This window comes from Myxococcota bacterium, assembly GCA_039030075.1.
GTDB lineage: Bacteria > Myxococcota_A > UBA9160 > UBA9160 > SMWR01 > JAHEJV01.
On record JBCCEW010000016.1, the window covers coordinates 57,672 to 113,154 of the forward strand.

Consider the following 55,483-nt stretch of genomic DNA (forward strand, 5'->3'; position numbering starts at 1 on the left):
TGTCGACGGCCATCTCGCGCTCGCCCTGGAGCACGTGGATCTCCACCTGGGGCTGGCTATCCGCAGCGGTCGAGAAGACCTGGCTTCGCTTCGTGGGGATCGTGGTGTTCTTCTCGATCAGCTTGGTCATCACGCCGCCGAGCGTCTCGATCCCGAGCGACAGCGGCGTCACGTCGAGGAGCAGAACGTCCTTCACGTCGCCGGCGAGCACTCCCCCCTGGACCGCAGCGCCGATTCCCACGACCTCGTCCGGGTTCACCGTGCGGTTCGGCTCCTTGCCGAAGAGCTCCTTGACCTTCTCCTGCACCATCGGAATGCGCGTCGTACCACCGACCAGCACCACCTCGTCGACGTCCGAGGGGCCGTAGCCCGCGTCGGTCAGTGCCTGGCGGCACGGCGCGAGGCTGCGCTCGACGAGATCCTCCACCAGCTGCTCGAACTTCGCGCGGCTGAGCTTCATCGCCAGGTGCTTCGGACCGCTCTGGTCTGCGGTGATGTACGGCAGGTTGATGTCGGTCGAGGGCGCGGACGAGAGCTCGATCTTCGCCTTCTCCGCGGCTTCGCGGAGACGCTGGACGGCCATCGGGTCCGCCGCCAGGTCGACGCCCTGGTCCTTCTTGAACTCGGCGATCAGGTATTCGATCAGCCGCTGGTCGAAGTTGTCTCCACCGAGGTGGGTGTCGCCGTTGGTCGCCTTCACCTCGACGACGTTCTCGCCAACCTCGAGGATCGAGATGTCGAAGGTGCCGCCGCCGAAGTCGAACACGGCGATCTTCTCGTCGGCCTTCTTGTCGAGGCCATAGGCGAGCGCGGCGGCCGTCGGCTCGTTGATGATGCGCTTGACCTCGAGGCCCGCGATCTTGCCCGCGTCCTTCGTGGCCTGGCGCTGGGCATCATTGAAGTAGGCCGGCACCGTGATCACCGCGCCGGTCACTTCCTGACCGAGGTGGGCCTCGGCCGCGGACTTCAGCTTCTGGAGCACCATCGCCGAGATCTCGGGCGGCGTGTAGTCCTTGTCGCCGATGCGAACGGCCGCGGTGCCTTCCTTGCCCTGGACGACCTCGTAGGGAACCAGGCTGATCTCTTCCGGGACCTCCTCGAGCCGCCGCCCCATGAAGCGCTTGATCGAGTAGATGGTGCCGGTCGGGTTGGTGACGGCCTGACGCTTGGCGATGGCCCCGACCAGGCGCTCGCCCTCGTCGGAAAACGCCACCACCGAGGGTGTGGTGCGGCCGCCTTCCTCATTCGGAATGACGGTCGGCTGACCGCCTTCCATCACCGCCACCACGGAGTTGGTGGTCCCCAGATCGATGCCAATGACCTTGCCGTCTGCCATGAAATCCTCGCTGTCGCTGAAAGAAGAAAGGGTGTGAATCGCTCCGGCCGGGGGGTCGGAACGACCGCCGGAGCGCCGAAACGCGCGAAACCTGGGCGCTTCTGGGGGGGTGTCAAGCAAGAGACCGAGAAAATCCCGAAATGGGGCCAAATCAACTCGCTCGCGTCGGGCCCAATGGGTTCCCCTAGGGGGTCGGGAACTTGCGCAAGGTGAGAGACGTCACAAGCCCGGGAACCGGATCGCCGATACGAGGGGAACGCCCTAACTATCTGAATTCGCGCGGAGTATCCGTTGAGCGCCGGGGGGGCGCCGGTATACTCGCCGAGTTGCGCTCAGGCCCGAGACGGGGCGGGTTCGATTCGGCGAAACGCGACAAAACGGGCGTTGGAGCGGGCAAGCCACCAATGGGTTCATTGCTGAGCTGGACGGCGAACGGCGTCTTGTTCGTCCTGGGATGTTTCCTGGCGGCCGAGACCGTGAACGAGATCATCGCCTCGACCCTGCTCGCCCCCTCCCCCGAAGTGCACGTGTCTGCACCGACCGCGGCCGCAGTCGGCACGCGCAACTGGGCCGACCGCCAGGCCATCCTGGACCGCAATCTGTTCAACTCGAGCACGCTCCAAGCCTCGGTCGACGTCGCCGAGGCAGAGGAAGAGCTCGAGAAGTCGAAGCTCCCGGTGACGCTGCTGGGCACGTTCGCCGCGAGTGATCCGGGGCTCTCCCGCGCCACGCTCCGGGACAAGGAAGCCAACGACACCTTCGTGGTGGGCGTCGGCGACCAGATCAAGAACAAGGCCCTCGTCACCCGCATCGAGCGGCGCCGGGTCGTGCTCTCGGAGAACGGCCTGCCCCGCGAGCTCACCCTGGAGGACGACGGCAAGCCGAAGGCGCGGCCCGTGCGCAGCGCCCGAGCGCGTCCCCCGCGTGTCCGCCCGCGACAGACGGTCACCCGCAACCAGGTGCAGCAGAACCTGCGGAACCCGGCAAGCCTGCTCTCCCAGGCCCGCATCCTGCCGAAGTTCGAGGACGGCGAGATGGTGGGCCTCCAGGTGAGCGGCATCAAATCCGGGAGTCTCTTCGAAGAGCTCGGGATGCAGGACGGCGACGTGATCACCGAGTTCAACGGGATCCCGATCGACTCGCCCGACGAGAGCGTGAAGATCCTGCAGGAGCTGTCGGAAGCCGACGAGCTCAACGTGGCGGGCTACAGCAAAGACGGAACCGAGTGGAACAAGGACCTGAACGTCGATGAGTAGTGATCGCCAGCCGAGCACCTGGGGCTGCTGGGGCGCCGCCCTCTGCCTCGTGCTGTGCATGGCATGGGGTGGGCCGAGCGCAGTCTCCGCGCAGGACTACGATGAGCAGGCGCTCGTCACCCTCGACTTTGCGGACGCCGAACTCGCGGACGTCATCGAGACCATCGCGCGCGCCACGAACCGAAACTTCATCTACGACGATCGCGTGCGCGGTCGCGTCACGATCGTGTCTCCCGACCCGGTCCCGGTCGACCAGGCCTACGCGGTCTTCGAGTCCGTGCTGCAGGTGAAGGGCTTCACCACCGTGACCACGCCCGGCGGCGCCATCAAGGTGGTGCCGATCCGCGAGGCGAAGGAGTCGAGCATCGAGACGGTGCGGAGCTCGCGCCGCCCGCCGAACCGCGATCGCTTCGTCACCCGCCTGATCCCGTTGCGCTACATCGACGCCAACTCGATCGTCGACACGCTGAAGCCCCTGGTCTCGAAGGACGCCGCCATGGCGGCGTACGCGCCCACGAACACGGTGATCCTGACCGAGTCCTCGTCGAACATTCGCCGCCTGATCGCGATCCTCGAATCGATCGACGTCGAGACCTACAAGGAAGAGCTCGCCGTCATCAACGTGGTGCACGCCGACGCGTCGACCCTCGCGGAGCAGGTCTCCGAAATCTACGGCGCGGAGGTCTCCCAGGGGGCCGCCCGTACGCGCCGTGCTGCGCGTCGGCGCAACGACAACAACAATCCCGCCGCCCAGGCGAACAAGCCGCCGGTCCGCATCATCACGGACGAACGCACGAACTCGCTCCTGGTGTTGGCGCCGCGCGCCGCGCTCGTCGAGGTGCGACGCCTGGTGGCGAAGCTCGACGTCCCGGTCACCGGCGGCGGGCGCATCCACGTCTACTACCTGAACAATGCGAACGCCGAGGAGATGGCGGAGACGTTGAGCGGCCTGCTCGGCGGTGGCGGCGGTTCCACCACCACGACCACGAGCAACGGCACGCCGGGCCAGGGCGCCCAGGCGATCCGTACCGCGGTCACCGGCCTGTCCGACGGCATCAACGTCTCGGCCGACCCCGCGACGAACTCGCTGATCATCCAGGCCAGCCTCGAGGGCTTCAACACCCTCGCCGAGGTCATCAAGAAGCTCGACGTCGAGCGCCCCCAGGTCTCGGTCGAAGCCCTGATCATGGAGCTGACCGTCAACGACGACGAGGACATCGGCTTCTCCGGGTTGCTGCAGGCCATCAACGGCGACACGAACCTGGCGATCACCACGGCGACGACAGCTGGTGCCAGTGGCGTGCCGGTCGCGCCGATTGCGAGCGCGGTGGGTGACGGCGCGCTGCCGCTGGTGGGACGCCTCGTCCGCGACTCGCGCGACGTCGACGCCGCCGGGAACCGCGGGGGCAGCGGCACGATCATCGATCAGATCATCAACCTGTCGGCGAGCAACGGCGACGTGAACATCGTCTCGGCGCCCCACATCCTCACCTCGGACAACGAGCAGGCCGAGATCCGCGTCGGCGACAACATCCCGATCATCAGCAGCCGCGTCGAGTCCGCACAAGGCCAGACCGACGGTCTGGCGACGTCGGTGAACGTCGAGCGCCAGGACATCGGGGTGACCCTGCGCGTGACCCCCCAGATCACCGAAGGCGACAGCCTGCGCATGGAGATCTTCCAGGAGATCACCGAGATCAACTCGAACCTCGCCGTCGGCAACGTCAACGACGTGGGTGTCGCGCTGTCGAACCGGCGCATCGAGAACACGGTGGTCGTGCGCGACGGCGAGACCGTCGTGATCGGCGGCCTGCTCTCCGACGTGCTCGACGAGAGCGTCACGAAGGTCCCGTGGCTCGGCGACATCCCGTTCCTCGGCTGGGCCTTCAAGTCGACGAACGAGGAGATCCGCAAGACGAACCTGCTCGTCTTCCTGACGCCGCGCATCGTACGCACGCCCCTCGACCTCGAACACGACACCATCCGCCGCCGCGAGGAGTTCCGCGAGCACTCGACGGGCCGCGCGCTCACCCTCAACGACTCGGAGCTCGACGAAGAGGCCCAGCGGATCGCGCTGGCCCGCGAGCAGGGCGTCCCCTACGAGCCCGACTACCACGACCAGCCGGTTCGGGAACGCCTGGCCAAGCACAGTGCGCGCTACCCCAGCGATCGGATGAAGGAGATCGAACGCGCCCGCGAGGAGAAGGCGGCCGGCGAGGAAGCCGCCGCCGCGAGCCGCGCGTTCGATCGCTACATGCTCCAGGCCGCGATCCTGAGCGACCCCCAGGCGGCCCAGGACCTGCTCACCGATTTGATCGACTCGGGCCACGACGGGACGCTGGTCTCCGCCCAGTTCGGCGACAGCGTGATCTACGAAGTCCACCTCGGTCCCTACGCGACCCTCGACGATGCAAACCGCATCGGCGAAGCGGTCCGGCGCTCCCACGGGCTGGCCCCGGCTGTCCTGATCCGGGACGAGGAAGAAGCGAATGAGTGAGGCGACCACCACGCTCTCCCACCCGGCCCACGAGCGGGTCGTCGAACGCCGCGACGTCGGCGACATCCTCTTGCGCACGACGTCCCTCACCGATGAACAGCTCGCAGAAGCGCGCGCCGCGCACCGCGAGAACGGCGGGCGATTGGGCGAGCACCTGGTAGCGCGGGGCCACGTCACCGCCGACCAGCTGCTGGGTGCCCTCGGCGAGCAGCTCCACCTGCCGATTCGCAACCAGATCCACATCGAGGATGTCGACGAGGCGCTGATCGAGAAGGTGCCGATCGCGTTCGCGAAGGACCACGGCATCCTGCCGCTCCGGCGCGACCCGGGTGGTGCGGTCCGCGTGGCGGTGTCGAACCCGCTCGAGACGACGCCCCTCGACGACCTGCGGCTGCTCTTCGACGGCGCCGAGGTCCAGATCGAGCTCGCCACCCAGCGCACCATCCTGGGCGCGATCAACGAGGTCTACGACCGGGGCCCGAGCTCCACGGACGCCCTGGCGTCGGACGCGGCCGAAGACCTCGACTCGCTGGCCACCGAGATCAGCCAGGAACCGCAGGACCTGCTCGAGTCGGGCGACGACGACGCACCGATCATCAAGCTGGTGAACTCGCTCTTGCACAACGCGGTGAAGGAGCGCGCGAGCGACCTCCACCTCGAGCCCTTCGAGAACGAGCTGCGCGTCCGCTTCCGCATCGACAACGTGCTCTACGAGCCGATCAAGCCGCTGCCGCGCTCCTTGCAGGCCAGCATCGTCTCGCGCATCAAGATCATGGGGCACCTGAACATCGCCGAGAAGCGATTGCCGCAGGACGGCCGCATCCGCCTGAAGATCGCCGGGCGCGACTACGACGTCCGCCTCAGCACGCTCCCCGTCGCCTTCGGCGAGCGCGTCGTGATGCGTCTGTTGCCCCGGACCCAGGAGCTCCTCGACCTCACGACCCTGGGCTTCGACGAGCAGCAGCTCGCGACCATGCAGAAACTGATCACGCGGCCGAACGGGATCGTGCTCGTCACGGGCCCGACCGGTAGCGGCAAGACGACGACGCTCTACGGCGCGCTGTCTCGCATCAACGCGACGGACAAGAACATCATCACGATCGAGGACCCGGTCGAAATCCAGCTGCCGGGGGTGGGTCAGATCGAGGTGAACGCGAAGGTCGGCCTCACCTTCGCGAGCGGCTTGCGTTCGATCCTGCGTCAGGACCCGAACGTCATCCTCGTGGGTGAGATCCGCGACCTCGAGACCGCAGAGATCGCGATCCAGGCATCGCTGACCGGCCACCTCGTGTTCTCCACGCTCCACACCAACGACGCGCCGAGCGCCATCACGCGACTCGTCGACATGGGCGTGGAGCCCTTCCTGGTCGGTTCGTCGCTCGTGGCCGTCCTCGCCCAGCGTCTGGTGCGCATGCTCTGCCCGGACTGCAAGACGCCGTACGAAGCTACCGCTGAAGAGCTGCGCGACCTCGGCGTCAAGGCGTCGGGCCGGCGAGTGCGCCTCTACCGCCCGGAAGGCTGCGCGGGTTGCAACTACGCCGGGTACCGGGGCCGGATCGGCATCTTCGAGCTGATGCAGGTCGATGACACGATCCGCAACCTGGTCAGCCAGAACATCGATTCGAAGACGATCAAGAGCGCGGCGATCAAGCAGGGCATGCATCCCTTGCGTGCAGACGGGGCGCGGAAGGTGCTGGCGGGTCTGACCTCGGTGGCCGAGGTCATCCGGGGCACGGAAGAGCAGGCCGCGGTCGCTCAGATCTAGGGGGACGGGTGCCGGTCTACGCTTACAAGGGCGTCACGGCTTCCGGGAAGAAGACGCGGGGGAACCTCGACGCCGAGAGCCCGCGCTCTGCCCGGGCTCGACTGCGTCGCGACGGCATCTTCCTCACGGAGCTGGCCGAGGGACACGAATCCGCGGTCCCCTCCGTGGGTGGGAAGAGCTTCGAGTTCTCCCTTCCCAGCTTGCAGCGGGTCTCCTCTCTGGACCTCGCGCTCGCCACCCGCCAGCTCGCGACGCTCGTCGGCGCCGGGATCCCGCTGGTCGGCGCGTTGCGAGCGCTCTCCGAGCAGGTCGAGAACCAGAAGCTCAAGAACGTGTTGGGCCAGGTGCGCGACCGCGTGAACGAAGGCGCGGCACTCGCCGACGCCATGACCGCCTCGGGCTCGGTGTTCCCCGAGCTGTACATCGGCATGGTCCGCGCCGGCGAGGCCGGCGGCGCCCTCGAGACGGTGCTGGACCGCCTGGCCGACTACCTCGAGAGCCAGGTCCGACTGCGGAACAAAGTCAGCTCGATCCTCATCTATCCAGCGATGATGTTCCTGTTCGCGTGTCTGGTGGTCGGAGCGCTGGTGACCGTCGTGTTGCCACAGATCACCGAACTGCTCGCGAGCCTCAACCAGCCCCTGCCCTTCTACACGCGCTGGATCATCGCGCTATCGAACTTCACCCGCGATTACTGGTGGGCGCTCATCATCGCCGGGATCCTCGTCGCCATGGGGTTCCGTGCCATCCTGCGCACCGAGCGCGGACGCTCCACCTACGATCGCGTGATCCTGCGGATTCCCGTGGTGGGACGCATGGTCCGGCTGGTGGCCATCTCGCGCTTCTCGCGAACGCTCTCCACGCTGCTCTCGGGCGGCCTTCCCATTACCCGCGCGTTGCAGACCTCGGGCGAGGTCGCGGCCAACACGGTGCTCGCCGAGGCCATCGAGGCCGCCCGCACCAGCATCACCGAGGGCGCCAGCGTCGCGGCGCCGCTGCGCGCGAGTGGCCAGTTCCCGCCGATGGTCACCCACATGATCGAGGTGGGGGAACAGAGTGGCGAGCTCGAGGGCATGCTCGTGAAGGTGTCCGACACCTACGAGGAGCAGGTCGAGACCACGGTGACGCGGCTCACGGCCCTGCTCGAACCGCTCTTGATTCTCGTCATGGTGGGCATCGTGCTGGTCATCATTCTGGCTACGCTCGTGCCCCTTCTACAGATCACGAGTTCCTTGGGTTGAGAGGAGACCTCATGAACACCGACCCCCGACATCTCCACGATTGCGAATCGAACGAGGGCCGGGCACGCCGAGCCCGCGGCTTCACCCTCATCGAGATCATGGCGGTGGTGCTGATCATCGGATTGCTCAGCACCCTCGTCGGCATCGCCATCTTCCCGCAGATCGACAAGGCGCGGGTGAACACCGCCCGCTCCCAGCTGAAGATGCTCGACGCTGCACTCGAGACCTACCGCATGGACAACGCCAAGTTCCCGACGAGCGAACAAGGCCTCGTCTCGCTGGTGCGACCGCCCGCCGACGCCCGCAACGCGCCCCCCGGAGGCAGCTACCTCCGGGAGAAGCGCGTCCCGGCCGATCCGTGGGGCAACCCCTATCAGTACGAGGCGCCGGGTCAGCACAACAAGCACGCCTACGACCTCTGGTCCCTGGGCGCCGACGGCGCCCCGGGCGGAACCGGCGTAGACGCCGACATCGGCAACTGGGCGTCGGACGACCTCGACACCTGATCTCGATGGGTACACGGCGCGCGCAAGAGCGACGCCAGGGCTTCACCCTCATCGAGATCCTGGCGGTCGCGGCGATCCTGGCGTTGGTCGCGGCTTTCGTCGCGCCCAACCTGGGCGGGCTGCGCAAGCGCGCGCTGCGTGCGGAAGCCCAGCGCATCAGCAGCCCGCTCGAGCTGGCGCGTCAGCGTGCGATCGTCACCGGGATCCCGCACCGACTCTGGATGGATCTCGACGAGGCCGAGTTCCGGCTGGAGTGGCTCGCCGACGATCCCGACCGCCCCGCCCGGCCTGCGGCGGGCGCGTTCGACCTCTACGGCAATGCGCCTTTGAACCTGGAAGCGCCCCTGGCCCAGCAGCAGCGCTTCCAACCGATTCCAGGGAACTTCGGACGCCTGCAGATCGTGACGGCGCCCTTCTATTTCCAGGCCCTCGATACCCCCGAAGGCGTGGTCGAGGACGGGCAGACCTACGTGCTCTTCCAGCAGGATGGCAGCGCGGACCAGAGCCGGATCTGGATCGAAGACAAGGAAGGTCTGCGCATCGCTCTAGACGTCTATCCGCTCGACGAGCGGATCCGGATCCGTGACGACGTCTAGCGCCACCCGACCCAGTGGCTTCACCCTGCTCGAGGTGCTCGCGGCGGTGCTCGTCCTCGGGCTCCTCTACACGGTCCTCGCCACCGCGGCGCTGCGAGGCCTGCGCTCGGAGGGCATCGATCGCCGCCGGGCCGAGGCGGCCCTTCTCGCCGACGCGCGGCTCGGTGAGCTCGAGGCGGCCTTCGCGATGGGACAGAACCTGGACTTCGGCTCCAGCGAGGAGGAAGTCCCGCCCTACACGGTCCGGGTCGAGGTCCTCCCCGAGGAGGTGTTGAGCCTGCTCCCGGCGGAAGTCCAGCGCCAGGCCGCACTCGAAGCGCGGGAGACGGGCCTCGAATCCCTGCTGATCGACGAGCGTGGCCAGAGCCGGTTGCAGCGCATCGAACTCGCCGTCGAGTGGGACGAGGCCGGCGAGATCTACCAGGTGCGACGCACCACCCACGGCTTCGACCCGGCCTCGGTGGCCCATCTGCTCCAGGCCCAGCAGGCCGGCGATGGCGGCGACGCCGCGGGCGTTCCGTCGGACACGGGTGACACGGCCGGCGGTGACGACGGCCTCGTCGAGGCCCTCGGTGGCAACGTCCCGCCCGAGCTGCAGCGGGAGCTCCAGGGCCGATGAAGCGGGCAGTCCCGCACGGATTCACGCTGATCGAGGTGATGGGCGTGATCCTGGTCACGACGATCCTGCTCGCGGTGGCGATCAACTTCTTCGTGAATCTCTCCCGACAAGCGACCCGTGCGAGCGAGAACACCCGCGAGGTGCGGCGCGCCGCAACGATCCTCGATCGCATCGCGGCCGACCTGGAACACACGATCCTGGTCTCGAAGCCGGCCGAGCTGGATCCCCTCTCCCACCCCTGGGTCTTCTTCGCAGAATCCCGCTACGGAGACGGCGCCGACCGGCTCCAGTTCATGATGCGGCAGGTCCCGCGCTCGACCGCCGGCCCTGCCGCCGACCTGGCCCAGGTGGCGTACACCCTCCACCGCAGCGACGACACCGACGGCGACACCTTCACCCTGCGACGCTGGGCCGCCCCTGGCCTGCCCGACGCGCTGCGCCTCGAATTCCCCCCCGAAGACGATCCCAACTCCTTCGTCGTGGCCGACGACCTCCGCTATTTCGGCTTCCGCTTCCTCGACGGCGGGGGCAACTGGGTCACCGAGTGGAACTCGGCGCAGCTGCTCGACGCGTCCGAGCTCCCCGTCGCCGTGGAGGTCCAGGTCGCGCTGAAGAACGGCGCCCCGCCGGTCGACGAGTTCGGCTTCGACGACCAGCCGCGCCGCCACGTGCGGCACGTCCAGCTCCCGCTGCGCCCGCTCGACCTGGTCCGGCTCTTCGACCCCGACGGCGATGGAGCGCGAGGGACTTCGAGTGGGGAGGACGGCGAAGATCCGGACCTCGAGGGCCTCACGATCGCCGACTGCATCGACTTCAACGCGATCGACGCGGGCGGCACCGGCCTCTCATCGAGCGACATCTCCACCCTCGAGGCGCTGGCCCAGCAAGCGGGCGACACCCCCTTCGCGCCCTACTCGGACCTCCTCGCTGGACACCCTGCGGTGTCGCCGAGCTGCCGATGAGCGACCGACGCCGCGGGATCGTGCTGGTCGTGGTGCTCTTCTTCGCACTGCTCCTGACCAGCACCGTCGCCACCTTCACGCGCAAGGCACTCATCGACCACATGATCGTCGCCAACCGCGACGCGCGTTCGGAAGCGGACGCCCTGGCGCGCGGCGGCGTGCGGATGGCGATGGCGTTGCTCCTCGAGGACCGATACCGGGCCGAGCAGAACGGATTCGCCATCGACCACGGCGAGGAGCTCTGGGCTCGTGTGAGCGGCCAGGCGTTTCCCGTGGGCGACCGCGGCACCCTCGAACTGCGGATCGAAGACCTCTCGTCGCGACTCAACCTGAATGCCGTCATTCAGTTCGATGACGCGGGCAACCCGGAGCCGGTGGGGCTCGAGCTCTTGAACCAGCTGCTCCTGCGCGCGATCGACGAGATCCCGCTCCCGCCGGGGGACAAGCTCTACGATCCCGTCGAGCTCGCCGCGAATCTCGTCGACTACGTCGATGACGACCCGATCTCGCTGCGGGGCGGCGCGGAGGACGACCTCTACCTGCGCCGGGAGCCCCCGTTCCGGGTACCCAACCGCCCGCTCCTGTCGGTCGACGAGCTGCGCCAGGTGGCGGGCTTCGATGGCCCGCTGGTGGAGTCCCTGCGGCCCCGGATCACCGTGTACCCATACGCCGGAGGCGGGGGGATCAACCCCAACACCGCCCCGCCGCACGTGCTCGCCCTGCTTTTCTTCAATGATGGCGTGGACCTACGGCTCGCCCCGGAGGACGCGATCCGGGAGATCCTGGAGGTCCGCGACGCCGGCGGGTGGGTCTGTGCGGAGGCAAGTGCCGAGGGCTGCACGCCGATAGGTGAACTGGTGTCCGAGAATGCCATCTACCCGACCCCGAACTTCACCAGCGACGTCTTCCGCGTCGTGTCCCGGGGACAGGTGGGTGAAGTCCAGCGCGTGGTGGAGGCGGTCTTCGACCGCGGCCAGGCCACCACGCCGCTGTTGCTATCTTGGCGCGTCAGGTGAGGGGAGACGTCGCGTGCCCATCATGAAGAACGTGCTCGGCCTCGATGTCGGGTCCCACTCGCTGAAGGCGGTGGAGCTCGAGCAGGGGCTGCGGACCCTCGAGGTCGTACGCACCTGCATGGAGCCGCGCGACCCGGAGCTCGCGCTCTCGGACCAGATCGCGCGAATGCTCCAGACCCACTCCATGCAGGGAGACCACGTCGTCGCGGCGATCCGCGGCGACCGGGTTTCGGTGCGTCGTCTGAGCTTTCCCTTCGCCGAGAAGCGCCGCCTCGCCCAGGCGGTGCCCTTCGAGCTCGAGGACCAGGTCCCCTACGACCTCGACGAGATGATCATCGACTGGGACGTCGCCTCGAAGGAGCGGAACCGCTCGGAGGTGCTCTCGGTGCTCGCGCCCCGCGTGGAGATCGCGGGGCTGATCGACTCGCTGCACGAGGCCTTCTGCGACCCGCGCACGATCGAGGCCGAGGGTCTGGTGCTCGCCAACCTGACGAGCGCGTTCGAGCTCGAAGGCACCCACCTGCTGGTCGACATCGGCCACGAGAAGACGACGCTCTGCGCGCTCCACCAGGGTGCCGCGGTGGCCGCTCGCTCCTTCTCGATCGCGGGGCACAGCTTCACCGAAGCGATCGCCGACGAGCGCTCGCTCACCATCGACAACGCAGAGCGCTATAAGCAGCAGCACGGCGTCGCCGAGCCCGGAGTCGGCACGCCCTTCCCGCGCGCGGCCGAGATCCTCGACAAGCTGGCCGATGAGATCGTGCGCTTCGCCAGCGCGATCGAACCCCAGGTGCCCGGTGGCGTCGACAGCGTGCACCTGTTCGGGGGCGGCGCCCTGCTGAGCGGAATCGACGAGTGGCTGACCGACCGCGTCGGGATCCCCGTCGAGCGCATCGGTCTTCCGAAGGAAGAGACGGGGCTCGGCCTGGTCGCGGGCGGATCGCCCGTGCAGCTGGCGCCGGCGCTGGCCCTCGCGCTCCGCGGCACGGCGCGCGCGACCACCCAGATCAATCTGCGCCAGGACGACTTCGCCCGCCGCGCCGACTTCACCCGCGTGCGCCGTGAATTCAGCAGCACCGGGACCCTCGCCGCGATCGTGGCGGGCATCGCCGTCCTCAGCTTCTCGGTCGGCGCCGTCTTCGAGAGCCAGGCCGCCGGCCGCGTCGAAGGCGAGATCGAGCGACTCCATCAGGAGGCGTTCCCGGGCCAGGCCATCCCGGACAACCCGATCAGCGCCATGCGCGAGGCCGTCCGGGACGCCAACGAACGCGCCGAGTTCCTCGGGGTCTACCGGGGCAACCTGTCGGCCCTCGACCTGCTCACCGAGATCTCGCGCCGGGTCCCGAAGGACCTCGACGTCGGCTTCGAAGAGCTGAGCATCGACAAGCAGACGATCCGCATTCGCGTCTACGCCACCAGCTTCGAGGCGGCGGATCGGCTCGGCGCCGAGCTGTCGAAGTTCGGCCCCTTCGATCAGGCGCGCATCGGCGCCATCGAGTCCGATCGGCGCACCGGCGGCAAGAAGTTCAACGTCACGATCAGCCTCGCCAGCCGCGAGGACGCGGAATCATGAAGGAACTCTGGGAGCGCATCCAGAAGGCCTACGCCGGCCTCGAGCCGCGCGAGCGGTTGCTCGTCTCGATCATGGGCGGGCTCTTCGCCGTCGCCCTGCTCTGGGCGGGTGTCGTGAACCCGATCCTCAGCGCGGCAGACGAGGGCGAGCAGCGGCTCGTGACCGCAGACCAGCAGCTGCGCGTCATGCAGCGACTGCGTCGCGACTACGACGACGTCCAGGGGCGGCTCACCGATGTCGAGGAACGCATTCGCAGCGGCGGTCGCGGCAATCTGCGCACCACCCTGGAGACCCTGGCACGCCAGGCGACCGTGAACATCGAGTCGATGGAGCCCCAGGCGTCGCCGACCCACCCGAAGTACAAGGAAACCAAGGTCGAGGTGGGCCTGCGCAACGTCACGCTGGCCCAGACCGTGAACTACCTGCATCAGATCGAATCGGCGCGTCAGGCGCTCTCGGTCAAGAGCCTCCGCATCAAGACCCGGGTCGAGAACCCCCAGTACCTCGACGTCACCTTCACCGTCTCCTCCTTCGAGCCCATCTGATGAGCGACGCGCTTTCCACGCCCACGTCACCGCGGCCGCTGCGCCTCACCGGAATCCTGTTCGCGGCGCTCGCGCTCACCTTCGTCTTCATCCTGATTCGCTTCCCCTACGACCTCCTCGCCGAGCGCGTCGCCGACTCGGTCGAGCGACAGACGGGAATGCGGATCTCGCTCGGCGAGATCTCCGTCGGGATCGTGAAATGGGGCCCGGGTCTCGAGGCCGAGGCCGTGCGTATCGTGCGCCCGAACGGAGCGCGCTTCGAGCTCGATCAGGTGGGGGCCCGCCCGGCCCTCTCGCTCTCCTGGCTGACCGGGAACCCGGCCCTCGCTCTCGAAGTGTCGTCGGTCCAGGGAGAAGTGGACGGAGTCGCCACCTTCGGAGACGCCGGGGGCTTCCACGGCACGCTCGCGAACCTCGACCTCGCCCAGCTGCCGCCGGATCTGCTGCGCTCGCCGCTGCAGCTCGAAGGCATCGCCAATGCCGACGTCGCCCTCGATGGAACCGAAGCGGGCACCGAGGGCAAGATCCGATTCGACGCGCAAGACGGATCCCTGGGCCACCCCAACCTGCCCTTCGCGCTGCCGTTCACCACCTTCAGCGGCGACCTCGATCTGGGCGGCGACGCCTTCGCCGAGATCCGCGACCTCAACCTCGACTCTCCGCTCGCGAGCGGCCGGGGACGCGGCACCGTGGGCAAGGGGCCGAGCTTCGCGAACGCCCCGCTCCGCCTGGAGATCGAGCTGACCGTCAGTGGCGCCATCCAGAGCTCGCTCGCGAGCCAGGGCGTCAAAGTCGGCCGGGACGGCACCGTGCGGGTGACCCTGATGGGCACGCCCGCGCGGCCCACCCTGCGCTGAGCCACGCGGCCTGAGATAGCCTGGAGCCGCCGTGGAAGCGCTGCAGAAGGTCTTCAAGACGCTCTCGGACCCGACCCGGGTTCGCGTCCTCGCGCTGCTCGAACAAGAGGAGCTCGCGGTCCAGGAGTTGATGGACGTACTCGGGATGGCCCAATCGCGGGTCTCACGACACCTCGCGATCCTGCGCGAGGCCGGCCTGCTCAAGGATCGCCGCGACGGCACCTACGTCTTCTATCGCTTCGCCCTCCCCGAGGATGGGCCCTGGCGCGAGACCTGGCGGCTCGTCCAGGCGAATCTGGCCGACGATGCCACCCGCGCCCGCGACATCGCCGCGCTCTCCCAGGTGATGGAGGCGCGTGCCGAGCGCACGCGCAGCTTCTTCGACGCGGTCGGACCCGAGTGGGATGCCCTGCGCAAGGTCTTCCACGACGATGCGCTGCGCAGCCGCGCCATCATTCGTCTCGTCCCTCCCGGGCTGCGCGTCGCCGACATCGGCACGGGCACCGGCATCCTCGCCGCCGAGCTCGCGCGGCTCGGCATGTCGGTGATCGCGATCGACCACTCGGCGCGCATGCTCGAGGCCGCGCGAACGAAGCTCGAGGCCGAAGGCATCTCCGGGGTCGAGCTGCGCGAAGGCGAAGTCAGCGCCCTCCCACTCTCGGACAGCGAGCTCGACGCCGCCTTCGCCCACATGGTGGTGCACTACCTGCCGTCACCGGCCGACGCGATCCGCGAGATGGCACGCGTCGTACGTCCCGGCGGCCAGGTGATCCTGATCGACTTCGTGCGCCACGAACACGAGTGGATGCGCCAGGAGCTCGGCGTGCACTGGTTGGGCTTCGACCTCGACGAGGTCGCGAGCTGGTTCGCTCAGGCGGGTCTCGAGGAGACCCGCACGGAGATCCACAGCGCTGGAAACACCGCGCGAGATCTCCCGGCCACCTTCATCGCGTCGGCGCGACGCCCGGACTGAGGGTGCTCCAGGCCGTCCTCTTCGATGCGACCGGCACTCTGATCGCCCCGCGCGAGCCCATCGGAGAGGTGTACGCCCGAGAGGCCGCGCGCCAGGGCGTCGAGATCTCGGCGTGGCGACTCGACGACGCGTTTCGCCGGGTGTGGCGGCAAGGCGCGACGCTGATCTTCCCCGACGCGTCCGCCGCAGAACGCCCCGCCCTCGAGCGCGCGGCCTGGCGCGACATCGTCCGACGCACCTTTCTCGCGGCCGACTCGGACCGACGCCTCCCCGACTTCGAGGAGAGCTTCACCACCCTCTTCGCTCACTACGCGCGCGCCGAGGCGTGGGCACTGCGCGGCGGGACGCGCGAGGCCCTCGAAGCGCTCCGGCGGTACGGCCTCCGGCTCGGCGTCGTCTCGAACTTCGACCACCGCCTCCCCGGCATCCTCGACGGACTCGGCGTCCGCGAGCACTTCGCTTCCGTGGTGCTCGCCGGCGACGTCGGCGCCGAGAAACCCGACCCGGCGATCTTCGAGCGCGCCCTCGCCGAGCTGGATGTGCCGGCCTCCGAGGCCCTCTTCGTCGGCGATGATGCGGAGAAGGACCTCGCCGGTGCGCAGCGCGCCGGACTGCGAGCGCTCGACGTCGGGTCGCTTGCTACGCTCGCGGAGCTTCCGGACCGGCTTCGAACCGGGTTCCCTTCTGCACAGGAGAATGCATGAGCCAGCCGCCGCCGCCGCGGGACTTCTTTCGGGACCGCTTTGGCTTGGACGATCGCAGCCTGACGGCGGCCCTCGACGCCACTCTCGAACGGGAGGTCGACTACGCCGATCTCTTCTTCGAGTACACCACCCAGGATTCGGTGGTCCTCGAAGAGGGCATCGTCAAGAACGGCGATCGGCACCTCGAACAGGGCGTCGGCGTCCGCGCACAGAAGGGCGAGCGCCAGGGCTACGCGCACAGCGACGAGGTCACCGTCGAGTCGTTGCGGCTGGCCGCGGAAACCGCGCGCGCGATCTCGAGCAACTCGGCACGCGGCGGCAGCGCCGCACTCGCGCCTAGTGGCGCCGGTCGCGGCCTCTACCCGGTCGCGCAGACACCGACGGACGTTCCCGTCGGCGAGAAGATCCAACTCGTCGAGTCCATCGACCGGTACGCGCGTGCCCGCGACCCGCGCATCATCGAGGTGATGGCGAGCTGCGTCTCCCAGGACCGCCAGGTGATGGTGGTCGGCAGCGACGGCACGGTGGCGGCCGACTTCCGGCCGCTCGTCCGGCTCAACGTCCAGGTGATCGCGAAGGACGGAGAGCGACGTGAGGTGGGCTACCAGGGCTGCGGCGGTCGCACCGGTTTCGACGCCCTCGCCGACCCGGAACGCTGGCAGTCCCTGGTGGACGAAGCCGTGCGCGTCGCCCTCACGAACCTCGAAGCCGAGCCCTGCCCGGCCGGCAGCATGACCGTCGTCCTCGGGCCCGGCTGGCCCGGCATCCTGCTCCACGAGGCGATCGGCCACGGCCTCGAAGGCGACTTCAACCGCAAGGGCACCTCGGCCTTCTCGGGTCGGATCGGCGAGCGGGTCGCGGCGCCCGGCGTCACCGTCGTCGATGACGGCACCCTCGAAGCGCGCCGCGGCTCGATCAACGTGGACGACGAGGGCACGCCCAGCCAGCGGACGGTCCTCATCGAAGACGGCATCCTGCGCGGCTACCTGCAGGATCGCCTCAACGCGGGGCTGATGGGCATGGCGCCCACCGGCAACGGCCGGCGCGAGAGCTACGCCCACCTGCCGATGCCCCGTATGACCAACACCTTCATGCTGGCCGGCGAGGACGACCCGGAGGAGATCCTGCGCTCGGTCGACCGCGGCCTCTACGCAGTGAACTTCGGCGGCGGCCAGGTCGACATCACGAGCGGCAAGTTCGTGTTCTCGGCGAGTGAGGCCTACAAGATCGAGGGCGGACGGCTCGGCGCACCGGTGAAGGGCGCCACGCTGATCGGCAACGGTCCGGACGTCTTGACGCGCGTGTCGAGGATCGGGCACGACCTCGCGCTCGACCGCGGCGTCGGGACCTGCGGCAAGGACGGCCAGTCGGTGCCCGTGGGCGTCGGCCTTCCGACCCTGCGGGTCGACGATCTCACCGTCGGAGGCACCGAAGGATGAGCCAGCTCCAGGACGCAGCGCGGGCCGCCCTCGAGGCGGCGCTGAACGCCGGGGCGGACGCGGCGGATACCGTGGTCGTGCTCTCGGACTCGCTCGAGACGCGCGTCCGTGGCGAAGAAGTCGACTTCGTGAAGCAGGCGCGTGAGCGCACTCTCGGCATTCGCGCACTGGTTCGCGGCGAGGGCGGCATGCGCTCCGCCATCACCTCCACCAGTGATCTCGGCGACGAGGCCGTCGCCAAGATGGCGAAGGAAGCCGCGCTGCTGGCGCAGGCCACCGCCGTGGATCCGGCGGCTGGTTTGCCCGAGGGCGGCTTTGCCGATGCGAACACCCTGCCCGACCTCGGACTCGTCGACCCCGCCGATCGCGGCGTCACGGCCGATGCCCGCATCGCCGACGCCCAGCGCGCCGAGACGGCGGCGCGCAGTGCCGACGCGCGGATCACCAACTCGGAAGGATCGCAAGCATCCTCCGACTTCAACGAAATCGTCTACGCGAACAGCGAGGGTTTTCTCGGTTCGTACGAGAGCGCCTACCACGGTCTCTTCGCCGAGCCCCTCGCCCAGGACGACGCGGGCATGCAGCGCGACTACTGGATGACCGTCGGCCGCCGGCTCGCCGATCTCGACGCGCCCGAGTCCGTCGGGCGCGAAGCCGCGGATCGCGCACTGCGCCGGCTCGGCGCGCGCCCGGTCCCCACCTGTGAAGCCCCGGTCATCTTCGACCCCCGCACCGCAGCGAGCCTGTGGGGCCAGCTCGCCGGCCTGGTGAGCGGCTACGCCGTCTACCGCGGCACCACCTTCCTGGCCGAGAAGCTCGGTGAGCAAATCGGCTTCGAGGGGCTCGACCTCGTCGACGACGGCCTGCGGCCCGGCGGGCTCGGCAGTCGCCCCTTCGACGGCGAGGGCCTGCCGGCCCGACGCACGCCGATCCTCGAAAGCGGGCGCCTGTCTTCATGGCTCCTCGACAGCTACTCGGCGCGCAAGCTCGGGCTCGCATCGACGGGGAACGCCACGCGTTCGGCGGGCAGCGCCCCGGGCGTCGGCGCCGCGAACCTGGGCCTCGAGCCGGGCAACGCCTCGCTCGAAGATCTGATCGCCGACACGCCGCGCGGGCTGCTCGTGACCGAATTGATCGGGATGGGCTTCAACCCCGTCAACGGCGACTACTCGCGGGGGGCCGCGGGGATGTGGATCGAGAACGGCAAGCTCACGCATCCCGTCGAAGAGATCACCATCGCCGGCAACTTCGGCGACATGCTGCGGGACATCGATGCGATCGGGAGCGACCTCTTGTGGCTCTCCCGGATCGGCTCGCCCAGCGTGCGCGTCGCGCGCATGACGATCGCGGGGGATTCATGAGCCAGACACCCGCCACCATGGAAGGGCTCTCGCTGCCCGACATCGATCGCTGGTCCGATCGGGTCACGGTCGCTCTCGGACAGAACCCCAACATGTTCACCGGTCCGGGCACCAACACCTACCTGGTGGGCACCGGGTCCGAGCGCATCCTGATCGACACGGGCTCGGGCGTCGCCGAATACCTCCCGGTGCTCGAGCGCGCCCTGGCCGATTGCGGTTGTCGCATCCAGGAGATCGTCCTCACCCACGGGCATCCGGATCACATCGGCGGCGTTGCAGACGTGCATCAGAGTCACGGCGCGCTGCGCGTCTCGAAGCGACCGCACGACGGCTTCGACGCGCCCTACGACTTCGCGATCACGGCGATCGACGACGGCGACGTGGTCGAGACCGAAGGCGCGACCCTGCGCGCCCTCCACACGCCAGGCCACGCCGAGGACCACCTGTGCTTCGTGCTCGAGGAGGAGCGTTCCCTCTTCAGCGGCGACAACGTGCTCGGCGTCGGAACGACCGTGATTCCCTCCCAGGGCGGCGACCTGCTCGACTACATGCAGTCGCTCGAGCGGCTGCTCGGCGAGGGGCCCACCGCGATCTACCCGGCCCACGGACCGAAGATCCCGGACGGCGTCGCCAAGGTGCGCGAGTACATCGACCATCGGAATCAACGCGAGGACCAGATCCTCGACGCGATGGCAGCCGGTCTCGACGACATCCCGGCGATCGTGGCGCGGGTGTACGCCGCCTACCCGGAAGCGTTCCATGTGCCGGCGCGAAGTTCGGTGGCGTCCCACCTGTTGAAGCTGGAGCGGGAGGGTCGGGTCTCGCGCGAAGGCGACGACCCGCTCGCCGCCCGCTGGACCCAGGTGTGAGCCACCCGGTTCTGGCCGGCCTCGCAAGCGAAGACGCCGCCGCGCGCGCGGCTGCCTGTGACGCCGCACGCCAGGACCCCGCCGCGATCCTCTTCGTCGATGCGCTGGTCGCGACCCTCAGCGACCCCGACCGCCGGGTGTGCCGCGCGGCGAGCGCAGCCCTCGTCGAGATCGGTCGCGATGACGATCAGGTCTTGAGCCGGCTACGGACCGTGATCCACGACTCCGCCCCGGCCGCGCGATTGGAGGCCGCCTGGGTGTGGGCGCGTCTCGAACCGCCGCCGATCCAGCTGCTGCCCCCGATCGTCACGGCCCTCGACACGGCCCGCGGCGATCGTCGCTGGCGCGCCGCGCGTCTGCTCGTCGAGTTGGGACGCCTCCACGCCGAGGTGCTGCCGGTGGTGGAATCCCTGCTCGGCCCCGAGCACCCGCCGCGGGTACGGCGGATCGCGCTCACCGCGCTGCGCGCCCTGGCCCCGGCCGCGCCCGCCACGCTGGAACGCACACTCGAAGCCAGCCGCGACCCGGATGCGGGGCTGCGGCGTCTCGCCCTCGCCACACTTCCCGCGCTGGCCGGGCCCGCCGAGGCGCCGGAGAGCCTCTGGCTGCGCTGCCTCGAAGGCGCCGAGCACGAGGCCGACGCCACGACGCGCCGGGCCGCGAGCCGCGCCCTCGACGCCCTGGGTGCGCCACCCGCCCACCTGCACGAGCGCGTCGCGCGAGTGCGGCGCGCGAACGCGCAGGAGCGGCCCGCCTCGACGAGGCTAAGGGAAGAGGAGAGCGTCCACGGAGAGGGCGCCTGGGCCGAGTAGCAGGATCGCGAAGCAGATCAGCGCGAGGTTGATCGTGTACTCGGCGCCCGGCGGATCGTTGGTGATCAGATAGCCCGCACCGCGGTGACCGACGATGCCCGCGACGGCCATCGTGACGATCAAGAGCAGACACGCCGGCCGGGTGAGGAAGCCCAGCGCCAACGCAGTGCCGCCGCCGATCTCGGAGAGCATCGCCATCCGCGCCTGCACCGGCGCCATCGGAACGCCGAGGCTCGCCAACCATTCGGTGAACCCCTGCAAGTTGCCCGTCCCGACGATCCCGAGCTTACCGAGCCCGTGCACCACGAAGCAGACGCCGATGCCGACGCGCGTCACGAAGAGCGCCACGTCGTAGAGGGTTTCGGTGCTTCCCACCAGCCAGCTGCCCCAGTCCATCGGGTTCTCCTTCGCGCGACGCGCCGGTCCCGAGACCGGGCATGGCATTCTGCGCGTCGCTGGCCTGCCCGAGCAGGCCATACTGACGCGCGATCACCGATAGCACAGGCCTTCCGGGAGGACCGACCGGTCTTCCGTAAGGACGCCATGGCCTTTCCGGAGCACCCGGTGCTTTCTGGAGGACTGAATGGACAAGGAGCAGTTCTTTCGCGACGCACGTCGCGATGGCGAAGGCCCCATCGCGGGGTTGCGCGTCCTCGAAGCGACGACGACCTGGGCCGGGCCGATGTGCGGTTGCCTGCTCGCCGACTTCGGTGCGGACGTCATCAAGGTCGAACATCCCGACGGCGAGATCGCGCGCCGCTCCCCGCCCTTCCTGCCCGGAACCGATCCCCCGCTCTCGTTCATGCACGAGACCCTCAACCGGAACAAGCGCAGCCTCGCCCTCGACCTCCACGAGGCGGAAGGCCGCGCCGTCTTCCTGCGCCTGGCCGAACGCTCGGACGTCGTCATCGAGAACTTCCGACCCGGCACGGCCGACGCCTGGGGGATCGGCTACGACGCCGTTCGCGCGGTGCGTCCCGACGTCGTGTACGTCTCGATCTCGGGGTTCGGACAGTGGGGACCCGACCACGACCGCGTGGGCTACGACCCTCTGGCTCAGGCGGCGAGCGGCTTCCTCTCCCTCAACGGTTCCCCGGACGGCGAACCCGTGAAGTCGCCGACCTTCCTGGCCGACGATCTCGCCGGGGTGCACGGTGCCCTGGCCGCGCTCGCAGCCCTGCGCCACCGCGACCGCACCGGCGAGGGGCAACACATCGACGTCTCGCTCCTCGATGCGCTCCTCTTCCAGTCGACCGGGTATCTCACCCTGGGCGCGCTCGACGCGCCCCTGCCCCGCCTCGGCAATCAGTTTCGTGTGGCCGCCCCGGCGAACACCTACCGCTGTCGCGACGGAAGCGTGATGGCCGGCGTGTTGCTCGACAGCCACTGGCGCAAGCTCAGTGAAGTGATCGGGCGACCCGAGCTCGGCCGCGATCCCCGCTTCGCGACGGCAACCGAACGCATCGCCCGACGCGAAGAGGTCGACGGGTTGCTCGCGTCGTTTGCAGCCGAGCGGAGCGTCGCCGAGTTCGTCGCCGCCCTCCGCGAAGCCAGCGTGCCGGCCGCAGCGGTCCGCAGCTACGCCGAGGCAGCCCGTGACCCGCATGTGATCGACCGCGAGATGCTCCAGGAGGTCCCGCGTCCCGACGGCGCCCGGGTTCCGGTGACCGGACCCGCCGCGAAGTTCTCTCGCACCCCGGTGCGGGTGCGTCGGCCCGCGTCGCCCCTCGGCGGGGAGACCCGCGAGGTCCTGAAAGAATTGGGCTTTTCCCAGTCCGAGATCGCCGCGTTGCACGAGAACGCCACCGTCGCGTCGGCGCCGCCGGGCCCACTTCCCGACGCGGGCGATTGACCCTCTATTCCAGCGGGGTAAAGTTCACCGCTTCGCATCCGCAGCCGCGGTTGCCGAGGGAAGTCCCCGCGAATGCACCGATTTTTCGGTGCCCAATGTGCAGGGGACGGCCCACGGGAGCGGCATGCTGCGGATGAAATCGACAGCGAAGCCGCGGCTTCCAACCCAATGAGGAAACCCGTGACGGAGACCATCCAAGTCGGGAGCGAAGTCCCCGACTTCACCCTGACGACCTACGAGCCCAAGACGGGCGATTTCGGCGAGGTGAGCCTCGCGGACCTGAAGTCGAGCGGGAAGTGGACGATCCTCTTCTTCTACCCCGCCGACTTCACCTTCGTCTGAGCGACTGAATTCGCGGCCCTGGCAGGGCTGCAAGATCGCTTCGAGAAGATGGGCGCACGGTTGATCACCGTGAGCTGCGACACGCACTTCACCCACCTCGCGTGGCACACCGTCGAGAAGGAGCTCAAGGACGTCCAGTTCACGATGGGCTCGGACAAGACCGGCGAGCTCGCGCGGGCCTTCGGCATCTACCTGGAAGACGCGGGCCTCGCGCTGCGCGGCACCTACGTGATCGCCCCGGACGGCAAGCTCCTGTTCTCCGAGGTGAATTTCCTGAACGTCGGCCGCAACGTCGACGAGATGATGCGCAAGTTCAAGGCGGCGCTCTACGTCTCCAAGAAGGACGAGGGCATCCCGCCCACCTGGAACGAAGACGGCGACCTCACGCTCAAGCCTTCCGCCAAGATGGTCGGCAAGGTGCACGAGGCGCTCAGCAACGACGGCAACCCGGCCTAGCGCTGCACGTTTCGTCCGAACATCCGCCCCGTCGGGTTCACCGGCGGGGCGGTTTTCGTTTGCGGGTGCGGTGCCGCGCCCGCTAGTCGTCGAGCAGTCCGAGGACGTCTTCCGGTGGACGCCCGACGACCGCGCGCTCCCCGTTCACCAGGATCGGGCGCTCCATCAGGATGGGCTGCTGGGCGATCGCGTCGAGCAGCGCGGCGTCCTCGGAGTCGTCGGAGAGCCCCGCTTCGGCGTAGGCGGATTCGCCACGTCGCACCCAGCCACCCGGGCCGCGTCCGAGACGTGCAGCCAACTCGTCGAGTTCGCTTCGGTCCAGGGGCGTCTCGAGATAGAGCCTCGTGTCGAACGCGACACCTCGCTCCTCGAGCAGGGCCAGCGCGGCACGACTCTTCGAACAGCGCGGGTTGTGAAGCAGCACGGGTCGGTCTTTCGGGAGCATCACACCTCCAAGGGTCGGCGAGTATTCCAGAGAAGCACCGGGGCCGCTGGAGCGTGTCCGACCGGGCTGGTTCGTGCCTTATTCGGCCCCCTTGGGCCCCAATCCTGCTATAAGGCTTCTCCAGCCGCGCCACGCAGGCGCGGGCCCATAGGAGTCCCCATGCCCAGCCCCCGCCGCGCCCTGTCCGTCCTCGCAGCCAGCGTGCTGCCCTGGTGCTTCGCCAGTAGCGCCGCCGCCGAGGGAACCGTCGACACCGGGGACACGGCCTGGATCCTGACCGCCACCGCGCTGGTGCTGTTCATGACGATCCCGGGGCTCTCGCTCTTCTACGGCGGCTTGGTCCGCACCAAGAACGTGCTCTCGGTGCTGATGCAGTGCTTCGTGCTGACGGCGCTGATGACCTTGCTCTGGTTGGCCTACGGCTACAGCATGGCCTTCGACACGACCGGCATGCAGGAAGGCGTGACGAACCTGAATTCGTTCGTGGGCGGGTTCGGCAAGGCGTTCCTCTCGGGTGTCGGGCCGGACTCCGTGTCGGGCACGATTCCCGAGCTGCTCTTCTTCGCCTTCCAGATGACTTTCGCGATCATCACGCCGGCGCTCATCGTGGGCGCCTTCGCCGAGCGGATGAAGTTCTCGGCCATGCTGCTCTTCATGGTCGGCTGGCTGACTTTCGTGTACCTGCCGATCTGCCACATGACCTGGGGCGGCGCGGGTGGCTTCTTCGCCGACTGGGGCGTCTTCGACTTCGCGGGCGGCATCGTCGTCCACATCACGGCGGGCGTCGCCGCGCTCGTGCTGGCCGTTCTGCTCGGCACGCGACGCGGCTGGCCGACGGCCCCGATGATGCCCCACAACCTCACGCTCACCGTCGTCGGGACGGGCATGCTCTGGGTGGGCTGGTACGGCTTCAATGCCGGCAGCGCCCTGGGCGCCGGCGGCAGCGCGGCCATGGCGTTGGTGGTGACCCAGATCTCGGCATCCACGGCCGCCCTCACCTGGATGGGAGTCGAGTGGGCCACGCGCGGGAAGCCCTCGGTGCTCGGCATCGTCACCGGCAGCATCGCGGGGCTCGCCGCGATCACCCCGGCGTCGGGCTTCGTCGGTCCGATCGGCGCGCTCTCCATCGGCCTGGCCTCGGGCCTGGCCTGCTACTGGGCATCGGTGATCCTGAAGTTCAAGCTCGGCTATGACGATTCCCTCGACGTGTTCGGGGTCCACGGAGTGGGCGGTTTCGTCGGCACCATCCTGGTCGCGGTCTTCGCCTCCGAGACCTTCGGCGGGCTCGAAGGCGACCTGGCGATCGGCTCCCAGCTCGGCGTCCAGTTCGGTGCGGCGGTCATCACCGTCGTGTACACCGCGATCGCGTCCTTCGTGCTCGCGAAGATCGTCGACGCAGTCGTCGGTCTGCGCATCGACGACCACAGCGAGGAGCAGGGGCTCGACCTCAGCCAGCACGGCGAGAGCGGCTACAACCTCTAGAGGGCGAGGGCTCCTGGCCCGGGCGCCCGCGCTTGTCGCGGGCGACCGGAGCTGATTGACTCGGTCCCGTGGCGGTCGAAACCGATCTCTGGGTGCGCGGGAACCTCGTGATTCCCGCGGACGAGCTGCGCGAGACGGCGAGCCGTTCGGGCGGACCGGGCGGCCAGCACGTCAACAAGGCGAACACCCGGGTCACCCTGCACTGGTGCCTCGCCGAGAGCCGTGCGCTCTCCGACAGCCAGCGCCGTCGGGTGCTCGCGCGGCTGGGCGATCGCGTCACGCGCGCCGGCAACCTCGTGGTCCACGCGTCCCGACACCGCTCGCGCGCGCGCAACCGCGAGCTCGCCCGGGAGCGCCTGGCCGAGTTGGTGCGCGACGCGCTGCGGACCCAGCGCCGACGCGTCCCGACCCGGGAGAGCGCGGCCTCGAAGCGGCGCACCCTCGAGGCGAAGCGCCGCCGCAGCGATACGAAACGCGGGCGCCGGCGCGTGGAGCGCGACCGGGAGTGATCGAGACACTGCTGCCCGAGGGCGTCGCGTTCGCCGAGTCCGAGATTCCCGACCCGCCCGAGCCGCTCCACCCGGACGAAACGGCGCTCGCCGAAGCCATGGGGCCGCGACGCCGCCCCGAGTTCCACGCCGGGCGCGCCTGCGCGCGACGCGCGCTCGCGCAGCTGGGGGTCCACGATCGTCCGGTCCTGCGCGGTGCCCGCCGGGCTCCCCTGTGGCCGACGGGCTGCGTCGGCGCGATCACCCACACCGACGCCTACTGCGCCGCGGTCGCCGCGCACGATCGCGACTGGGCCGGCGTCGGACTCGACGCCGAGCTGCGCAAGCCCCTCTCGACGCGCGCCCTCGAGCGCATCTGCTCGCCCGAAGAATGTGCCCACCTGCGTGCGCTACCGGGCACCTCCGCCGAGGCCTGGGGCAACGTCGTGTTCTCGGCGAAGGAAAGCCTCTACAAGGCGTACTTCCCCCAGACCGAGGTGTACCTGGGCTTTCGCGACGCCGCCTTGGAGCTCGACCCCGAGCGCGGCCGGTTCGCGATTCGCCTGGTCAACGACGAAGTGCCCGACCTGGCCGGACGGCGCGCCTTCGAAGGGCGCTTTGCGATCGCGACGACGCGCGTCTACACCTTTCTGGCAGCGCCCGCGGCTCACTGAATTCGCGCGCGCGCGTCGTCCTCGTCGTCGTAGCCGCGGAAGTAGGCAATCTCGGGTTCGGGCCAGCGCCAGCAGAAGTAGCCCTCGCCATTGTCGAAGCCCACGCGCCAGGAGCCGTGCACCTCGACGCCGAGCGCCTCCATGGCGCGCGTCCACTTCGCGACGGCCCGGTGCACGTCGTCGTCGAGCTGCTTGCGACCCGACGATCCCGCAGGCAGCTCCGAGCGCCGCGCATCGATCTCACCGATCTGCGTCACCGCCTCGGAGGTATGGCGGCGCACCTCGGCCAGGATCTCGCGCGCGCCAGCGAGACTCCAACAGCGAATGGGAGATTCGTCGTCGGTCACTCGTCCGCTTCGTCGTCGGCGGACATCTGGATCAGCGTGCGCACCACCGTGCTGCGCTGAGCGCCGCCGATGAGCCGCTTCATGTCCTCGTAGAGCGTCGGATCGTTCAGCAGGAGCCCGATCGTGCCCTCGCCGCCGTCCATCTTCGCGAGGATGCTGTTCAGCCTGGAGCCGGCCTGGAGCAGTTCGAAGACGGCGTCCTGCTCGGTGAGCTCTTCGTAGATCAGGCTGTGCAGCAGGCCCTCGCCCTCGGCGATCTCGTTCAGGATGCCTTCGAGCGTGCCGAGCGACGCCTCGATGCTCGCAACGCCGCTGCCCTCGTAGTTGTCGTAGATCAGGCTGTGCAGCAGACCACTGCCTTCCTGGATCTCCTTCACGATGTCGGCCACCGCCACCACCGAGGCCGCCAGGCCCTCGCCGCCGCTGTCGGCTTCGAACTCGGCCACCACCGAGTTCAGGTTGGCCGCGAGCGTGGCGATGTTGTCGAGAGCCTGGGTGCCGGTGTCGATCACCCGGGTGAGATTGGTCGGGTCGACGGTGCGGATCTCGGCGTTGGCCTCGAGGGGCGCCGCGTCGGGCGTCCCGAGCGAGATTTCGACGTAGCGATCGCCCAACAGGCCGATGGTCCCGATCGACGCGTGGGAATCGCCGCGGATCCGGCTCTGCACGACCTCATCGATCTGGAGCACCACCTCGACGCCGGGCGTCCCGTCGTCGCGCACGTCGAGGTTCACGCTCTCGACCCGGCCGACCTGGGTGCCCGCGAGCCAGACGGGCGCGTTCGGCTTCAAGCCGCCGACGTTGTCGTAGTAGCCGACGAGGCGGTAGCGCTCGACGAACACGCCCTGCTGGGACGAGAGCGAGAACACCGCCAGGGCCAGGGCCGCCAGCGACGCCATCACGAAGGCTCCCACGATCAGGGGCAAGCGGTTCTGGTCAGGCAAGGAGGCGTCCTCCCTCGAGTTCGTCGGTGTCGCGCACGCCGTCGAGGAAGGCGCGCACGTCGGGGTGGCTGGAGCTCTGCATCTCGTCGGCGGTGCCCTGGGCGGCGATCTCGCCGTCCTTGAGCAGCGCGACGTGGTCCGAGACTTCGAAGCAGAGCTCGAGTTCGTGGGTGACGACCACCGAGGTCACCTGAAGCTCGCGCTGGAGATTCGCGATCAGCTCGCCGATGCGGCGCTGGTTCGCCGGGTCGAGACCGGTGGTCGGCTCGTCGTAGAGGATCACCTTCGGCTCGAGGGCGATTCCGCGGGCCACGCCCACGCGCTTGCGCATGCCACCGGAGAGCTCGGCGGGCATCTTCGCCTCGATCCCGGATAGCCCCACGGCGGCCAGCGAATCCCGCACCCGTTCGGCAATGCGCGTCTCGGACCAGTCCCGATGCTCCCGCAGCGGGTAGGCCACGTTCTCGTAGACCGAGAGCGAGTCGAAGAGTGCGGCGCTCTGGAAGATCATCGAGACCGACGTCCGTACGTCGATCAGATGATGTTCGGGCAGCTCGGTGATGTCGGTTCCGAGCACGGTCACCCGGCCTCGATCGGGTCGCAGCAGCCCGATCATGTGCTTGAGGCACACCGACTTCCCGCTCCCCGATCCGCCCAGGATCGTGAACGTTTCGCCGGCGCGAACCTGCAGGTCGACGCCGCGCAGCACGGGCTGCCCGCGAAAGGCCTTGTGGACGTCCGACAACTCGATCAGCACCTCGCCGGACGTCACAGGATCACCATCAGCTGGGTCATGAAGTAGTCGCTGACCAGCACCCCGATCGAGGCGATCACCACCGCGCGCGTGGTGGAGCGCCCCACGCCCACGGTACCCCCGGTGGTCTGGAGCGCGGCGAAGCAGCCCACCATCGCGATCAGCCAACCGAAGACGAAGGTCTTCGCGATCCCCGAGAAGAGGTCAGCGACCGTCACCGTGTTGATGATCGTCTGCATGTAGAAGTTCGGATCGATCCCGAACTGGCTCCACGCGAGGATCAGCCCGCCGACGGCGCCGAGCACGTCGGCCATGGCCGTGAGCAGGGGCAGCGCGAAGGTGGCGGCGAGCACCCGGGGCAAGACGAGCTTCTGCACCGGATCGGCGCCCATCGAACGGATCGCGTCGACCTGCTCGGTCACCTGCATCGCGCCGATCTCGGCGGTGATGCCCGCGCCGACCCGACCGCCGACCATCAGCGCCGTGAGCACCGGCCCGAGTTCGCGCGCGAGCGAGAGTCCCACCACGCTGCCCACGTAGGGCTTCGCGCCGAAGCGCGTGAGGGCGATCCCGGTCTGGAGCGCCAGTACCATCCCGGTGAAGAGCGCCGTGATCAGGACGATGGTCGTCGAACGCGCGCCGATCGCGTCGAGCTGACGCAGGCATTCCTTGCCCGGGAACCCGGGCCGCAGCAGCGCCCGTCCCGTGTGGGCAGTGAGCAGCGCGAACTCGCCGAAGGACTCGACGGTCTCGAGCACCCAGACACCGAGGCGATCGAGCCACGTCGGGCGAGGCGGCGCCGCCAGGTCCGGAAGCGTTTCCTGGCTCAAGATCCCCCCTCCGCGACACCCACGCTCGGTACCTCGAGGCTTCGCCACCAGGCGTCGAAGGTCGGTTCCGCCTCTTCGAACCCAGCCCCGTCGCGCGCCGTCAGCACCCAGTCATAAGCGCAGCGGTCGCCGACCAACGTCACGGTCTTCACCCGCACGACGGCGCCATCCTGGGTGACGTCGAACACCTGCTGCCAGCCGGGAAGCGGACTCGCCTCGACGGCTTCGTTCTGTCGCACGACGTGCTCGGGCACGCCGATCCGGAGGTGCCGGGCCAACAACTCGGGCTCGGCGAGGGGCACCCCACAACGCGATGAGAGCGTCATGCGGACCGGTGGCTGGGAGGCGGCGGCTTCGCGCCGGTACGCGAGCACGCTGCCGTCGACCCGCACCCGCTTCCAGGTCGCGTCGGCCGCCGGGGGCGCGCCCACGCGATAGCCATGGCGTTCGTGGAGGAAGCCCTCGGGCGTCTCGCGCAGCGGGCCGCTGCAGCTGAGCCCCAGCGCGCCCGCTAGAGCCACCGATGCCAGGACGACCGTCCGGCTACGACGCCACGAGGGGCGACGCAGGACGAAGAACGAGGCTCGCTGGCAACGCGCGCGCCGGTCCCGGCTCATCAGAGGTCCAGGCTACCGGATTCCGCTTCTGGGTGGCAGCGTTGCGCGATCGTTCGCGCGCGAAGCGCACGGTCGCCGTCGGGTGGCAGCCGGCCGATCCCACTCCATACTGGCGCGCGTGAGCGACTCGCCCTCCTCCGCCGACGCGCGCCCGAGCGACGACACGCTCGTCCTGGCGAGCCGTTCGCCGCGACGTCACCAGCTCCTCGCCGAAGCCGGCATCGCCTTCGAAGCCTTGCCCGTCGACCTCGACGAGACCCCCGTGCCCGGCGAGGGCGCCGAGGCCACCGTGATTCGACTGGCCCGCGAGAAGGCCCAGGCGGGCGCCGAGCGCGTCGCGCCGGGCCGCCTGGTGCTCGGCTCGGACACGGGCGTGATCCTCGACGATCGGCTGTTCGGGAAGCCCACCGACGCCGCGGACGCCGTGCGCCTGCTCGAGACCCTGCTCGGCCGCACCCATCGGGTCACGACCGCGGTCGCGCTTGCCGAGAGTGGCAGCGGCAGGGTGTGGAGCTGCGCCGTGTCCACCGAGGTCACGATGCGCGCAGCGCCCCGCGACGAAGTCGAGGCCTACGTCGCCACCGGGGAACCGATGGACAAGGCCGGTGGCTACGGGTTCCAGGGCGAAGGACGGCGCTTCGTCACCCGCATCGAAGGCAGCGCCACGAACGTGATCGGGCTCCCCCTCGACGAGACCCGCGCGCTCCTCGAACGGGCCGCACGCGAGCGCGGCTCCCGGTGAATCCGGTCGCCCAGCGACTGGGGGAGCTGCGCGAGCGCGTGCACGCCGCGGCCCAGCGCGCCGGCCGCAAGGCCGACGCGGTGCGCCTGCTCGGCGTGGCGAAGCGCATCGCCGACGACGCCATCGTCGAGAGCGTCGCCGCCGGTCTCGGCGATGTCGCCGAGAACTACGTGCAGGAGGCCGTCGGGCGTCGCGCACACTTCGAGCAGGCCTTCGCCGAGCACGCGCTCGACCCGCCCGAGTGGCACTTCATCGGCCGCCTGCAGAGCAACAAGGCGAAGTCCGTGGTGGGGGCGTTCACGTGGCTCCACACCCTGGATCGGGCTTCTCTGGGAACGGCGCTGGAGAAGCACTGCGCCGCCCAGGACGTCCGGCTGCGCGTCCTCGTGCAGGTGAACACGAGCGGCGAGGCCCAGAAGGGCGGCGTCGCGCCAGACGCCCTCGAACCCCTGCTCGCGGAGAGCGAAGCGTGGCCCCATCTCGATGTCGCGGGTCTGATGACCCTGCCAGCACCGGCCCCCGATCCCGAGGACGTGCGACCCGCCTTCGCCCAGCTGCGTGAACTCCGCGATCACTGGCAGGCCACGCTGCCGAGCCTGCGCGAACTCTCGATGGGCATGTCGGGCGACTTCGTGGTGGCCGTCGAAGAAGGCGCCACGCTGGTGCGGCTGGGCACCGCGCTCTACGGGGCGCGCCCCCCGGCCTGACGCGACCGGGGAATCCCCGGGCGATGGGATAGCCTTCGCCCCCATGGAAGCGACTTCACTCGCCGACCAGCGAATCGGATTCCTCGGGGCCGGCGCCATGGCGGAAGCCCTGGCGGCCGGACTGCTCGAAGCCGGCGTCGCGGCCGACGCGCTGCGCATGGCCGACCCGGACCCGCTCCGACGCAAGCACCTCCAGACCACGCTCGGGATCGAGGTGGACGCCGACAACCCCGCCCTGCTCGACGCCAGCGACATCGTCGTGGTGGCCGTGAAGCCGCAGGTCGTGGGCCCGGTGCTCCAGGCCCTCGCCGACCGTCCCGAACGGACGCGCCCGCTGTGGATCTCGCTCGCGGCGGGAGTCCGCCTGACTCAACTCGAGGAGCTGTTGGGGGACGGTGCGCGGGTGGTGCGCGCCATGCCGAACACGCCCGCGCTGGTGCGGGCCGGCGCCACCGCGATCGCCCCCAACGCCGCCACCACCGCCGAGGACCGGCGTCGCGCCGAGGCCTTCTTCGGCTGCGTCGGACGCTGCTGGACCGCGCCCAACGAAGGCCTGCTCGACGCGGTGACGGGCCTTTCAGGCAGCGGACCGGCCTATGTCTTCGTCTTCCTCGAGGCGCTGGGCGACGCGGGCGTCCGGATGGGACTGCCCCGCGACGCCGCCTACGAGCTCGCCTTCCAGACCGTGCTGGGCGCCGCGAAGCTCGCCCTCGAAGACGGACGCCACCCGGCCGCACTGAAGGACCAGGTGACCTCGCCCGGCGGCACCACCATCGCCGGCGTCGAACGACTCGAAGCCGGCGGTTTCCGGGCGGCGATCCACGACGCGGTGGAGGCCGCGACCCGGCGCTCGCGGGAGCTGGCCGGCGACTAGCCAGGGCCACGCGCGGCTCGCGCTTCCGGGACGGGAAGTTCCAACGAGATCGGATACTTCCACCCCACCCCGAAAGCGTCGCCGCAGGCCTGCGCCTGCCGCCGGAAGAAGCCCGGTTGCCGCCTCAAGATGGGGCGCGCCGGCGTCGATTCACCGGGTGAGATCCATTTCAGGGTCCACCGGGAGGCCCGCGTGCGCATCACGCCGCTCGACGTCCGCAACCATGTCTTTCCGCGCAGCTGGTCGGGATACGACCGCGACGAAGTCGACAGCTTCCTGCGCATCGTGTCGGGCGACTACGAAGCCACCCTGCGCGAACTCCAGCTCGCCCGTGAAGAGGTGGGCCGGCTCGAGCAGCGCGTCCAGGAGCTGATGGCCAACGAGACCCTGCTCAAGGAAACCCTGACGACCGCCCAGCACCTCAGCGAGGACCTCAAGCAGACGGCGATGAAAGAGGCCGAAATGCTCGTGAGCGAGGCGGAAATTCAGGGCGAGAAGGTCCTCGACGCCGCCCATCGCCGGGCCGCCCGACTCGCCGAGGAGCTCCGCGAGATGAAGCTGCTGCGCTCGCGCGTGGCCGCCTCGCTGCGGGCCACCCTGGAACACCACCTCGAGGTCATCGATCACTTGACCGCCGACCCGGAAGCCAGCGATCCGGCAATCGAAGGCCGGGTCGAATCGCTGCTCGCCAACCGGGACCGGCAGGGCTCCACGGGCAGCTAGCCCGAGCACGCGCCCTCCCCTCCAGGCCCCCACCCGGGCCCTTCTCGCGCGGATCCCGCCCCAACGCCGGGCCCGATGTGCGCCCGCTGGCGGCCTCGCGGCGCCCTCAGTAGCCTCGGGCGCACACGATTTCGCGCCGCCACCGGCCCCCCGTCCCTGGCCCTTCCGCACCGCCGAAGCTCTCGGAATGCCGGAAGGCCCGGGATGCCGGAGAGCAGGCGCTGCCGCGAGGGCCTCGACCATGCCGATCTACGAGTACGCCTGCGACAACTGCGGGCACGAGTTCGAGGTCGAGCAGCGCATGAGCGACGACCCGGTCAAGAAGTGCCCGGTGTGCGAGGCCCTGAAGGTCAAGCGACTGATCTCCAAAACCTCGTTCGTCCTGAAGGGCGGCGGCTGGTACTCCGACCTCTACTCCTCCCAGAAGCCCGGCGAGGACAAGAAGGAAGCGAAGGGCGACAGCGACAGCTCGAGCTCCGACACGAAGAAGTCCGACAAGAAGTCGGACAAGAAGTCATCGGGCGACAAGCCGGACAAGGGCAAGTCGAAGGCGAAGAGCAAGGGGAAGGGCAAGGCGGCCTAGCCGCCCGCGACGACGTCCTCCCCCGTTCCCACCTCGCCAGCCCGGGGCTAAGCTCGGCGCGCGCCACCCGGCATCGCGTGGAGACCCCCATGACTTCCCCCATCGACACCGTCGTCGTCGACGGCTTGGGCCTCGCTCAATCGATTCGCAAGGAGCTCGGCGAAGCGATCGGCGCCCACGTCGCGGCCGGACGACGTGCTCCGAAACTGGCCGTCGTACTCGTCGGCGACGATCCGGCCAGCGCCTCGTACATCAAGGGCAAGCGACGCGCCTGCGACCGCATCGGCATGGACTCGACGGAAGTCGACCTGCCCGCCGACGCGACTCAGGAAGACGTCGAGGCCGTCGTCGCGAAGCTGAACGCGGACGACGGGGTCGACGGCATCCTGGTGCAGCTGCCACTCCCGAAGGGCCTGGATCCGGCGGCCGTCACCCACGCCATCGATCCGGCGAAGGACGTCGACGGCCTGCACCCCACCAATGCGGGGCTCTTGCTCCAGGGCCTGCCGACCCTGGTCGCGTGCACGCCCCTCGGCGTGATGGAAATCCTGCGCCGCCACGAGATTTCCCTCGAAGGCGCGGACGCGGTCGTGATCGGGCGCAGCGACATCGTGGGCAAGCCCGTCTCGGTCCTGCTGCAGCAGGCGAACGCGACGGTCACGCTGTGCCACTCGCGCACCCGCGACCTCCGCGAGCACTGCCAGCGCGCCGACGTGATCGTCGCCGCTGTGGGCGTGCCGAAGCTCGTCGAGCGCGATTGGGTGAAGCCCGGCGCCGCTGTAATCGACGTGGGCGTGACCGTCATCGACGGCGTGCTCACCGGTGACGTCGACACCGAGGCCGTCCAGGGCGTGGCGAAGATCGTGACGCCCCACCGCCGGGGCGTCGGCCCGATGACCATCACCATGCTGCTGCGCAACACGCTCACCGCCTACGAGGCGCGCACCGGTCGATGACGGACCTGTCGAAGACCCCTCTCTTCGCGCGGCACGAGGCGCTGGGCGGCCGCATGGTGCCCTTCGCCGGCTTTTCCATGCCGGTGCAGTACAGCTCGATCCTCGAAGAACACGCCGCTGCCCGCGAGGCGGTGGCTCTGTTCGACGTGTCCCACATGGGGCAGCTGCACCTCGAAGGGCCCGGCGCGGCGGCCTTCGCCGACCGGTTGTGTTCGCGCCGGATGAGCAGCCTGGCCGAGGGGCGCGTGCGCTACGCGCTGCTCTGCAACGAGGCGGGCGGCGTGGTCGATGACGTGACGGTCTACCGCACCGGCAGCGACGCCTTCCTCGTCTGCGTGAACGCTTCGAACATCGACAAGGACCGCGGCTGGTGCGAGCAGCACGCCCCGAGCGACGTCACGGTCCGTGACGCGAGCACCGACACCGGACTCCTCGCGCTCCAGGGCCCCGCCTGCCTCGCCGTGCTGGGCGCCCTGAGCAGCGACGACTGGGACGCCGTGAAGCGCTTTCGATTCGCCGCCGGACGCGTGGCCGATGTCGCCGTGCTCGCCTCGCGCACGGGCTACACCGGCGCCGACGGCTTCGAGCTCTACTGCGCGGCCGCGGACGTCGGCGCTCTCTGGGACGCCCTGCTCGACGCCGGTTCCGATCACGGGCTGCGGCCCGCAGGCTTGGGCGCACGCGACACCCTGCGCCTCGAAGCCGCCCTGGCCCTCTACGGCCAGGAGCTGGACGACACGACGACGCCCTACGAAGCGGGCCTCGACCGCTTCGTGGAACTCACCGCCGACGGCGAGGACCGCGACTTCCTCGGCGCCGACGCCCTGCGACACGGTCAGGCCGACGGCCCGCGCCGTCGCCTGGTCGGCTTCACGGTCCAGGGGCGGGGCATCGCACGCCACGGCTACCCGATCGTCGACGCCGGCGCCGAGATCGGCCGGGTCACTTCCGGCGCACCCTCCCCCACCCTCGGCCAGCCGATCGGTTTGGGCTATGTACCGCCCGAGCGCAGCGCCGTCGGCACCCGCCTGACCATCGCGGTGCGACAGCGCGAGCTCGAAGCCGAAGTGGTGCCGCTGCCCTTCGTATCGGGAAAGACCGCCGGTCGACCGGCGTCTCCCCCCAGAACCTGAACGCCCGAACCACCCGACGGAGACCCCCGTGGCAGACACGTCGATCCCCGAAGACCTGAAATACTCCGAGCAGGACGAATGGGTCCGCATCGAAGACGGACGCATCGTGATCGGCGTGACCGACTACGCCCAGGACCAGCTGGGGGACATCGTGTTCCTCGAGCTGCCCGAGGTCGGCACATCGGTGACTCGCGGCGAGAGCTTCGGCACGATCGAATCGGTGAAAGCCGTTTCCGACCTGTTCGCGCCGGTCTCCGGCGAGATCCTCGAGGTGAACGGCGCGCTCGTCGACGGACCCGAGCTGGTGAACTCGGACTGCTACGGCGAGGGCTGGATCCTGGTGGTCGCGGGCGATGCGTCGGCGGCCGACGGCCTGCTGGACGCCTCCGGCTATGCGAAGTACCTCGAAGACCGCGACTAGAGGCCCGGCCGGCGCTCAGCGCTCGTCTTCGTAGCCGTCGAGACGCGATCGGGCGATCCGGGCCCAGCTGCCTTCGGGGGTAAGCTTCAGATAGCGACGCCAGTGGGAGCGCGCCGTGCGCGGCAGCTCGAGCTTCTCGTAGATCAGCGCCATCGAGACGTGGACGTCCGGGAAGAGCGGATCGCTCTCGAGCGCCCGCCGATAGTGGGTGAGCGCGGTCTCGTCGGCCCCCGACTCTTCGCAGAGCGTTCCGAGGTTCAGGTTGCCCTCGACGTGGCGGGGGTCGAGGGCCAGCGTCTCTTCGAAGTGATCCCTGGCTTCGTCGACGCGCCCGCTGTTGAAGAGCAGCGAGCCCAGGTTGCAGTGGGCGTCGGCGTAGCGCGGGTCGAGGGCGATGGCGCGGCGGTAGGCGTCGGCCGCCTCGTCCCAGGTGGAGCGCTCGACATCGAGCTCGCAGCCCCGCTCGAACCATTCGCGGGCCGCGATCAGCGTCGACTGGGGATCCGGCGCCGACAGGGTCTCGACGGCGCCCTCGGTGCCTTCGCGCACGAAGTCGAGGACGAGCTGGCCGTCGGGCTCCATCCAGGTGCCCTCGTGGTGCACCAGCAGCCGCGGCGCTTCGCGCCAGGTGCGCAGAGACGGCAGCGGCTCGAGGCCCGGGAAACGCTCGCGCAGGTCGTCGGCTTCGCGGCGGATGCGCCGCAGGGAGACGCCCCGCGAGAGCAACCCGGCGATGGAACGCGCGCGCACCAGATCGCGAAAATCAAACGACGGCTCATCGCCGGATTCCGGAGTCGCGCTCAGGAGCGCGGTGCGTTCCCAGTATTGAACGCGCCGACGCGAGACACCGCACAGTCGAGCGACATCGCTCAGGGTGTAGGCGCTCACGGAGCGAAAAGGTACCGCGCGACTTCGCCCGCACAAGGGGACCGCGCGCGAAACCCGTCGCGATCGCGCGTTGTTGCGACGAAGTTTGCACGGAGATGACACTCGTCCGTGTCGCTCGCTGGAACCGCGGTCCCGGGACGCGCCTCTGGTTCCAGGACGGGCGTCGCACGCCTACCCGACGCGCGCACCCCGACGCGATGCGAGAATCCGTTTCCAGAAACGGCGACAAACCCTCGGAAGATTGACCGTTTTCGCGCCGACCCATACTCTGCCCGCATGTCGTCCCCGCCGCCTTCGCCCGCGCGCCGACGCCCGCCGGTGCCCCCGGAAGGCCTCGACGTGCGCACCCTCGCGCTGCTGGCTGCGATGTACGCCCTGCTACTCGGGAACTTCGCGCTCTACTGGACGGCGCCGCTGCCGCTGCTCGTGCACATGGCCGTCTCGGTCGCGGCGATCCACCTGGCGTTCACGATCTGGCACGAAGCGGTGCACGAGAACGTCTCGTCGTCGCGCCGGGTGAACGCAGCGGTGGGCGTGCTGGGCATGTTTCCGTACATGACGCCCTACTTCATGCAGCGCTGGATCCACCTGCGGCACCACACGCGCATGAACGAGCGCGACGACCCGAACTTCATCTACACAGACGGCCCCTTCGCCACCATCCTGCTGCGCTACCCGCGGGCGCTGGGCTACGCGAAGGAAGTGCTCGAATCCGATCCGCGCAGCCCGGGCGAGCGGCGCTCGGACCTGGCCAGCGTGGCCGTCGTCGCCGGGATCTTCGTCGTCGGCGCCGTCTTCGGGGTGGCCCTCGACCTGGTGCTGCTGTGGGCGATCCCCGTCGGCGTCGCGAAGCTGATCATGGACTGGTACATCAACTTCCTGCCCCACGCGGGGCTCCCGGCCGAGCGGCACGCGGGCACGCGCATCCTCGACATCGGCTGGCTCACACCCCTGGTGCTGCAGCACAACTACCACGCGATCCACCACCTCTGGCCCGGACTCCCCTGGCACCGCTATCGCGCGGTCTTCGCCGACCGCCGCGATGAGCTGGCCGCCGACGGCGTCCCGATCGAGAACCGCCTCCTTGGACCCTTCCGCGACCCCCGCCACGCTGACGCTGGTTGAGTCGCGTTGCGCCCTCTGTGGCAGCGACGACGCCGAGACGGTCGCCCGGGGCCATGACTACGAGTACGCGACGGCCGCGAACGAGTTCTCGTTCGTGCGCTGCCGCGAGTGCGCGCATCTCTACCTGAACCCGCGCCCCTCGGCCGACGACCTCGGCACCATCTATCCGCCCCACTACTACGCCTTCGGCAACGAGGGCACGGGCGTCGTGGCGCGGGCGCGACGCACCTGGGAGGGCGGGAAGGTGCGCCTCTACCGCGAATGCGTGGGTACCGGCACCAAGCGCATCCTCGACGTCGGCTGCGGCAGCGGGCGCTTCCTCGGTTTGCTGCGCGACTTCGGTGACCCGGCATGGGAGCTCGAGGGGCTCGACATCGACGCCGAGGCCGCCGCCGACTGCCAGGCCGCCGGCTTCGAAGCCAACGTGGGACGCATCGAGAGCTTCGAGAGCGAGCGGCGCTACGACGGCATCCTGATGCTCCAGCTGATCGAGCACGTGGAAGACCCGGCAGCCGTGGCGCGCCAGGTGTTCCGGCTGCTGGCACCGGGCGGCGTCTTCGTCGTGGAAACCCCGAACCCGGCGGGCCTCGATCACCGCCTCTTCCAGGGCCAGACCTGGGGGCACTACCACTTCCCGCGCCACTGGCACCTGTTCACCGACGCCTCCCTGCGCGGGATGCTCGAAGGCGAGGGCTTCGAGATCGAGCGGCACGAGAGCCTGATCAGCCCGGCGTCGTGGATCATCTCGATGCACAACGGCGTCGTCGCGCGCGGTGGCCCCGACTGGCTGGTGCGGCTGCTCGACTTCCGCAACCCGCTGCTGCTCTCGGTGTTCGTGCTGGCCGACTGGCTGCGCGCGAAGACCGGCGGTGCCACCTCGAACCAGCGCGTGATCGCGCGGAAGCCCGCGGCCGCGGGCTAGAGCGGCGCGCTAGGGCCCGTCGTTGCTCGGCTCGGGCACGCGCTCCCAGATCACGAAGCGTTCCCGGTCGTTCTCGGCCAGCACCGTCTCGTAGCGGTGCACGAGCCCACCCGGCGTGTAGGGCGACAGCGCGGGGATGTTGTTCGTCGACTGGGTCTTCACCTCGAAGGCCCTCGGCGCATAGCGCGCGCGACGAAAGAGCGTCTCGAGGCTGTCGTACTGCTGCTGCCAGGGGCGCGGGACGATCACGTCGGGCTGGAGTTTGAGATCAGCCTCGAGGTTGGCGCCGTAGTAGCCGACGATCACGTGGGCACCGAGGTAGTACATGAGCACGGGCTCGGCGTAGTTGGTGGCCACGACGAGCTCTTCCGGCCGGTCGTAGCGCTCGAGCAGGTACGGCACGGCGTAGTCGAGGGGCCCCTTGTAGGGCGTGCGCATCTCCGTCAGGCGCCCACCGAGCTCGGGTGCGCGCACCGCGAGGGAGGCCACGACGGCGATGGCCGCGGCCGCCGCCAGCCCGCGCCGCCAGCCCACGGACACCCCGCCCTCGGCCGCGAGCACCCGCCACAGCAGCCGCGCGTCGACCAGCACGAGCAGGGTCACGAGCGGCCCCATCGTGAGGAAGTAGCGCTCGAAGAGGAACGGGCTGCGCGTGACGATCGCGGCATACGCGAAAAGCAGAACGACCAGGAACGCCGACAAGCCGCGCAGGGCTTCGAGGCCGGCGGGCCAGCGGCGATCGGGGCGTGTCCAGAGCGCGATCCCCAGGAGCGCCTTCAGCCCGAGCACCAGGGCCCCGAACTCGAAGCGCAGCATGCTGTGGGCCACGAACTCGAGGTTGCGCGCGTAGACGGCCAACGAGCTGTCGAACTGGTCGAACCAGCGACTTGCCTGGAACACGAAGTCGAAGAACAGGAGCAGCGGCAGCACCGCGGCGGTGGCCGCGAAGACCGGGGCGTTCTCCCAGAGGGTGAAGCGCACCGCCTGCCAGAAGCGTCCGACGATCCCTGCGCCCTCGCCTTCCGCTGTCTGCACCTGACGCCAGCCGCGGAAGAACAGGAACAGACTCGCCGCCGCGCACCACACCCCGAAGGCGGGGTAGAAGGTGTTGAAGAGCAGGAACAGCGACGTGAAGGTGAGGAAGGCATAGCGGCCATAAGAGAGGCGCGCGAAGAAGTGCCGGTAGGCGAACGCGTAGAGCAGCGCGCCGTAGAGCAGGATCACGATCGGGTAGTAGCGGGCCTCGCGCAGGTGGAGGATCAGCGAGATCGACACGCTGAGCATGGCCAGATAGGCGAGCGCCGACAGCTGCCGAGCGCCCGGCCGGCCGCGCAACCCGGGCAGGATCGCGACGAAGAGCAGCGCCAGCCCGAACACCCCGGTGACGGTGTAGGGGAAGCGCAGCCAGAACGTCTTGTCGTGGACGTCGGTGGCGCCTTCGGCCAGGGCCACTCCGATGGCGCCGAGGTAGTAATTCATCCACGGGGCGCCGGTGTAGGCGTCGGTGCGCTCGTCGACCCCGAGCTCGAGCTTTTCCTTCAGGCCGTAGAGCACGTTGGGGCCGTCGTGAACCTTCGGAAAGCCGTAGCGGAGGATGCTGCGGCCGAAGATCACCGAGTCGCCCTCGTCCTCCCAGAGCAGCGGGTAGGAGAGGTGCACGAAGAGCATGGCGCCAAAGACGAAGGCCGCTGCGGCCAACAGCCCGGCCAGCACCGGGCGCGGTACGATTCGAGACGTGGGGGTGGAACTCGCAGCCGGCGCTTCACGGGGCACCGCCGCATCTTAGGGCACGGCACCGCCGCGCGGATCGCAGGGGCGGCGGCTTTGCCCTACGCTGCGCCGCCGTGAGCGCCCTGCGACCTGCCCAGGGCCCGAGCGGCGGCTGACACCATGCCTGCCCCCGGTCTCGGCGCCCCCTCCGACGCCTCCCCCGACGACGCCGATGCCCGCTGCCCCCAGTGCGGCTCCGACGCGCGACACCTCCGCTACCGGATTACCGACTTCCGTGTCTACGACTGCGCGAGCTGCGGCGTCGTATACCTGTGGCCCCAGATCGACGACGACACGGTGCGCGAGCTCTTCCAGACCCTCTACACCGAGGGCGAAGGCTCGGTGCCCGAGCTGAAGACCTACTACGACTTCACCTACCACGACCGGCCCGACAACCCGCTCGTGGACCAGTATGAGCGCTGGCTCGATTCGATCGAACGCGAGCGGCAACCGGGGAAGCTCCTCGACATCGGCTGCGGCACCGGCCTGTTCCTGGCGGTGGCGCGGCGCCGCGGCTGGGAGCCCTACGGCGTGGACGACTGCGTCGAGGCGACGAGTCACGCACGCGACCACTTCGGACTGGATGTCTGGAACGGCCAGTTCACCGAGTTCGCGGCCCGCGAGGGGCTGCGCTTCGACGCGGTCACGATGTGGGACGTGATCGAACACGCGCGCGACCCGGTGGGGCTGCTGCGCGCCGCGCGATCGGTGCTCGAACCCGCTGGTGTAGTGGCGGTCTCCACGCCGAACCAACGCAACCTGATGGACGACGTGGCGGGGCTGCTCTACCGCGCGACCGGCGGGCGCCTGACCGGCCCACTCGAGAAGTTCTACATCGAGCAGCACTTCCTCTACTACGGCCCCGACACGCTGCGCGACGCCTTCGACCGCGCCGCGCTCGACACCCTGACGCTCCACCGCGAAGAGACCGACCTGCGCCGACTCTCCCTCGCCTGGCCCGTCCGCGCGGGCCTCGAAGCGCTCTTCTTCACGGCGCGCCGGCTGGGCCTCGAGAACCGGCTCTTCGCGCTGGCGCGGTTGCCGGACGCGGCCCCTGCCGGCGGGGCGCCGGTCGGAACCGCGCCCACGGGCCCAACGCGCGCGTAACCGCAGCCAACGCGCATCCTCGCGCGCTTTCTTCGCAAAGCACGCGGCCGCGCGAAACGAACCCGAGCGTCCTCGGAGGCTTGTGCCCACCTCGAAGCGCCCCAAGCGGCGTACCGCCGCGCCGCCCCCACCCTGTGGTGTACCTTCGGTGCGGGTTAATGAGTGGTCAGGCAGCACGGGTTCCTGGAATGCGTTCCCAGCGTCTAGCAGTCTGTACTGTTCTTGCGGTTCTCATCATGCTGCTGTTCATCCCTGCCGTCATCGCGGTAGCCTCGTCCTACAACGAGCGCAACGAGATCCAGTACGACGAGGACCTCGACTACCGTCGGATCCTCTCAAACGTTCCCCAGCTCGCTATCAGCGACTACTCAAATGCACTGCAGGGCGGGTTCGGCAGCCCCTGGGTAACCATACATACCGCCCTGCTATTCCCCCTCTGCTGGGTCAGCACGCTCGCCCTCTTCGCGTTCTCGTCGAGAATCCCGCCATCGCTACTCGTGGCCGTACTAGCGGCTCAGTGCATGCTCTTCCTTCTCGCTGGAGGCCTGCTTGGCCTCATCACGCTGCCTTGGAGCATCGTCGACACCCGCCCTCATGATGGCGAGTGGCTTGGCGAGCATAGGCCCGTCTTTCACGTGCTCGGCCTCTGGGGACTATTTTGCGGTTTCGCGGCCCGCATGTTTCGCACTGGCGCGCGTGCTGCCTAACACGGCGTTGCAGCTGCCACCCAGCAGCGAGATCCAAATCCCGGGTAGACTGTGGCCTCAAACCAAGGCGACTTAGCACTCCCGGCAGCAGCTGGGCGCAGCTGAACGCCTGATCCGTTAGGCAGCCGCATGTTGCGCGCTCTGGTCATCGGAATCGCCGCCTTGCTCCTGAGTGGATGCCCTTTTGCCGGCACCACCCAACTCGATCTCCGGCCTTCCACATCACCTCTACCTGAGCCCGAGCCGATCAACAGGCCGGGCGATCTTGTCCTTGAGAACACCGGTTTCGTGTTCCCAGAGAGGTATGGCGACTTCATCCGCGTGGCCGCGCTTCGTTTCGACACCGCGGGCCTCGATCTGAGTGTCGGGTACAACTATCGAACCGCAGGTTGTCTCATCGCGGCAACCGTCTTCGTCTACCCGACACCCCGAATGCAGTTCGTGGGTGCGAGCAGCGAGGTGATCGAGTCAGTTCAGGCGCGCTGGATCTCAGAAGAGTTCACCGCACGTGTCGCGGAAATCAGGGCCCACCACCCGGATATCACCTCGGAACTGACCTATGAGGCCCATCTACCCTATCGAGGAACTGCGCTCACAGGCCCTGGGTTCTTCTTCGAGGCCCGGACGAACCGTTCGGAAATGAGCCTCTTCGTTCATGACGCTCGATGGTTCATCAAGCCTCGGTTCACGTACCCGGCTTCTTGTCGCGAGCAGGCGAGAGGCCTCATCGATTCGTTCCTGAGGAAACTCCCTTGGGCGGCTGCTTAACAAGGCGTTGCAGCTGACCGGGGAACCACGCGGTTCAAATTGGCCCTGGCATACTGGGGTGGTGCGCTCAGTCCATGGCGGCAAGTAGCCCCGGTAGCTGAACGCCTGATCCGTAAGGTGGCCTTGTCTTGGCGAAGTTCGTCATGCGAGACGCTACGCGCCATGAACAGCTAGTGAGCGCATACGAGGGACTCGTCGCGTCGCTCGACGACGGCTACGACATGAGCGTCTACGAGTACACCAACGACCTGTCTTGCCGAGACTTTCTGGAGGAAGCACGGGAAGAACCGGGTGTGCGCGAGCTGTGGTCCAGAGTGGTCGCAGCGGACGAAAGGCTTCGGGCACTTCTGCTACCTACCCTCAAGTGTATCCACGGTCGTTGTCCCAAAGAATGGTTTTGGTACTGGGGCTACCCACCGAACAGCCCTGAGCTTGAGAACGACCTCCGTTCGCAGGGCGCTATCTAGCAGGGCCTGCTGCTTGCGCGGCACTTCCTGGCCGTTGATTCCGGTGCTCACGGACCTTGCCCCGGCTCTCCCGGTGCGCACATCCTGCCGAAACCCCATCTAACGAGGCGTTTGAGCGGACCTCCCTCACGCGGCCGTTCAACCGAGCCACCCAGCCCCTTTGGTACAGTCGCTCAGAGCTTGGTGAAGGGTTGCCCCCAAGGCGGGAGGCAGCCCAATGCCGAAGTCGTTAGGCCGCGTGAATGCAGTTCGAGATGCATCTGGAGCCTGCCGACATCACAGCAGGGCAGCTGTTCTTGCGGCGGTCGTTGGATCAGACGCCCGTATGGTGGTACGTCCTTGGTTGTGTCGGCCTGGGTACTCTATTCGTGTTCGGTCGACGCGCGCTTGAGTTCGACTTCCACTACCTGAGTGCCGGATTGACGGTTGGGCTTGTGGGCCTCCTCTGGCTGGCATTCTCCATTCGAGCGCGCCGGGTCTTGGTTCCATCGGAGCGGGGCGTTGTCCTCGGACCACACCAAGTGACCACAGATGACCAAGGGATTCGCTTCGCTTCCCGGCACGCCGATGTCCTCTATCGCTGGCCCACGGTGAGGGGCTGGTCGGCTCAGGGCGAGCGAATCTTCATTAGCGTCGACCGGTTGGCGGTCCTGGTGATTCCGGCCCGTTGCTTCGAGTCAGGCGATCAGAAATCTGACTTCCTCTGCGAGCTGCAGAGACACGCGGCCCAACAAGGCGGTGTAGCTGACACCCAGCAGCGAGGTCCAAATCCCGGGTAAACTGCGGCGTCAAGCCAAGGCAGCTCAGCACACCCGGCGTCCGCCGGGTGCAGCTAAGCGCCTGATCCGCTAGGTGGCAGGATTGGTAGGGACCCTGTTCGGCATTGCCATTGCTCTCGCCTCGGTCCATGCGAGCACCTTGGACGTCCGGCCCGCCGGGTTCCCGCAGGAAGCCTGGCTCGAGGCACTCGAGACCCTTCCCCAAGAGCACGTTGTTCTTGTTTCGGCAGCCAAGGCCTTCCCCATCCCACCTGGCGGTTGCCCATTGCATCCACCTGAGGGCGCCCCAGATGATCTGGATGCGCTCCTAGCGGCGATTTCTCCGCCAAGATGTGGCCTTGTTGTCGCTGTGGATCTCGATCCACACCCGGTCTGCGTCAGCCTTCTCTACTACCAGCTGGTCCCCTCCGAGCGAGGCTGGGCAATCGCTTCGCAAACTCGAGGCAACCAGTGCGGCTGCGCATAGAACGCGCCTGCTACCCAATGAGGCGTTGCAGCTGGCCGGGGAGCTGCGCGCTCCATCCTCGGCTTCTGGCATACTCGAGGGGTGCGCTCAGCCCATGGCGGCAAGTCGCCCCGGCAGCTGATCGCCTGATCCGTTAGGCGGCGAATACTTGGAGCTCAAGCTCAACCCAGGCGATACCGTCGAGTCGCCCACCGCGAGTGACGTCGAGGAGGGCATCCGAGGGCTACCCGACAGCGATGACGCGTTCGCGATCCTTGCGTCCGAAGAGCAGCACTACATCCAGACCTCCGGTCATCCCGGCATCGGCTTCATCATGGAGTACCGAGAGGGCGGCGAGGACGATCACTTCCACTGCGTCCGGAATGCCATCCCTGCAGACCAAGTAGTGGATGCTTTCCTGTCGTTCCTCCGAGGCGACTCGGCCTTCAAGGCTGATTTCCCTTGGGCGCCTGGGCACTACGGCGGTAGCGAGGAGCCTGCCCCGGTGAAGTTCCGGTATGTCGTTCTCGCATTCGTGCTGGTTGCGGCTTTCCTTGCATACCGCCTGTGGTTCGCCGCCTAGCAAGGCGTTGCAGCGGACCACGGAACCGCGCGTTCCCATTGCAGCTTCTGGCATACTGTCGTGATGCGCTCAGCTCATAGCGGCAAGGTGCCCTGGCAGCTGAACGCCTGATCCGTTGGTCCGCGTGCATGTCGAGTTGGCGAGCAGCACACGGTGGGTTTCTTGCGACGATCCTACTGATGTCGACAGGCGCACCCGCGTCTGCAGCCCAGGGCTCGAGCGGCTTCGATTGCTCGAGTCGGAAGTTGTCGCAGTCTTCCCAGGCTCTTTGGTCTTCACGCCCACCAGCAACCTACTGATCGTCGTGGGCAACCTCTCCTCATTGGACGACCACGCCTCAGCATGCCACCGCGTAGCGGAGATCGCAGCAACGGCGCGAAGCGCGCGATCACTCCGCGTGATCTGGCGGTTCCCATCGGGAGCAAGAGTTGCGTGTGCTCAGGCCAAAGACCCCTATGTGAGCGCACCAGAGCCCATGGCTCGGGAGTGTTTTCTCGGGCTGCCATCCTGCGAGCGCCTGTGTCCGGAGGTCTAGCGTCATGCCGCCTGACAAGGCGTTGCAGCTGACCGGGGAGCAACGCGGTCCGATTCTGGCTCTGGCATACTCGGGTCGTGCGCTCGGCCCACGGCGGCAAGTCGCTCAGGGTTCGACGCCGGCTCGATAGGCAGCGGGGTGTCGACATGCCGCGATGTCCGATATGCCTCCGCACGTTCTCCGTCGAAGAGATCAGCTTCATGCGTGACTTCGCGAACCCGCGGCCGGGATCCACGAACTGCCGAGAGTGCGGCGCGGCACTCCGATGGTCGAAGGAATCCCTGGCCCCCCACGCGAAGTACGAATGGGCGGCGGTCGGCTGCTTCATTCTCGCAGTCTGCTCGATGGGGTACTACGGACTCTCGTTCGTCCCGCCGGGAATCATCCTCTTTGGCCTTGCGATCCTCTATGCGGGGAAGGACATGCCTCAGCTCGAGGCCTTTGCGCCCAGCGACGCAACCGAGTCGACTCCCCGCTTCGACCACGTCCGGGCATGGGGCGGAGCGTGGGTGGCCCTCAACCTGTACTTGATGCTCGGCGCGTTGGCCTATGGGGTCTGGAAAGCGTCGTAGAGAATGGCGCCCGTCACACTCTGCATCGTGTCCGTACTCGGGCTGCTGGTCGCCGAGCGAAAGGATCATGCCTGGGGACGGGCCGTGTTCAAGCTCTCTGCGTCCTCGGCGTTCGTCTGGGCGGGGGTGTCGTGGGGAGCGCTCGATTCGGGCTTCGGGCAGTGGATCCTCGCCGGGCTCTTGCTGTGCTGGCTCGGGGATGCCTTCCTGTTGGCCTCGGGCCAGAGCCTCGGGTTCGGGCTCGGCATCGGCGCGTTCCTGGGCGGCCATCTGTCCTATGCGGTTGCGTGCACACGGCTCCCCCTCGACGCGGGCGCGCTGGCCGTCGTCGGACTGGCGCTGGCCGTAGCGGCGACGCTCACCTTGCGACGGATGGGCCCCCACCTTCCTCGCGAGTTCCGGGTTCCCGTCGTCCTCTACGTCGTGGTGATCTCTGCGATGTGCGCGCTCGCCTGCGCGGCCGCGGCGCTGGGCGCGCCGCCGCTGCTCGGCGTGGGAGCGATCGGGTTCGCGGTGTCGGATCTGTCCGTGGCGCGCGACCGGTTCATCGCCGAGAGCTTCTGGAACGGTGCGTGGGGACTGCCCGCCTACTTCTTGTCGCAGCTGGCGCTCGCGTCGACGGTCGCCGCCGTTTGAAGGCCGAGGAGAGTCGGCCCCTCGGAGCTTGCGTGCGCCGAGAGCGGAACGGAGAACCACGCGCACCGAACCTCGCTCTGCCATACTGATTCGGTGCGCTCAGCCGACGGTGGCACGGTGCCCCGGCAGCGGAACGCCCGATCCGTTCGGTGGCCTCCAGATCGTTTCAATGACACTTCCTCAGCTCGCCCTCTCAGGCCTCGTCACCTGCTCCATCGCCTTCGGCTGCGCGGGACCATCGGGCCCATCCATTCAACTCGACCCAGAGCTCCGGTCGCGTTCCCTGGACGACCGACTCCAGTTCCGATCGGCATTGGAGGCGTCCTGCAGCCAGATGGCCGAGGTCGACATGGTCATCGCGCAAGCCATCTCGATCGGTGCGCCGGTCTACAACGCCGGCTCTCCCCTCGGTTGCTACCGAATCTACGAGGGCGCGGCCTACAAGCTCCTGTTCATGCTGGACCGCAGCTGCCCAGACCTCACCGCGTTCGTTCGCGCGAGCCTCGCCCAGGCCGAGGCCGACGCGGCGATCGATCGCAAGGCGTGGACGATGCGACGCACTTTCGACACGATTCTGGGCGAACCAACGAGCACAGCCCCTCTCGTTTCGCCAACGTTCTAGAGCGTCCCGCGCCCGCCAGGCGACCGGATCGGAGAATCCTCATGCAACGTGCTTGTCTCACACTCGTGGCGCTCCTCGTCGCGGGAGCCGTGTCCGCGGAGGATCCCGAACCGGGGGTCGCTCCCAGCATCACCCCGAACGAGCTACACGCCCAAAGCGTGAGTGGCAGCGCGCCCGTGATCGTGGACGTGCGGACGCCTGAGGAGTTCGCCTCGTCGCATATCGCCGGAGCGATCAACATCCCGTTCGACGAGGTCGCCGAGAGAATCGAGGAGATCGATGCTCCCGAGGGCGTCGCGCTCTATTGCATGGTGGGTCCGCGTGCGCGCAAAGGAGAGTCGGTGCTTCTCGCTGCGGGATACGACAAGGTGTTCCACATCGAGGGAGGTCTCGCCGCGTGGCAGGCGGCCGGACTTCCCGTCACGAACGCGCCCTAGGTGCGTCGGCTGCCTGACGAGGCGGTGCGAACGACTGGGCAACCGCGGTCCCGCTTCGGCTTCTGGCATACTGGGCCCGCGCGTGTCTCACGGCGGCAGGGTGCGCCGGCAGCGGAGCGGCTGGTCCCGGAGGTCTCATGCGAGGAATCGTCGGCATCGTGGGGATCGCTCTCGTGCTCCTGGTGATCGTGATCGTCGTGGACATCGTGGTGCGACCGACCCCCGTCGCAGGAACCTGCGCCCTCGACCGCCAGCTGCTTCTGCCGGACGCCTGCGCCGGAAACTGCGAGCCTGGGGACGACTGTCTGGCCCTGACGACGCGGCCCTACCTCGGCTTCCTCGTCCAGGCCGCCTCTTGCGTGGATCTCTGCTCGATCACGGTCGAGTAGCGAGCCGACACACGGGTGAGGAGCCCGAACTCGACCCGCGGCCCGGGGGCGGTGCCGGCCCAGGTCGGCTTCTGGCATAATTGGGGAGCGTGCTCAGCCGCTGGCGGCAGGGAGCCCCGGCGACTGAACGCCTGACCCACTAGGCAGCCGGTTCCGAGCATGCTCGCCACACTGCCCCAGCGCCTCTGGTCCGCCGCCTTCGACGGGCTCTTCTACGTCGGCTGGTTCGCCTTCGTGGCCTTCGTCCAGCCGTGGCCGGACGCGCTCCACGGCGCCCTCAAGGCCTTGATCTGGTTCACCCCTCCCCTCCTCGTCGAGCCCCTCTGCGTCTGGCTCGTGGGCGGAACTGCGGGCCAGCGGCTGGTGGGGCTGCGCGTCCGGAGCACCGACGAAAACGCACTCTCCTTGCTGCGGCTGGTGGCCCGCCACTTCTCCAAGGCCGCTCTGCTCGGGGTGTCCGTGTTCTACCTGCCCTTCTCGAAGGGAAAGCAGGCCCTCCACGACGCGATCTTTGGCACCTATGTCGTCGCCGAACCCGTGGCCGCGGACTTCGCGTTCCCGCCGCCAGAACCGATCCACTGGGGGCCCTTCTTCGGGGCGCTTCCGGCCGCGTGGGTCGCTTCCGTTCTCGCCGCGATCCCGCTCCTGCTCCTCCTCGGGCTCGTGACCGCGTTCACGACGAGTGCCATGCTCGAGGACGTCTTGGACTTCGCCACCTCCGTCGTCATGTCCCTCGTCTTCATGGTCACGATGATCCGGCGGGGGCGAAAGAGCCTTGCCGAGACGGCCGCCTCGTCGTGAAGCCTCATGGGTGAGAAGACGCCGCGCTACGCAGAGCAGAACTCCTCGCAATCGCTGCGGGAGGGCCTCGCCGAGTACTACGCGCGCAACCCCGACATCCTCGACCCGGCAGAGCTTCCCGCCGGCGCAGAAGCGCTCTTCCGCCAACACGACGCCGGTCACGTCGTGTTCGGGTGCGACACCTCGCTCCGCGGCGAAACCCTCATCGATACCTGGACCCTCGTCGGGTCGACGCTGGGCGTGCGTGGCTACCTCGAGTACCTGAAGCAACCCCAGGTGAATCAGATCTTCTCGGACGCCGGATACGGGCGAATCGCGATGGAGTCGCTGCGTTGCCTTCCGGATGTCGTGCGCGTACTGGTGCGAAGTCGCCGCCTCTCCTCACGCTGGCCCTGGGAAGCGTATGATGACCACCTGGATCGGCCGCTCGACGAGATTCGCCGGGAGTTCAACATCCATGTGGTCTGAGAGTTCTCCTGGCCAGCGCCGCGTGCGCCGGGTGGCCACGTGATCACGGACACGATGCACGTGATCGCGGTTCCCGATCTGGCCGCATCGGCGACCTTCTATCGTACCGTCCTCGGCTTCGAGATCGAAGAAGCGGGTGACCCGGGCTGGCGTTTCTTCGTCAAGGACCGCTGCCGCATCATGGCGGGCGAGTGCCCCGATGCGCTGCCGCCAGAGCGCACCGGCGACCATTCCTACTTCGCCTACCTCACGGTCGAGGGAGTCGATCGGTATCACGACCAAGCGACCCAGGCGGGTGCGGAGATCGTCAAGGATCTCCGGGACGAACCCTGGGGCATGCGCGAATTCGGTCTTCGTACGGTCGACGGGCACCGGATCATGATCGGGAGCCCGATGCACGCGGGAGCGTAACCCGGCGCCGACTCACCTTCGGAGAACCCAGCTTTGCCCCGGATCACCACAGCAGCCCCCCAGTTCCTCGTCGAGAACCTCGAAACGGCGATCTCGTTCTACGAGGGGCGTCTCGGCTTCGCCACGGACTTCGTCTACGACGACTTCTACGCGAGCGTCTCGCGAGACGGGGCCTGCATCCATCTGAAGTGCGCTCCGAAGCTGGAAGCCGAGCGTCACCACCGGAAGGCCGAAGAACACCTGGACGCCTTCATCGACGTCACGGAAGTACAGGCGCTCGAAGAAGAGCTCGCCCGCCGCGGCGCCCCGATCGTCAAGCCCCTCGAAACGCGCCCTTGGGGCGTGCGGGACTTCTACGTCGAGGATCCGGACAGCTACATCCTCTGCTTCTCGGAACGCGCCTAGCGATCCTAACCCATGCGGGCCCCTTGCCCGGGTCCGCGGCGCGCCATCGCCGGGCCCGCTACCGGTCTGAGCAAAAAGAAGGATCCGATGGAAGACCCGGACGAGTTCTACCTGCGGCCGATCCTGTGCGTCCGCGATGTCACGGCGAGTGCCGATTACTTCTGTGAAAAGCTCGGGTTCGAGCGCCGCTGGCAATCGCCCGAAGACCAGCCGGTGATCGCCCAGGTCAGTCGCCGCGGACTCGATCTCATTCTCGATTCCGGGAGTTCGATCCCGCGGGCCGGGCGTCCGTCGGTGCTCAGCTTGTCACTCCACGACGAGGCCGGCCTCGGCGCTCTCTACGAGGAATGTGAGCGCCGCGGCGCCCGTACGAACGGCCCGCCCTTCGAGGTGCACTGGCAGCCTGGCGTCTTCCAACTCGAGGTGACGGATCTCGATGGCAACATGCTCGTGTTCTGGGGCGACGCGCCGCGGTAGCGCCAAGCCGACTCGGCGCTCTGGCATACTGGTTGCATTCACTCAGCTCGAGGCAACGCGTCGCCCCGAATCCTGGGCGATCCACCGACCGGGCGTCGCATGTCGAAGAAGCGCGAAACGGGGCGAGACCCCACCGAGAAAGCCCTTCGCGAGGCAGACCGGATCCAACGGCTTCCCCGCGAGAGCCAACGGGGGCACCCCAGCGCAGTCCCCGCCGATCCAGCGAAGCTGGATCACATCAACACCTACGGGAGCCTGCCCGAGTTCTACATCGACCTTCCCTTCACGTGTCGGCAGTGCGGCAAACGTGAGATCTGGAAGGCGCGTGACCAGAAGTGGTACTACGAGGAGGCGAAAGGCCACATCGACGCCACCGCAGTCGCGTGTCACGCCTGCCGGACCGAGGAGCGCTAGAGCTCCCACCTGCGAGGTCCCCATGAGGCTACTCGCCTTCCTGTTCTGCGCCGTCGTCGTCGCCATGGGCGCCGTCGGCCTCTTCGCGCCGGCGCGCATCGTCGCGTTCGCACGGCGCTTTCAGTCACAGCAGGGTCTGTATCTGGCTGCGGCCATCCGGCTCGCCTTCGGCGGCGCCCTGGTTCTCGTCGCACCCGAGGCGCGCCTGCCGAACGTGGTTTTCGGGCTCGGCGTCTTCCTCATCGCGGCGGGTGTCATCACGCCGTTCTTCGGCCCGGACCGCTTCGGCCGGATCCTCGACTGGTGGGCCGGGCGCAGCGAGGGGTGGATCCGGGCGTGGTGCGTCTTCGCCCTGCTCTTCGGACTCGCAGTGGCCCGCGCGGTCGGTTTCGAGACCGGGTAGCGAGTCGGCCCCCTGCATGAACTGCCCTTCCTGTCACTCGAGAATGGCCACGGTCGCCTGGCAGTCGCTGGAACTCGACCAGTGCGAGGCCTGCGGGGCGCTCTGGTTCGACGCGAAGGAATTCGGGACGTACCTGCGCTCGCCCCCTGAGTACGTTTCGACGCCGGCCAGCGCGCCCGAGCCAGCAAATCCGACGCTTCGCTGTCCCCACTGCATCCATGTCCCGCTCGAGCCTCGGGAACAACGCGGAGCCACTGCCCACGCGTGCGGCGAGTGCAAGGGCGTGTTCCTCCTGCCGTTCGACCTCAACCTGATTCTCAACGGTCGGCGCGGCCATGGCGCTGACAACGGAGTCCTGGACGTACTGGACGTCGGCAGCGACGCCATCGGACTGATCCTGGAGTGGCTCGCCGCGCTGCTGCTGGACTAGCAGCGCTCCCGACCCGGTGGTTCTGCCGTACCCTCACAAGACGCGAAGGCGAGCAGGCTGAAATCAATCTGTATCGGAGCAAACCAACCGATGGCCGAGAAGAAGTCGGACGACCACTACGTCGACGTTCCCGAGGGCATCACGCCGAAAGAGATGAAAGGCCTGGTCGAGCGAGCCGCCGAGGCCGCGGGGCTCTACGTCTCGCACATCGGATCGTACTCGCGGACGAAGTACCCGAACTCGGTGCATTGGCACTTAAAGCGCGACCCGAAGGAGCGGGGCCTGCTCGACGCGACGTTCTGGGACGTTCGCTCGCTCTTCTGGCTGATGATCCGCCACCGCGAACCCCAGTGGGTGCACGAAACGGTCCCGAAGCTCCTCGCCGCACTCAAACGCGAAGTCGCGGCGCTCCCCTGAGCGCGGAGACGCAGAACAATGCAAAGACGCGTCGGCGCCAACCGTTGAAACCCGAGCGTACAGACTTTCAGCTCCCCCATGACAGGGGCATGCGCCGCCCGGTCTATCGAGACGGACCCGAGCTGGGGCCTTTCGTCCTCGGCGTTCTGACCGCGCTCGCTGTGCTCGGGAGCGTCTTCTTCGGAGATCTAGGCGATACCTACACGCTAAACGCCAGCTGGCTCTTCGCGTATGGAAGTGCTCCCGGGGCTCTGGTCGGCTTCGTCGTGGGGCGTGGCCTGGTACCCGAAGGCACGCCAAGTCGAAGGGGGGCGATCGCGACACTCGGGCTCGCTTTCGGTGTTCTCTCGGGCTCGGCGGCGATCCATTGGAACGCGTTCGGCCCACAGCCAGCACCCGCCCTCGTCTCCCTGGCCGTCGAGGACATCGAGTACACGCGGGGTGGATACAACCGTGTCCCGTCGTACAGGATCCTCCTGTGTTGGCACGGCGAATCGCGCTGGCGCGGCGTCTCGAAGGAGCTCTACCGACGCATGCAGGCGCCGCGCCTCGTCGACGTCCTCCAGGGCCCCGGCGCACTCGGTTTCCCCCACATCCTGGAGTTCGGCGAGACCCGGCTCCCGAACGGTGCGGCCCAACTGACGGGGCAGGAACGCGGCCCCACGGGCGCGGGCATCCTCCCGCCCTGTGGTGCGTCTTCTGAAGAGTCGTCACCCTAGCCGCGACGGCGGACCCAGCCGCAGGGCCCGGAGGACGCTCGGACGGTGCAGATCCCCATCGCCCTACTCCTGGACTTTGGCGTGCTCATCGGCGCGGTCGTTCTGAGCTTCGTGACCGCCGGTTTCATCGACGCCCGGCTCAGTGCCCACCACCCCGCGGAGAAGGATCGCCTGGGCGCCCCTTTCCTCTTCAACGCGGGTACGGCGGAAACGCGAAGCCATCAGGGCGCATGGCTGCGATTCGTGCTCTGGCAGCATCTCTCGAAGCGCGATTTCGCTCTCTCGGCCCTCTGCCTGGCAAACGTCGGGCTGTACGGGGTGATCGTGTCCCTCATCCTCGGCCTCTGGTCCCCCGCCGCGCACTTCCTCTAGCGAGACTCGCTCGGGCTCGATCAGATGCACTAGAGTCCGCCTCGGAAGCGTTTCTGGTGCTGGTGCCCGGCTCGGACTTCAAATCCGATGGGGAGCGCGGCGACGCGTTCCCGGCGGGTTCGATTCCCGTCCGCTTCCGCCACCCCGCGCCCGCCCTCGCGGCCGGCCCTTCGGAGCCCTCTCCCATGCGCCTCGCCGCTCTGCTCGTCGCCTCGCTCTGCTTCGCCGCCTGCACCCAGGAGAGCCAGAACCAGATCGGGCGCGCCGTGCAGAACTGGACCGGCACCGACGGCGTCCTCGAGATCTACGCGGGCGAGAAGCTCGTGAAGCGCTTCCTCGAGATCGACAAGCTCACCACGGCGGCCGGCACGTCGAGCGGCGAAGCCCGCCCCTACCGCTTCGGCTACGGCGTCCTCGACGCCAATTTCAACGGCCGCGTCGACCCGGGTGAGAAGAAGGTCTACTTCGAGTTCAGCGACTACTCGACGTCCTACGTCTTCCACGAAGCCACGAACTAGAGCCACACGCCGCGGCGCCGGCGACTACCCCTCGGCCGATCCCTTCGGCGGCGCCACGAACGGGTAGAGATGCTGGGCGAGGAAGCTCTTCGGGAGCGGCTTCCCCACCACGCCGTAGCGCTCGGGCCAGCGCCCGGGGTTGTCGACGTGGGTGCCGAAGAGCATGTCGAGCACGGGCAGGTTCGCCGCGTAGTTGCGGTCGATCGCCTCGGCGTCCGCCGCATGGTGCCAGTGGTGGAAGTGGGGCGTGACGAACAGGTATCGCAGGGGCCCGAAGTTCCAGCCGACGTTCGAGTGGATCAGCACCCCCTGGATGCTGACCCACACGACGTAACCGTTGATGGCCGCCTCGCTGAAGCCCAGCAGGAAGAGCGGCAGGATCACCGTCGACCGCGTGAAGAGCACCTCGGCGAAGTGGATCCGCGACCCCGACAGCCAGTCCATCTCGGCCGGGCAGTGGTGGACGGCGTGGAAGTTCCAGAGCCGGGGGTGTTCGTGCATCAGCCGATGACCCCAGTACTGGGCGAAGTCGGCCGCGAAGAGCACCTCGATGAACTGGAGCCAGACCGGCTGGGAACGCACCAGATTCTGGAGCCCAT

General features: G+C 68.4%; 65 protein-coding genes and 1 tRNA gene (2 of these 66 only partly in view). 55 read left to right on the plus strand and 11 right to left on the minus strand.

Annotated elements, in window-relative coordinates; translation table 11 throughout:
• A protein-coding gene (gene dnaK, locus AAF430_16890) for a molecular chaperone DnaK (GenBank protein MEM7411908.1) crosses the window boundary here: on the minus strand, positions 1–1,336 show its 5' portion. 590 nt of this gene lie to the left of the window's left edge; only the first 1,336 of its 1,926 coding nucleotides appear in the window; its start codon is at positions 1,334–1,336; its stop codon lies off the left edge, out of view.
• Positions 1,337–1,740: 404 nt separating this feature from the next.
• Here dnaK and AAF430_16895 point away from each other — a divergent pair, with 404 nt between their 5' ends.
• From AAF430_16895 to AAF430_16980, 18 genes are read left to right on the plus strand one after another with little or no spacing between them, the layout of a single operon-like run.
• The gene (locus AAF430_16895) at positions 1,741–2,592 is read left to right on the plus strand and encodes a type II secretion system protein N (protein ID MEM7411909.1); all 852 of its coding nucleotides are present in this window, start codon (positions 1,741–1,743) and stop codon (positions 2,590–2,592) included.
• Entirely contained in the window at positions 2,585–5,089 is a 2,505-nt protein-coding gene (gene gspD, locus AAF430_16900) for a type II secretion system secretin GspD (GenBank protein MEM7411910.1), read from the plus strand. The genes AAF430_16895 and gspD overlap by 8 nt, the downstream gene beginning before the upstream one ends.
• Complete coding sequence (gene gspE / locus AAF430_16905) at positions 5,082–6,854, plus strand: type II secretion system ATPase GspE (protein MEM7411911.1); 1,773 nt, start codon at positions 5,082–5,084, stop codon at positions 6,852–6,854. Before gspD ends, gspE begins: the two co-directional genes overlap by 8 nt.
• Positions 6,855–6,862: 8 nt before the next feature.
• On the plus strand, positions 6,863–8,095 hold the full coding sequence (gene gspF / locus AAF430_16910; GenBank protein ID MEM7411912.1) for a type II secretion system inner membrane protein GspF: 1,233 nt from the start codon (positions 6,863–6,865) through the stop codon (positions 8,093–8,095).
• Positions 8,096–8,106: 11 nt separating this feature from the next.
• Positions 8,107–8,601 (plus strand): type II secretion system major pseudopilin GspG, encoded by a 495-nt coding sequence (gene gspG, locus AAF430_16915; GenBank protein ID MEM7411913.1) that lies wholly within the window; start codon positions 8,107–8,109, stop codon positions 8,599–8,601.
• A 5-nt stretch (positions 8,602–8,606) separates the two neighbouring features.
• Positions 8,607–9,197, plus strand: coding sequence for a prepilin-type N-terminal cleavage/methylation domain-containing protein (locus AAF430_16920; protein ID MEM7411914.1), 591 nt, complete (start codon positions 8,607–8,609; stop codon positions 9,195–9,197).
• Positions 9,184–9,816, plus strand: coding sequence for a prepilin-type N-terminal cleavage/methylation domain-containing protein (locus AAF430_16925; protein MEM7411915.1), 633 nt, complete (start codon positions 9,184–9,186; stop codon positions 9,814–9,816). The genes AAF430_16920 and AAF430_16925 overlap by 14 nt, the downstream gene beginning before the upstream one ends.
• The gene (locus AAF430_16930) at positions 9,813–10,778 is read left to right on the plus strand and encodes a type II secretion system protein GspJ (GenBank protein ID MEM7411916.1); all 966 of its coding nucleotides are present in this window, start codon (positions 9,813–9,815) and stop codon (positions 10,776–10,778) included. Before AAF430_16925 ends, AAF430_16930 begins: the two co-directional genes overlap by 4 nt.
• Positions 10,775–11,794: a type II secretion system minor pseudopilin GspK gene (gene gspK, locus AAF430_16935; GenBank protein ID MEM7411917.1), complete on the plus strand. Its 1,020-nt coding sequence runs from the start codon at positions 10,775–10,777 to the stop codon at positions 11,792–11,794. The genes AAF430_16930 and gspK overlap by 4 nt, the downstream gene beginning before the upstream one ends.
• Positions 11,795–11,816: 22 nt before the next feature.
• Positions 11,817–13,367, plus strand: a complete 1,551-nt coding sequence (gene pilM, locus AAF430_16940) for a pilus assembly protein PilM (protein MEM7411918.1) — start codon at positions 11,817–11,819, stop codon at positions 13,365–13,367.
• Positions 13,364–13,912, plus strand: coding sequence for a type II secretion system protein GspM (gene gspM, locus AAF430_16945; protein ID MEM7411919.1), 549 nt, complete (start codon positions 13,364–13,366; stop codon positions 13,910–13,912). The genes pilM and gspM overlap by 4 nt, the downstream gene beginning before the upstream one ends.
• Positions 13,912–14,769, plus strand: coding sequence for a type II secretion system protein GspN (gene gspN, locus AAF430_16950; GenBank protein MEM7411920.1), 858 nt, complete (start codon positions 13,912–13,914; stop codon positions 14,767–14,769). Before gspM ends, gspN begins: the two co-directional genes overlap by 1 nt.
• A gap of 31 nt (positions 14,770–14,800) precedes the next feature.
• Positions 14,801–15,742 (plus strand): metalloregulator ArsR/SmtB family transcription factor, encoded by a 942-nt coding sequence (locus AAF430_16955; GenBank protein ID MEM7411921.1) that lies wholly within the window; start codon positions 14,801–14,803, stop codon positions 15,740–15,742.
• 2 nt (positions 15,743–15,744) lie between these two features.
• Positions 15,745–16,446, plus strand: a complete 702-nt coding sequence (locus AAF430_16960; GenBank protein ID MEM7411922.1) for an HAD-IA family hydrolase — start codon at positions 15,745–15,747, stop codon at positions 16,444–16,446.
• Positions 16,443–17,885 carry a metalloprotease TldD gene (gene tldD / locus AAF430_16965; GenBank protein ID MEM7411923.1) on the plus strand — a complete coding sequence of 481 codons (1,443 nt, stop codon included), beginning with the start codon at positions 16,443–16,445 and terminating at the stop codon, positions 17,883–17,885. Before AAF430_16960 ends, tldD begins: the two co-directional genes overlap by 4 nt.
• A complete protein-coding gene (locus AAF430_16970) occupies positions 17,882–19,246 on the plus strand; it encodes a TldD/PmbA family protein (GenBank protein MEM7411924.1) in 1,365 nt (454 codons plus the stop codon). The genes tldD and AAF430_16970 overlap by 4 nt, the downstream gene beginning before the upstream one ends.
• Complete coding sequence (locus AAF430_16975) at positions 19,243–20,115, plus strand: MBL fold metallo-hydrolase (protein ID MEM7411925.1); 873 nt, start codon at positions 19,243–19,245, stop codon at positions 20,113–20,115. Before AAF430_16970 ends, AAF430_16975 begins: the two co-directional genes overlap by 4 nt.
• Positions 20,112–20,927: a hypothetical protein gene (locus AAF430_16980; protein MEM7411926.1), complete on the plus strand. Its 816-nt coding sequence runs from the start codon at positions 20,112–20,114 to the stop codon at positions 20,925–20,927. Before AAF430_16975 ends, AAF430_16980 begins: the two co-directional genes overlap by 4 nt.
• On the opposite strand, the gene AAF430_16985 is transcribed toward AAF430_16980, so the two are convergent.
• On the minus strand, positions 20,880–21,323 hold the full coding sequence (locus AAF430_16985) for a DoxX family protein (protein ID MEM7411927.1): 444 nt from the start codon (positions 21,321–21,323) through the stop codon (positions 20,880–20,882). The genes AAF430_16980 and AAF430_16985 overlap by 48 nt on opposite strands.
• A gap of 187 nt (positions 21,324–21,510) precedes the next feature.
• Here AAF430_16985 and AAF430_16990 point away from each other — a divergent pair, with 187 nt between their 5' ends.
• A complete protein-coding gene (locus tag AAF430_16990) occupies positions 21,511–22,779 on the plus strand; it encodes a CoA transferase (protein MEM7411928.1) in 1,269 nt (422 codons plus the stop codon).
• A 168-nt stretch (positions 22,780–22,947) separates the two neighbouring features.
• Positions 22,948–23,577: a peroxiredoxin gene (locus AAF430_16995; protein ID MEM7411929.1), complete on the plus strand. Its 630-nt coding sequence runs from the start codon at positions 22,948–22,950 to the stop codon at positions 23,575–23,577.
• Between the two features lie 82 nt (positions 23,578–23,659).
• On the opposite strand, the gene arsC is transcribed toward AAF430_16995, so the two are convergent.
• Entirely contained in the window at positions 23,660–24,022 is a 363-nt protein-coding gene (gene arsC, locus AAF430_17000) for an arsenate reductase (glutaredoxin) (protein MEM7411930.1), read from the minus strand.
• Positions 24,023–24,181: 159 nt separating this feature from the next.
• Here arsC and AAF430_17005 point away from each other — a divergent pair, with 159 nt between their 5' ends.
• The 3 genes from AAF430_17005 (at position 24,182) to AAF430_17015 (ending at position 26,666) form a co-directional block, all read left to right on the plus strand.
• Complete coding sequence (locus AAF430_17005) at positions 24,182–25,504, plus strand: ammonium transporter (GenBank protein MEM7411931.1); 1,323 nt, start codon at positions 24,182–24,184, stop codon at positions 25,502–25,504.
• A 68-nt stretch (positions 25,505–25,572) separates the two neighbouring features.
• Complete coding sequence (gene arfB / locus AAF430_17010) at positions 25,573–26,013, plus strand: alternative ribosome rescue aminoacyl-tRNA hydrolase ArfB (GenBank protein ID MEM7411932.1); 441 nt, start codon at positions 25,573–25,575, stop codon at positions 26,011–26,013.
• Entirely contained in the window at positions 26,010–26,666 is a 657-nt protein-coding gene (locus AAF430_17015) for a 4'-phosphopantetheinyl transferase superfamily protein (protein MEM7411933.1), read from the plus strand. The genes arfB and AAF430_17015 overlap by 4 nt, the downstream gene beginning before the upstream one ends.
• Here the strand turns inward: AAF430_17015 and AAF430_17020 are convergent.
• The 5 genes from AAF430_17020 to AAF430_17040 are packed head-to-tail and all read right to left on the minus strand — an operon-like array spanning position 26,660 to position 30,158.
• The gene (locus AAF430_17020) at positions 26,660–27,013 is read right to left on the minus strand and encodes a DUF2203 family protein (GenBank protein MEM7411934.1); all 354 of its coding nucleotides are present in this window, start codon (positions 27,011–27,013) and stop codon (positions 26,660–26,662) included. The genes AAF430_17015 and AAF430_17020 overlap by 7 nt on opposite strands.
• Complete coding sequence (locus AAF430_17025; GenBank protein ID MEM7411935.1) at positions 27,010–27,957, minus strand: MlaD family protein; 948 nt, start codon at positions 27,955–27,957, stop codon at positions 27,010–27,012. Before AAF430_17025 ends, AAF430_17020 begins: the two co-directional genes overlap by 4 nt.
• Positions 27,950–28,729: an ABC transporter ATP-binding protein gene (locus AAF430_17030; GenBank protein ID MEM7411936.1), complete on the minus strand. Its 780-nt coding sequence runs from the start codon at positions 28,727–28,729 to the stop codon at positions 27,950–27,952. Before AAF430_17030 ends, AAF430_17025 begins: the two co-directional genes overlap by 8 nt.
• Positions 28,726–29,541 (minus strand): ABC transporter permease, encoded by an 816-nt coding sequence (locus tag AAF430_17035; protein MEM7411937.1) that lies wholly within the window; start codon positions 29,539–29,541, stop codon positions 28,726–28,728. Before AAF430_17035 ends, AAF430_17030 begins: the two co-directional genes overlap by 4 nt.
• Positions 29,538–30,158, minus strand: a complete 621-nt coding sequence (locus AAF430_17040) for a hypothetical protein (protein ID MEM7411938.1) — start codon at positions 30,156–30,158, stop codon at positions 29,538–29,540. The genes AAF430_17035 and AAF430_17040 overlap by 4 nt, the downstream gene beginning before the upstream one ends.
• Positions 30,159–30,276: 118 nt before the next feature.
• On the opposite strand from AAF430_17040, the gene AAF430_17045 reads away from it, so the two are divergent.
• From AAF430_17045 to gcvH, 8 genes are all read left to right on the plus strand, one after another.
• Positions 30,277–30,900 (plus strand): Maf family protein, encoded by a 624-nt coding sequence (locus AAF430_17045; protein ID MEM7411939.1) that lies wholly within the window; start codon positions 30,277–30,279, stop codon positions 30,898–30,900.
• Complete coding sequence (locus tag AAF430_17050; protein MEM7411940.1) at positions 30,897–31,607, plus strand: YggS family pyridoxal phosphate-dependent enzyme; 711 nt, start codon at positions 30,897–30,899, stop codon at positions 31,605–31,607. Before AAF430_17045 ends, AAF430_17050 begins: the two co-directional genes overlap by 4 nt.
• A gap of 43 nt (positions 31,608–31,650) precedes the next feature.
• Positions 31,651–32,481 carry a pyrroline-5-carboxylate reductase gene (gene proC, locus AAF430_17055; protein MEM7411941.1) on the plus strand — a complete coding sequence of 277 codons (831 nt, stop codon included), beginning with the start codon at positions 31,651–31,653 and terminating at the stop codon, positions 32,479–32,481.
• 192 nt (positions 32,482–32,673) lie between these two features.
• On the plus strand, positions 32,674–33,204 hold the full coding sequence (locus AAF430_17060) for a DivIVA domain-containing protein (GenBank protein ID MEM7411942.1): 531 nt from the start codon (positions 32,674–32,676) through the stop codon (positions 33,202–33,204).
• Positions 33,205–33,445: 241 nt separating this feature from the next.
• Entirely contained in the window at positions 33,446–33,787 is a 342-nt protein-coding gene (locus AAF430_17065; GenBank protein ID MEM7411943.1) for a zinc ribbon domain-containing protein, read from the plus strand.
• 101 nt (positions 33,788–33,888) lie between these two features.
• A complete protein-coding gene (folD, locus tag AAF430_17070; GenBank protein MEM7411944.1) occupies positions 33,889–34,743 on the plus strand; it encodes a bifunctional methylenetetrahydrofolate dehydrogenase/methenyltetrahydrofolate cyclohydrolase FolD in 855 nt (284 codons plus the stop codon).
• Complete coding sequence (gcvT, locus tag AAF430_17075; GenBank protein MEM7411945.1) at positions 34,740–35,876, plus strand: glycine cleavage system aminomethyltransferase GcvT; 1,137 nt, start codon at positions 34,740–34,742, stop codon at positions 35,874–35,876. Before folD ends, gcvT begins: the two co-directional genes overlap by 4 nt.
• Positions 35,877–35,904: 28 nt before the next feature.
• Positions 35,905–36,297 (plus strand): glycine cleavage system protein GcvH, encoded by a 393-nt coding sequence (gene gcvH, locus AAF430_17080; protein ID MEM7411946.1) that lies wholly within the window; start codon positions 35,905–35,907, stop codon positions 36,295–36,297.
• A 15-nt stretch (positions 36,298–36,312) separates the two neighbouring features.
• Here the strand turns inward: gcvH and AAF430_17085 are convergent, their stop codons facing one another.
• Positions 36,313–37,185 (minus strand): tetratricopeptide repeat protein, encoded by an 873-nt coding sequence (locus AAF430_17085; GenBank protein ID MEM7411947.1) that lies wholly within the window; start codon positions 37,183–37,185, stop codon positions 36,313–36,315.
• A gap of 276 nt (positions 37,186–37,461) precedes the next feature.
• Here AAF430_17085 and AAF430_17090 point away from each other — a divergent pair, with 276 nt between their 5' ends.
• Positions 37,462–38,310, plus strand: coding sequence for a fatty acid desaturase (locus AAF430_17090; protein ID MEM7411948.1), 849 nt, complete (start codon positions 37,462–37,464; stop codon positions 38,308–38,310).
• On the plus strand, positions 38,270–39,232 hold the full coding sequence (locus AAF430_17095) for a class I SAM-dependent methyltransferase (protein ID MEM7411949.1): 963 nt from the start codon (positions 38,270–38,272) through the stop codon (positions 39,230–39,232). Before AAF430_17090 ends, AAF430_17095 begins: the two co-directional genes overlap by 41 nt.
• A 9-nt stretch (positions 39,233–39,241) precedes the next feature.
• On the opposite strand, the gene AAF430_17100 is transcribed toward AAF430_17095, so the two are convergent.
• Positions 39,242–41,005, minus strand: a complete 1,764-nt coding sequence (locus AAF430_17100) for a hypothetical protein (protein MEM7411950.1) — start codon at positions 41,003–41,005, stop codon at positions 39,242–39,244.
• Positions 41,006–41,122: 117 nt separating this feature from the next.
• Here AAF430_17100 and AAF430_17105 point away from each other — a divergent pair, with 117 nt between their 5' ends.
• The 22 genes from AAF430_17105 to AAF430_17210 all read left to right on the plus strand — a co-directional run bounded on the left by AAF430_17105 (position 41,123) and on the right by AAF430_17210 (position 54,884).
• Positions 41,123–42,109, plus strand: a complete 987-nt coding sequence (locus AAF430_17105) for a class I SAM-dependent methyltransferase (GenBank protein ID MEM7411951.1) — start codon at positions 41,123–41,125, stop codon at positions 42,107–42,109.
• A gap of 236 nt (positions 42,110–42,345) precedes the next feature.
• Positions 42,346–42,816 (plus strand): hypothetical protein, encoded by a 471-nt coding sequence (locus AAF430_17110; protein MEM7411952.1) that lies wholly within the window; start codon positions 42,346–42,348, stop codon positions 42,814–42,816.
• 129 nt (positions 42,817–42,945) lie between these two features.
• On the plus strand, positions 42,946–43,584 hold the full coding sequence (locus AAF430_17115) for a hypothetical protein (GenBank protein ID MEM7411953.1): 639 nt from the start codon (positions 42,946–42,948) through the stop codon (positions 43,582–43,584).
• A gap of 1,860 nt (positions 43,585–45,444) precedes the next feature.
• Positions 45,445–45,858, plus strand: a complete 414-nt coding sequence (locus tag AAF430_17120) for a hypothetical protein (protein ID MEM7411954.1) — start codon at positions 45,445–45,447, stop codon at positions 45,856–45,858.
• Between the two features lie 735 nt (positions 45,859–46,593).
• A complete protein-coding gene (locus tag AAF430_17125) occupies positions 46,594–46,965 on the plus strand; it encodes a hypothetical protein (GenBank protein ID MEM7411955.1) in 372 nt (123 codons plus the stop codon).
• Between the two features lie 3 nt (positions 46,966–46,968).
• Positions 46,969–47,601: a lysoplasmalogenase family protein gene (locus AAF430_17130; GenBank protein ID MEM7411956.1), complete on the plus strand. Its 633-nt coding sequence runs from the start codon at positions 46,969–46,971 to the stop codon at positions 47,599–47,601.
• Between the two features lie 334 nt (positions 47,602–47,935).
• Positions 47,936–48,223 carry a hypothetical protein gene (locus tag AAF430_17135; GenBank protein ID MEM7411957.1) on the plus strand — a complete coding sequence of 96 codons (288 nt, stop codon included), beginning with the start codon at positions 47,936–47,938 and terminating at the stop codon, positions 48,221–48,223.
• 41 nt (positions 48,224–48,264) lie between these two features.
• Positions 48,265–48,660 carry a rhodanese-like domain-containing protein gene (locus AAF430_17140; GenBank protein ID MEM7411958.1) on the plus strand — a complete coding sequence of 132 codons (396 nt, stop codon included), beginning with the start codon at positions 48,265–48,267 and terminating at the stop codon, positions 48,658–48,660.
• Positions 48,661–48,797: 137 nt separating this feature from the next.
• Positions 48,798–49,049, plus strand: a complete 252-nt coding sequence (locus AAF430_17145) for a hypothetical protein (protein MEM7411959.1) — start codon at positions 48,798–48,800, stop codon at positions 49,047–49,049.
• A gap of 159 nt (positions 49,050–49,208) precedes the next feature.
• Positions 49,209–49,850 (plus strand): RDD family protein, encoded by a 642-nt coding sequence (locus tag AAF430_17150; GenBank protein ID MEM7411960.1) that lies wholly within the window; start codon positions 49,209–49,211, stop codon positions 49,848–49,850.
• Between the two features lie 6 nt (positions 49,851–49,856).
• Positions 49,857–50,318: a hypothetical protein gene (locus tag AAF430_17155; protein MEM7411961.1), complete on the plus strand. Its 462-nt coding sequence runs from the start codon at positions 49,857–49,859 to the stop codon at positions 50,316–50,318.
• 39 nt (positions 50,319–50,357) lie between these two features.
• A complete protein-coding gene (locus tag AAF430_17160; GenBank protein MEM7411962.1) occupies positions 50,358–50,729 on the plus strand; it encodes a VOC family protein in 372 nt (123 codons plus the stop codon).
• 33 nt (positions 50,730–50,762) lie between these two features.
• Complete coding sequence (locus AAF430_17165; GenBank protein MEM7411963.1) at positions 50,763–51,134, plus strand: VOC family protein; 372 nt, start codon at positions 50,763–50,765, stop codon at positions 51,132–51,134.
• 87 nt (positions 51,135–51,221) lie between these two features.
• Positions 51,222–51,611: a VOC family protein gene (locus AAF430_17170; GenBank protein ID MEM7411964.1), complete on the plus strand. Its 390-nt coding sequence runs from the start codon at positions 51,222–51,224 to the stop codon at positions 51,609–51,611.
• Positions 51,612–51,710: 99 nt separating this feature from the next.
• Positions 51,711–52,025: a zinc-ribbon domain containing protein gene (locus AAF430_17175; protein MEM7411965.1), complete on the plus strand. Its 315-nt coding sequence runs from the start codon at positions 51,711–51,713 to the stop codon at positions 52,023–52,025.
• Between the two features lie 22 nt (positions 52,026–52,047).
• On the plus strand, positions 52,048–52,428 hold the full coding sequence (locus tag AAF430_17180; GenBank protein MEM7411966.1) for a hypothetical protein: 381 nt from the start codon (positions 52,048–52,050) through the stop codon (positions 52,426–52,428).
• A gap of 16 nt (positions 52,429–52,444) precedes the next feature.
• Positions 52,445–52,858 (plus strand): zf-TFIIB domain-containing protein, encoded by a 414-nt coding sequence (locus tag AAF430_17185; GenBank protein ID MEM7411967.1) that lies wholly within the window; start codon positions 52,445–52,447, stop codon positions 52,856–52,858.
• 90 nt (positions 52,859–52,948) lie between these two features.
• Complete coding sequence (locus tag AAF430_17190; protein MEM7411968.1) at positions 52,949–53,275, plus strand: hypothetical protein; 327 nt, start codon at positions 52,949–52,951, stop codon at positions 53,273–53,275.
• Between the two features lie 89 nt (positions 53,276–53,364).
• Positions 53,365–53,994 carry a hypothetical protein gene (locus AAF430_17195; GenBank protein ID MEM7411969.1) on the plus strand — a complete coding sequence of 210 codons (630 nt, stop codon included), beginning with the start codon at positions 53,365–53,367 and terminating at the stop codon, positions 53,992–53,994.
• Between the two features lie 45 nt (positions 53,995–54,039).
• The gene (locus AAF430_17200) at positions 54,040–54,366 is read left to right on the plus strand and encodes a hypothetical protein (GenBank protein ID MEM7411970.1); all 327 of its coding nucleotides are present in this window, start codon (positions 54,040–54,042) and stop codon (positions 54,364–54,366) included.
• Positions 54,367–54,409: 43 nt separating this feature from the next.
• A tRNA-Sec gene (locus AAF430_17205) sits at positions 54,410–54,508 on the plus strand.
• A gap of 43 nt (positions 54,509–54,551) precedes the next feature.
• Positions 54,552–54,884 carry a hypothetical protein gene (locus AAF430_17210; GenBank protein MEM7411971.1) on the plus strand — a complete coding sequence of 111 codons (333 nt, stop codon included), beginning with the start codon at positions 54,552–54,554 and terminating at the stop codon, positions 54,882–54,884.
• A gap of 24 nt (positions 54,885–54,908) precedes the next feature.
• Here the strand turns inward: AAF430_17210 and AAF430_17215 are convergent, their stop codons facing one another.
• Positions 54,909–55,483, minus strand: partial view of a sterol desaturase family protein gene (locus AAF430_17215; GenBank protein ID MEM7411972.1) — the final stretch only. Its footprint extends 577 nt past the window's final position; the window shows 575 of its 1,152 coding nt (coding positions 578–1,152); the start codon falls outside the window, past its right edge — the gene reads right to left on this strand; its stop codon occupies positions 54,909–54,911.

Coding starts and splice junctions, on each gene's coding strand:
- AAF430_16895 (MEM7411909.1), top strand. CDS start 1,741: ATGGGTTCATTGCTGAGCTGGACGGCGAACGGCGTCTTGTTCGTCCTG.
- gspD (MEM7411910.1), top strand. CDS start 2,585: ATGAGTAGTGATCGCCAGCCGAGCACCTGGGGCTGCTGGGGCGCCGCC.
- gspE (MEM7411911.1), top strand. CDS start 5,082: ATGAGTGAGGCGACCACCACGCTCTCCCACCCGGCCCACGAGCGGGTC.
- gspG (MEM7411913.1), top strand. CDS start 8,107: ATGAACACCGACCCCCGACATCTCCACGATTGCGAATCGAACGAGGGC.
- AAF430_16920 (MEM7411914.1), top strand. CDS start 8,607: ATGGGTACACGGCGCGCGCAAGAGCGACGCCAGGGCTTCACCCTCATC.
- AAF430_16930 (MEM7411916.1), top strand. CDS start 9,813: ATGAAGCGGGCAGTCCCGCACGGATTCACGCTGATCGAGGTGATGGGC.
- gspK (MEM7411917.1), top strand. CDS start 10,775: ATGAGCGACCGACGCCGCGGGATCGTGCTGGTCGTGGTGCTCTTCTTC.
- pilM (MEM7411918.1), top strand. CDS start 11,817: ATGAAGAACGTGCTCGGCCTCGATGTCGGGTCCCACTCGCTGAAGGCG.
- gspM (MEM7411919.1), top strand. CDS start 13,364: ATGAAGGAACTCTGGGAGCGCATCCAGAAGGCCTACGCCGGCCTCGAG.
- gspN (MEM7411920.1), top strand. CDS start 13,912: ATGAGCGACGCGCTTTCCACGCCCACGTCACCGCGGCCGCTGCGCCTC.
- tldD (MEM7411923.1), top strand. CDS start 16,443: ATGAGCCAGCCGCCGCCGCCGCGGGACTTCTTTCGGGACCGCTTTGGC.
- AAF430_16970 (MEM7411924.1), top strand. CDS start 17,882: ATGAGCCAGCTCCAGGACGCAGCGCGGGCCGCCCTCGAGGCGGCGCTG.
- AAF430_16975 (MEM7411925.1), top strand. CDS start 19,243: ATGAGCCAGACACCCGCCACCATGGAAGGGCTCTCGCTGCCCGACATC.
- AAF430_16985 (MEM7411927.1), bottom strand. CDS start 21,323: ATGGACTGGGGCAGCTGGCTGGTGGGAAGCACCGAAACCCTCTACGAC.
- AAF430_16990 (MEM7411928.1), top strand. CDS start 21,511: ATGGACAAGGAGCAGTTCTTTCGCGACGCACGTCGCGATGGCGAAGGC.
- arsC (MEM7411930.1), bottom strand. CDS start 24,022: ATGCTCCCGAAAGACCGACCCGTGCTGCTTCACAACCCGCGCTGTTCG.
- AAF430_17005 (MEM7411931.1), top strand. CDS start 24,182: ATGCCCAGCCCCCGCCGCGCCCTGTCCGTCCTCGCAGCCAGCGTGCTG.
- AAF430_17040 (MEM7411938.1), bottom strand. CDS start 30,158: ATGAGCCGGGACCGGCGCGCGCGTTGCCAGCGAGCCTCGTTCTTCGTC.
- proC (MEM7411941.1), top strand. CDS start 31,651: ATGGAAGCGACTTCACTCGCCGACCAGCGAATCGGATTCCTCGGGGCC.
- AAF430_17065 (MEM7411943.1), top strand. CDS start 33,446: ATGCCGATCTACGAGTACGCCTGCGACAACTGCGGGCACGAGTTCGAG.
- gcvT (MEM7411945.1), top strand. CDS start 34,740: ATGACGGACCTGTCGAAGACCCCTCTCTTCGCGCGGCACGAGGCGCTG.
- AAF430_17090 (MEM7411948.1), top strand. CDS start 37,462: ATGTCGTCCCCGCCGCCTTCGCCCGCGCGCCGACGCCCGCCGGTGCCC.
- AAF430_17105 (MEM7411951.1), top strand. CDS start 41,123: ATGCCTGCCCCCGGTCTCGGCGCCCCCTCCGACGCCTCCCCCGACGAC.
- AAF430_17110 (MEM7411952.1), top strand. CDS start 42,346: ATGCTGCTGTTCATCCCTGCCGTCATCGCGGTAGCCTCGTCCTACAAC.
- AAF430_17115 (MEM7411953.1), top strand. CDS start 42,946: ATGTTGCGCGCTCTGGTCATCGGAATCGCCGCCTTGCTCCTGAGTGGA.
- AAF430_17125 (MEM7411955.1), top strand. CDS start 46,594: ATGCGTGACTTCGCGAACCCGCGGCCGGGATCCACGAACTGCCGAGAG.
- AAF430_17130 (MEM7411956.1), top strand. CDS start 46,969: ATGGCGCCCGTCACACTCTGCATCGTGTCCGTACTCGGGCTGCTGGTC.
- AAF430_17135 (MEM7411957.1), top strand. CDS start 47,936: ATGGCCGAGGTCGACATGGTCATCGCGCAAGCCATCTCGATCGGTGCG.
- AAF430_17140 (MEM7411958.1), top strand. CDS start 48,265: ATGCAACGTGCTTGTCTCACACTCGTGGCGCTCCTCGTCGCGGGAGCC.
- AAF430_17145 (MEM7411959.1), top strand. CDS start 48,798: ATGCGAGGAATCGTCGGCATCGTGGGGATCGCTCTCGTGCTCCTGGTG.
- AAF430_17150 (MEM7411960.1), top strand. CDS start 49,209: ATGCTCGCCACACTGCCCCAGCGCCTCTGGTCCGCCGCCTTCGACGGG.
- AAF430_17155 (MEM7411961.1), top strand. CDS start 49,857: ATGGGTGAGAAGACGCCGCGCTACGCAGAGCAGAACTCCTCGCAATCG.
- AAF430_17170 (MEM7411964.1), top strand. CDS start 51,222: ATGGAAGACCCGGACGAGTTCTACCTGCGGCCGATCCTGTGCGTCCGC.
- AAF430_17175 (MEM7411965.1), top strand. CDS start 51,711: ATGTCGAAGAAGCGCGAAACGGGGCGAGACCCCACCGAGAAAGCCCTT.
- AAF430_17180 (MEM7411966.1), top strand. CDS start 52,048: ATGAGGCTACTCGCCTTCCTGTTCTGCGCCGTCGTCGTCGCCATGGGC.
- AAF430_17185 (MEM7411967.1), top strand. CDS start 52,445: ATGAACTGCCCTTCCTGTCACTCGAGAATGGCCACGGTCGCCTGGCAG.
- AAF430_17190 (MEM7411968.1), top strand. CDS start 52,949: ATGGCCGAGAAGAAGTCGGACGACCACTACGTCGACGTTCCCGAGGGC.
- AAF430_17195 (MEM7411969.1), top strand. CDS start 53,365: ATGCGCCGCCCGGTCTATCGAGACGGACCCGAGCTGGGGCCTTTCGTC.
- AAF430_17210 (MEM7411971.1), top strand. CDS start 54,552: ATGCGCCTCGCCGCTCTGCTCGTCGCCTCGCTCTGCTTCGCCGCCTGC.